At 61.8% G+C, this 55,586-nt stretch carries 56 protein-coding genes and 2 pseudogenes (1 of these 58 running past the window's edge); 13 read left to right on the forward strand and 45 right to left on the reverse strand.

From position 1 onward, the window contains the following. The 3 genes from AC4FS3_RS02975 to AC4FS3_RS02985 all read right to left on the reverse strand — a co-directional run. Positions 1 to 202, reverse strand: a 202-nt coding sequence (locus AC4FS3_RS02975) for a transposase (protein WP_491019309.1), incomplete at its 3' end; no start/stop codon positions are given. Next, on the reverse strand, positions 163 to 3,183 hold the full coding sequence (locus AC4FS3_RS02980; protein ID WP_491019310.1) for an NERD domain-containing protein: 3,021 nt from the start codon (positions 3,181 to 3,183) through the stop codon (positions 163 to 165). The genes AC4FS3_RS02975 and AC4FS3_RS02980, both read right to left, overlap by 40 nt. 195 nt (positions 3,184 to 3,378) lie before the next feature. Then, positions 3,379 to 4,278, reverse strand: a complete 900-nt coding sequence (locus AC4FS3_RS02985; RefSeq protein ID WP_491019311.1) for an AraC family transcriptional regulator — start codon at positions 4,276 to 4,278, stop codon at positions 3,379 to 3,381. Positions 4,279 to 4,454: 176 nt separating this feature from the next. Here AC4FS3_RS02985 and AC4FS3_RS02990 point away from each other — a divergent pair, with 176 nt between their 5' ends. From AC4FS3_RS02990 to AC4FS3_RS03000, 3 genes are all read left to right on the forward strand, one after another. Continuing rightward, positions 4,455 to 5,492, forward strand: a complete 1,038-nt coding sequence (locus tag AC4FS3_RS02990; protein ID WP_491019312.1) for an aldo/keto reductase — start codon at positions 4,455 to 4,457, stop codon at positions 5,490 to 5,492. Positions 5,493 to 5,608: 116 nt separating this feature from the next. Continuing rightward, positions 5,609 to 6,166: a DJ-1/PfpI family protein gene (locus AC4FS3_RS02995; RefSeq protein WP_491019313.1), complete on the forward strand. Its 558-nt coding sequence runs from the start codon at positions 5,609 to 5,611 to the stop codon at positions 6,164 to 6,166. Between the two features lie 25 nt (positions 6,167 to 6,191). Then, positions 6,192 to 6,554, forward strand: coding sequence for a ribbon-helix-helix domain-containing protein (locus AC4FS3_RS03000; RefSeq protein ID WP_491019314.1), 363 nt, complete (start codon positions 6,192 to 6,194; stop codon positions 6,552 to 6,554). A gap of 223 nt (positions 6,555 to 6,777) precedes the next feature. Here AC4FS3_RS03000 and AC4FS3_RS03005 read toward each other — a convergent pair whose 3' ends face one another. The 5 genes from AC4FS3_RS03005 to AC4FS3_RS03025 all read right to left on the reverse strand — a co-directional run bounded on the left by AC4FS3_RS03005 (position 6,778) and on the right by AC4FS3_RS03025 (position 10,560). Further along, the gene (locus AC4FS3_RS03005) at positions 6,778 to 7,323 is read right to left on the reverse strand and encodes a DUF924 family protein (RefSeq protein WP_491019531.1); all 546 of its coding nucleotides are present in this window, start codon (positions 7,321 to 7,323) and stop codon (positions 6,778 to 6,780) included. A gap of 2 nt (positions 7,324 to 7,325) precedes the next feature. Continuing rightward, positions 7,326 to 9,119 carry a monovalent cation:proton antiporter-2 (CPA2) family protein gene (locus tag AC4FS3_RS03010; protein WP_491019315.1) on the reverse strand — a complete coding sequence of 598 codons (1,794 nt, stop codon included), beginning with the start codon at positions 9,117 to 9,119 and terminating at the stop codon, positions 7,326 to 7,328. Between the two features lie 2 nt (positions 9,120 to 9,121). After that, positions 9,122 to 9,382 carry a hypothetical protein gene (locus AC4FS3_RS03015; protein WP_491019316.1) on the reverse strand — a complete coding sequence of 87 codons (261 nt, stop codon included), beginning with the start codon at positions 9,380 to 9,382 and terminating at the stop codon, positions 9,122 to 9,124. An 18-nt stretch (positions 9,383 to 9,400) separates the two neighbouring features. After that, entirely contained in the window at positions 9,401 to 9,724 is a 324-nt protein-coding gene (locus AC4FS3_RS03020; RefSeq protein ID WP_491019317.1) for a nuclear transport factor 2 family protein, read from the reverse strand. Between the two features lie 62 nt (positions 9,725 to 9,786). After that, positions 9,787 to 10,560, reverse strand: a complete 774-nt coding sequence (locus tag AC4FS3_RS03025; protein WP_491019318.1) for an SDR family oxidoreductase — start codon at positions 10,558 to 10,560, stop codon at positions 9,787 to 9,789. A 95-nt stretch (positions 10,561 to 10,655) separates the two neighbouring features. On the opposite strand from AC4FS3_RS03025, the gene AC4FS3_RS03030 reads away from it, so the two are divergent. Both AC4FS3_RS03030 and AC4FS3_RS03035 read left to right on the forward strand, forming a co-directional pair. Continuing rightward, the gene (locus AC4FS3_RS03030; protein WP_491019319.1) at positions 10,656 to 11,558 is read left to right on the forward strand and encodes a LysR family transcriptional regulator; all 903 of its coding nucleotides are present in this window, start codon (positions 10,656 to 10,658) and stop codon (positions 11,556 to 11,558) included. 111 nt (positions 11,559 to 11,669) lie between these two features. Further along, a pseudogene (locus AC4FS3_RS03035) lies at positions 11,670 to 12,602 on the forward strand (IS5 family transposase). 305 nt (positions 12,603 to 12,907) lie between these two features. On the opposite strand, the pseudogene AC4FS3_RS03040 reads toward AC4FS3_RS03035, so the two are convergent. The 7 genes and pseudogenes from AC4FS3_RS03040 to AC4FS3_RS03070 all read right to left on the reverse strand — a co-directional run bounded on the left by AC4FS3_RS03040 (position 12,908) and on the right by AC4FS3_RS03070 (position 21,366). Further along, positions 12,908 to 13,973, reverse strand: a pseudogene (locus tag AC4FS3_RS03040) (IS110 family RNA-guided transposase). 387 nt (positions 13,974 to 14,360) lie between these two features. Then, positions 14,361 to 14,657, reverse strand: a complete 297-nt coding sequence (locus tag AC4FS3_RS03045) for a hypothetical protein (RefSeq protein WP_491019320.1) — start codon at positions 14,655 to 14,657, stop codon at positions 14,361 to 14,363. 253 nt (positions 14,658 to 14,910) lie between these two features. Continuing rightward, positions 14,911 to 15,447, reverse strand: coding sequence for an invasion associated locus B family protein (locus AC4FS3_RS03050; RefSeq protein WP_491019321.1), 537 nt, complete (start codon positions 15,445 to 15,447; stop codon positions 14,911 to 14,913). A 40-nt stretch (positions 15,448 to 15,487) separates the two neighbouring features. Continuing rightward, positions 15,488 to 16,585 (reverse strand): glycosyltransferase, encoded by a 1,098-nt coding sequence (locus AC4FS3_RS03055; protein ID WP_491019322.1) that lies wholly within the window; start codon positions 16,583 to 16,585, stop codon positions 15,488 to 15,490. A gap of 74 nt (positions 16,586 to 16,659) precedes the next feature. Beyond that, a complete protein-coding gene (locus AC4FS3_RS03060) occupies positions 16,660 to 19,152 on the reverse strand; it encodes an autotransporter outer membrane beta-barrel domain-containing protein (RefSeq protein ID WP_491019323.1) in 2,493 nt (830 codons plus the stop codon). A 1,226-nt stretch (positions 19,153 to 20,378) separates the two neighbouring features. Further along, entirely contained in the window at positions 20,379 to 20,774 is a 396-nt protein-coding gene (locus tag AC4FS3_RS03065; RefSeq protein ID WP_233093119.1) for a helix-turn-helix domain-containing protein, read from the reverse strand. Further along, positions 20,755 to 21,366, reverse strand: a complete 612-nt coding sequence (locus tag AC4FS3_RS03070; protein WP_491019324.1) for a hypothetical protein — start codon at positions 21,364 to 21,366, stop codon at positions 20,755 to 20,757. The genes AC4FS3_RS03065 and AC4FS3_RS03070 overlap by 20 nt, the downstream gene beginning before the upstream one ends. 330 nt (positions 21,367 to 21,696) lie before the next feature. Between AC4FS3_RS03070 and AC4FS3_RS03075 the strand changes: the two genes are divergently transcribed. Then, on the forward strand, positions 21,697 to 22,257 hold the full coding sequence (locus tag AC4FS3_RS03075; RefSeq protein WP_491019325.1) for a recombinase family protein: 561 nt from the start codon (positions 21,697 to 21,699) through the stop codon (positions 22,255 to 22,257). Positions 22,258 to 22,432: 175 nt separating this feature from the next. Beyond that, positions 22,433 to 23,392 (forward strand): LysR family transcriptional regulator, encoded by a 960-nt coding sequence (locus AC4FS3_RS03080; protein ID WP_491019326.1) that lies wholly within the window; start codon positions 22,433 to 22,435, stop codon positions 23,390 to 23,392. Between the two features lie 10 nt (positions 23,393 to 23,402). Here AC4FS3_RS03080 and AC4FS3_RS03085 read toward each other — a convergent pair whose 3' ends face one another. From AC4FS3_RS03085 to trbB, 11 genes are read right to left on the reverse strand one after another with little or no spacing between them, the layout of a single operon-like run. Continuing rightward, a complete protein-coding gene (locus AC4FS3_RS03085; RefSeq protein ID WP_491019327.1) occupies positions 23,403 to 23,660 on the reverse strand; it encodes a DUF2274 domain-containing protein in 258 nt (85 codons plus the stop codon). Position 23,661: 1 nt separating this feature from the next. Beyond that, the gene (locus AC4FS3_RS03090; RefSeq protein WP_491019328.1) at positions 23,662 to 24,825 is read right to left on the reverse strand and encodes a TraB/TrbI/VirB10 family type IV secretion system protein; all 1,164 of its coding nucleotides are present in this window, start codon (positions 24,823 to 24,825) and stop codon (positions 23,662 to 23,664) included. Then, on the reverse strand, positions 24,822 to 25,826 hold the full coding sequence (gene trbG, locus AC4FS3_RS03095) for a P-type conjugative transfer protein TrbG (RefSeq protein ID WP_491019329.1): 1,005 nt from the start codon (positions 25,824 to 25,826) through the stop codon (positions 24,822 to 24,824). The genes AC4FS3_RS03090 and trbG overlap by 4 nt, the downstream gene beginning before the upstream one ends. Further along, positions 25,823 to 26,512, reverse strand: a complete 690-nt coding sequence (trbF, locus tag AC4FS3_RS03100; protein WP_491019330.1) for a conjugal transfer protein TrbF — start codon at positions 26,510 to 26,512, stop codon at positions 25,823 to 25,825. The genes trbG and trbF overlap by 4 nt, the downstream gene beginning before the upstream one ends. Positions 26,513 to 26,514: 2 nt before the next feature. Then, complete coding sequence (trbL, locus tag AC4FS3_RS03105; RefSeq protein WP_491019331.1) at positions 26,515 to 27,816, reverse strand: P-type conjugative transfer protein TrbL; 1,302 nt, start codon at positions 27,814 to 27,816, stop codon at positions 26,515 to 26,517. Between the two features lie 3 nt (positions 27,817 to 27,819). Continuing rightward, positions 27,820 to 28,107 (reverse strand): putative entry exclusion protein TrbK-alt, encoded by a 288-nt coding sequence (gene trbK-alt, locus AC4FS3_RS03110; protein WP_491019332.1) that lies wholly within the window; start codon positions 28,105 to 28,107, stop codon positions 27,820 to 27,822. Between the two features lie 17 nt (positions 28,108 to 28,124). Next, complete coding sequence (trbJ, locus tag AC4FS3_RS03115) at positions 28,125 to 28,901, reverse strand: P-type conjugative transfer protein TrbJ (protein WP_491019333.1); 777 nt, start codon at positions 28,899 to 28,901, stop codon at positions 28,125 to 28,127. Continuing rightward, positions 28,898 to 31,441, reverse strand: a complete 2,544-nt coding sequence (gene trbE, locus AC4FS3_RS03120) for a conjugal transfer protein TrbE (protein ID WP_491019334.1) — start codon at positions 31,439 to 31,441, stop codon at positions 28,898 to 28,900. The genes trbJ and trbE overlap by 4 nt, the downstream gene beginning before the upstream one ends. Positions 31,442 to 31,457: 16 nt before the next feature. After that, positions 31,458 to 31,739: a VirB3 family type IV secretion system protein gene (locus AC4FS3_RS03125; protein ID WP_491019335.1), complete on the reverse strand. Its 282-nt coding sequence runs from the start codon at positions 31,737 to 31,739 to the stop codon at positions 31,458 to 31,460. After that, complete coding sequence (locus AC4FS3_RS03130) at positions 31,739 to 32,071, reverse strand: TrbC/VirB2 family type IV secretion system protein (RefSeq protein ID WP_491019336.1); 333 nt, start codon at positions 32,069 to 32,071, stop codon at positions 31,739 to 31,741. The genes AC4FS3_RS03125 and AC4FS3_RS03130 overlap by 1 nt, the downstream gene beginning before the upstream one ends. Beyond that, entirely contained in the window at positions 32,068 to 33,021 is a 954-nt protein-coding gene (trbB, locus tag AC4FS3_RS03135) for a P-type conjugative transfer ATPase TrbB (RefSeq protein ID WP_491019337.1), read from the reverse strand. The genes AC4FS3_RS03130 and trbB overlap by 4 nt, the downstream gene beginning before the upstream one ends. Positions 33,022 to 33,340: 319 nt before the next feature. Here trbB and AC4FS3_RS03140 point away from each other — a divergent pair, with 319 nt between their 5' ends. After that, on the forward strand, positions 33,341 to 34,006 hold the full coding sequence (locus tag AC4FS3_RS03140) for a helix-turn-helix domain-containing protein (protein ID WP_491019338.1): 666 nt from the start codon (positions 33,341 to 33,343) through the stop codon (positions 34,004 to 34,006). Next, the gene (locus tag AC4FS3_RS03145; RefSeq protein WP_491019339.1) at positions 33,999 to 35,240 is read left to right on the forward strand and encodes a type II toxin-antitoxin system HipA family toxin; all 1,242 of its coding nucleotides are present in this window, start codon (positions 33,999 to 34,001) and stop codon (positions 35,238 to 35,240) included. Before AC4FS3_RS03140 ends, AC4FS3_RS03145 begins: the two co-directional genes overlap by 8 nt. 11 nt (positions 35,241 to 35,251) lie before the next feature. On the opposite strand, the gene AC4FS3_RS03150 is transcribed toward AC4FS3_RS03145, so the two are convergent. The 13 genes from AC4FS3_RS03150 to AC4FS3_RS03210 all read right to left on the reverse strand — a co-directional run bounded on the left by AC4FS3_RS03150 (position 35,252) and on the right by AC4FS3_RS03210 (position 46,318). Continuing rightward, a complete protein-coding gene (locus tag AC4FS3_RS03150) occupies positions 35,252 to 36,556 on the reverse strand; it encodes a type II toxin-antitoxin system HipA family toxin (RefSeq protein WP_491019340.1) in 1,305 nt (434 codons plus the stop codon). After that, positions 36,556 to 36,909: a helix-turn-helix domain-containing protein gene (locus AC4FS3_RS03155; protein ID WP_491019341.1), complete on the reverse strand. Its 354-nt coding sequence runs from the start codon at positions 36,907 to 36,909 to the stop codon at positions 36,556 to 36,558. Before AC4FS3_RS03155 ends, AC4FS3_RS03150 begins: the two co-directional genes overlap by 1 nt. A gap of 266 nt (positions 36,910 to 37,175) precedes the next feature. Continuing rightward, positions 37,176 to 37,640: a hypothetical protein gene (locus tag AC4FS3_RS03160; RefSeq protein ID WP_491019342.1), complete on the reverse strand. Its 465-nt coding sequence runs from the start codon at positions 37,638 to 37,640 to the stop codon at positions 37,176 to 37,178. 177 nt (positions 37,641 to 37,817) lie between these two features. Next, complete coding sequence (locus AC4FS3_RS03165; RefSeq protein ID WP_491019343.1) at positions 37,818 to 38,279, reverse strand: CopG family transcriptional regulator; 462 nt, start codon at positions 38,277 to 38,279, stop codon at positions 37,818 to 37,820. 2 nt (positions 38,280 to 38,281) lie between these two features. After that, positions 38,282 to 40,267 (reverse strand): conjugal transfer protein TraG, encoded by a 1,986-nt coding sequence (locus AC4FS3_RS03170; protein WP_491019344.1) that lies wholly within the window; start codon positions 40,265 to 40,267, stop codon positions 38,282 to 38,284. A 20-nt stretch (positions 40,268 to 40,287) separates the two neighbouring features. Further along, complete coding sequence (locus tag AC4FS3_RS03175; protein WP_491019345.1) at positions 40,288 to 42,027, reverse strand: relaxase/mobilization nuclease domain-containing protein; 1,740 nt, start codon at positions 42,025 to 42,027, stop codon at positions 40,288 to 40,290. Positions 42,028 to 42,270: 243 nt separating this feature from the next. Continuing rightward, positions 42,271 to 43,047 (reverse strand): lytic transglycosylase domain-containing protein, encoded by a 777-nt coding sequence (locus AC4FS3_RS03180; protein WP_491019346.1) that lies wholly within the window; start codon positions 43,045 to 43,047, stop codon positions 42,271 to 42,273. A 3-nt stretch (positions 43,048 to 43,050) separates the two neighbouring features. Then, positions 43,051 to 43,386 (reverse strand): DUF736 domain-containing protein, encoded by a 336-nt coding sequence (locus AC4FS3_RS03185; RefSeq protein WP_491019347.1) that lies wholly within the window; start codon positions 43,384 to 43,386, stop codon positions 43,051 to 43,053. A gap of 1 nt (position 43,387) precedes the next feature. After that, positions 43,388 to 43,966 carry a S26 family signal peptidase gene (locus AC4FS3_RS03190; RefSeq protein WP_491019348.1) on the reverse strand — a complete coding sequence of 193 codons (579 nt, stop codon included), beginning with the start codon at positions 43,964 to 43,966 and terminating at the stop codon, positions 43,388 to 43,390. After that, the gene (locus tag AC4FS3_RS03195) at positions 43,963 to 44,418 is read right to left on the reverse strand and encodes a DUF2840 domain-containing protein (RefSeq protein ID WP_491019349.1); all 456 of its coding nucleotides are present in this window, start codon (positions 44,416 to 44,418) and stop codon (positions 43,963 to 43,965) included. The genes AC4FS3_RS03190 and AC4FS3_RS03195 overlap by 4 nt, the downstream gene beginning before the upstream one ends. A gap of 50 nt (positions 44,419 to 44,468) precedes the next feature. Further along, entirely contained in the window at positions 44,469 to 45,575 is a 1,107-nt protein-coding gene (locus AC4FS3_RS03200) for a replication initiator protein A (protein ID WP_491019350.1), read from the reverse strand. Beyond that, a complete protein-coding gene (locus AC4FS3_RS03205; protein WP_491019351.1) occupies positions 45,572 to 45,865 on the reverse strand; it encodes a helix-turn-helix transcriptional regulator in 294 nt (97 codons plus the stop codon). The genes AC4FS3_RS03200 and AC4FS3_RS03205 overlap by 4 nt, the downstream gene beginning before the upstream one ends. Before the next feature lie 138 nt (positions 45,866 to 46,003). Beyond that, a complete protein-coding gene (locus AC4FS3_RS03210; protein ID WP_491019532.1) occupies positions 46,004 to 46,318 on the reverse strand; it encodes a DUF2285 domain-containing protein in 315 nt (104 codons plus the stop codon). 56 nt (positions 46,319 to 46,374) lie between these two features. On the opposite strand from AC4FS3_RS03210, the gene AC4FS3_RS03215 reads away from it, so the two are divergent. From AC4FS3_RS03215 to tnpC, 3 genes are all read left to right on the forward strand, one after another. After that, a complete protein-coding gene (locus tag AC4FS3_RS03215; protein ID WP_491019352.1) occupies positions 46,375 to 46,764 on the forward strand; it encodes a transposase in 390 nt (129 codons plus the stop codon). Continuing rightward, positions 46,761 to 47,114 carry an IS66 family insertion sequence element accessory protein TnpB gene (gene tnpB / locus AC4FS3_RS03220; RefSeq protein WP_491019353.1) on the forward strand — a complete coding sequence of 118 codons (354 nt, stop codon included), beginning with the start codon at positions 46,761 to 46,763 and terminating at the stop codon, positions 47,112 to 47,114. Before AC4FS3_RS03215 ends, tnpB begins: the two co-directional genes overlap by 4 nt. Before the next feature lie 68 nt (positions 47,115 to 47,182). After that, positions 47,183 to 48,721 (forward strand): IS66 family transposase, encoded by a 1,539-nt coding sequence (gene tnpC / locus AC4FS3_RS03225; RefSeq protein WP_491019354.1) that lies wholly within the window; start codon positions 47,183 to 47,185, stop codon positions 48,719 to 48,721. 144 nt (positions 48,722 to 48,865) lie between these two features. Here tnpC and AC4FS3_RS03230 read toward each other — a convergent pair whose 3' ends face one another. From AC4FS3_RS03230 to AC4FS3_RS03240, 3 genes are all read right to left on the reverse strand, one after another. Continuing rightward, positions 48,866 to 49,237, reverse strand: coding sequence for a transcriptional regulator domain-containing protein (locus AC4FS3_RS03230; protein WP_491019355.1), 372 nt, complete (start codon positions 49,235 to 49,237; stop codon positions 48,866 to 48,868). Positions 49,238 to 49,730: 493 nt separating this feature from the next. Continuing rightward, positions 49,731 to 49,979, reverse strand: coding sequence for a helix-turn-helix domain-containing protein (locus tag AC4FS3_RS03235; protein ID WP_491019356.1), 249 nt, complete (start codon positions 49,977 to 49,979; stop codon positions 49,731 to 49,733). Between the two features lie 188 nt (positions 49,980 to 50,167). Continuing rightward, positions 50,168 to 50,569, reverse strand: coding sequence for a single-stranded DNA-binding protein (locus AC4FS3_RS03240; protein WP_491019357.1), 402 nt, complete (start codon positions 50,567 to 50,569; stop codon positions 50,168 to 50,170). A gap of 797 nt (positions 50,570 to 51,366) precedes the next feature. Here AC4FS3_RS03240 and AC4FS3_RS03245 point away from each other — a divergent pair. After that, positions 51,367 to 51,843 (forward strand): SRPBCC domain-containing protein, encoded by a 477-nt coding sequence (locus tag AC4FS3_RS03245; RefSeq protein WP_491019358.1) that lies wholly within the window; start codon positions 51,367 to 51,369, stop codon positions 51,841 to 51,843. Positions 51,844 to 51,914: 71 nt separating this feature from the next. On the opposite strand, the gene AC4FS3_RS03250 is transcribed toward AC4FS3_RS03245, so the two are convergent. The 3 genes from AC4FS3_RS03250 to AC4FS3_RS03260 all read right to left on the reverse strand — a co-directional run. Continuing rightward, complete coding sequence (locus AC4FS3_RS03250; protein WP_491019533.1) at positions 51,915 to 52,850, reverse strand: DUF2493 domain-containing protein; 936 nt, start codon at positions 52,848 to 52,850, stop codon at positions 51,915 to 51,917. Between the two features lie 336 nt (positions 52,851 to 53,186). Then, a complete protein-coding gene (locus AC4FS3_RS03255; protein WP_491019359.1) occupies positions 53,187 to 54,230 on the reverse strand; it encodes a DUF7146 domain-containing protein in 1,044 nt (347 codons plus the stop codon). Then, on the reverse strand, positions 54,230 to 55,586 hold the 3' portion of the coding sequence (locus AC4FS3_RS03260; protein ID WP_491019360.1) for a strawberry notch-like NTP hydrolase domain-containing protein. Its footprint extends 2,966 nt past the window's final position; 1,357 of the gene's 4,323 nt are visible here — the last part of the coding sequence; the start codon falls outside the window, past its right edge; it ends in the stop codon at positions 54,230 to 54,232. Before AC4FS3_RS03260 ends, AC4FS3_RS03255 begins: the two co-directional genes overlap by 1 nt.

Consider the following 55,586-nt stretch of genomic DNA (forward strand, 5'->3'; position numbering starts at 1 on the left):
GGTTCTCCGCCTCAAGCTCCTTCAGCCGCTTGAGCTGATCGCGGTTCATACCGCCGTATTCCTTGCGCCATCGATAATAGGTCTGCACTGTCACTCCGATCTGTCGCACAGCATCAGAGACCGACTTGCCCTGGCCTTGCAGCACTTCAACTTGCCGCAGCTTCAGAACGATATCTTCGGGCTTCTCTCGCTTGCCAGCCATAATCTGGTCCTCCTGAAAACGGGATAAGCATATCCCTGTGGGTGGACCACTTCAGTGGGGGCATTCCAGTCAATCAGGTCAGGAATAGCGCTGGCTCTGCGTGTAATCCGTTCTACGGCCCTACGACGACGCTCTTTGGAAACACGATCCCGGCGGTCAATGAGAGATACATACTCTCCCTCCGCCACCGAGAACTTCTGATTCTGGATCGCAATTTGTTTGGTGTCACACTTAGGAACATCCAGCTGCCCTACGCGCCGCCCCTGAACACCGCCTTGGCGCACCTCAACGACATCGTCGTCCTCAAACTCAAGGGGCCGAGGGGTTTCATACTCATAGACAGCTGACTGACCCTCATCTGGGAAGCGCCTATCAAGACGAACCTGAAGCACTATGTCTTCTTCGATCTCCGCTGCACGCATCCACATACGTCTAACATCGAGCGGCCGCATGCTATCAGTAGCGATTAGATCTCCTTCTTCAAGTTCCGCTGTTACCTCAAATTCAGATACCTCTTCTTCGCCCTCCCAATCCGGTACTTCTTTCTGCGCTTCCTCCAAGGTCGCTGACTCAGGGTCAACATGGCTCTGTAGAAATCCGACAAGCGCAGCGACATCACCTCCGTGAATTCCTTGCTGAATCGAGACATTCATCGCCACGCTAGTGCCACGCCCCAGCTCCACCAAGGCCGCATCCCCAAGCTCAACCGGCTCAACGCTGCCATCCCTGATCCGCATCAGAAGGCGTTTGTTAAGGCCGGTAATCCAGAAAACTTCATGATTATCACTAGGGCGGTAGCGTTTGACCCAGAGTTTTCCGTCATCAGTCTCGAGAGATATTTCAGCGGGGACAGCACCAACTATTTGGAACGTCGGTGTTGGCTCCTTGCGTAGTTCGTAAAGGGTGTCGGCGATCGACTCGGCAATCGGGGCTAAGGTCTCGATAGGACGCCTTTCAATTTCACCTTTCGCTGTCGCAACTAGCTGCGACGAGCCAGTCGTGCCCAACATGTTCGCGAACGTCATAACAATCTTGCAAACCGCGAAACGGTCAATCTGTTGCGTTGTACAGCGTTCACGGTCTTCCGGCGCCCAAGCCGGACTACCCAACTTTCCGGGGCCGACCAAGGAAATGTCCAATGCGTCAATCAAGCAGACTTTATCATCGTAACCCACGATGACGTTCTTGGGGTGAAGGTCTCCATGCCCAAAACCGCGAGCATGAAGCGCGTCGACTGATGAGACCAAGTTTGCCAACATCGTAAGCAGAATTTCTTCGCTCGGAGCGACATACTCATCTAGAGGAGCACCATCCACCCATTCAGTGACGATGTACGGGCCTACTGGAGACAGCCCGCTTGCGACGACAGGTGCGACGCCAGCCAGCGGCATCGCTCTCAGTGCGACGGCCTCCTCGAGCATAGCAAGAAGCGCATGATCGCGACGGGCATCTCCACGGAGGAGACCATTCCAAACCTTGACGAGCGTTCGCCTCTGACCGGTGACGCTCTCGTACCTTGTAGTGTGCTGCCCGCTCGCCATTTTCCCAATTGGGGGGAACTGGACATAGGGAATTACGTCTGTTTGAAATTCATCGAGCCTCGACTGATCAATGTGTGGTCCGGATGGCGTCCTGAGTTCGCCCAGCGCCTCCGCCAATCTCCGACCATCCTCGAAGCGCTGGCCGGGGGGCGAGAGGGCTCTGTCAGTAACTTCTATCCAACCTGATGGCAGTGAATTGTTTTCACCCTCGAGTGCCGCAAGCTCACGCATCAGCAGACCGACGCTACGGACGTCACGCTCCTTCCCAGTGGCTACGGCACCGCCCCAATCTTGTTCCGGGTCCGAATAAGTGCCCAGCACGCCAAGATAGTCTGAAACGGATATATCGTCCGGGATCGTTGCCGAGAAGAACCCGGTCAACGCCATATTTGTTGGAGAACCGACCCAGACGGCGTCCCCGCCAATGTCCCGATGTGCAAGGCCGTGTGCATGTAACTCTGCGATCATCGAAGCCATCGTGTGTGCAATGTCCACGCGATGCTCGCAGGAGAGTTCAGACCCGTTGCGGGCCAAATAGCGCCTCAACGTTGTCCACCCAGTAGGAACAGAGAGAACCTGGTGATGCTCGGTCAGCACTTCGTCAGGTGCAGCACCGACTTGCTTCAATATTCCGCGTTCCGACATCCAACTCGCGCTATCCCCCAAGTAAGCGACGGCGCGCAATTCTCGATCAGCGATCAGTCTTCGCCCTCCCGGTTCGTTCAAGCCAACGGGTAACTTGTCAAACCGCCACAGCCTGAGAAGCCCTTTTACACGTTGCTCGCGTGCAAGCTGCACTCGATGTTCGCGCCAGATGTCATTACGATGAACGTAGAAATCTTCATCAGTTACCGCATAACCGTCCCATGTCATCGTTCGCGGCTGGAAATATGATCCGTTACCAAAGAGTTTTTCGAAGTCCTTGACCAGCATGTTTGGCTTGACCGATGACAATGTCACTTGCCCGAGGATCCTGTTCCGCTCCTTCTTGTTGCCGAGTAGCTTTGCTTCCTCTAAGGTGAGAACGTAGGGTTTCTCGCTGTCTGGCAGCATATCGCGAGTCGAAGTGCCCGTAAGGACGACACGAGAATCGACGTAGACTTTACTCATTGAAGGGATCTGGTTCTTCAGTATTCCCTTAATTTTCTTTGCCTTCTCATTTCCCAGAACGACAGGAGACCGTTCCCGCCGTCCTGAGTGAACCCAGAGGTCGCCTTTGGTCGTAATCGGACCATTCCAGTCTTTCAGCTCGAGCAAGACTACGCGATCATCCATGATCACGAGTAAGTCGATCTCAATCGGCGAACTGTTCTTGGGAAATGCATTAAGAGACGCATACACTAGCCAGTTAATGGGGAATTCCTTGGCAAGCGCGCCGACGCCTTTCACTTCTCGGTACTGAAGGCCAGCACTGCTTAAATATTTGACGCTGCAAGCCATATCCCCTCCGCAATCTGCTGCTGATCATCCCAAGCCTCTAGCAACTCCGACTGTGCTGCAACCCGTTCCTGCCCGTTCCTAGCCACCAAGCACCCGGTTCGCCGCGCGTTGCATGAGTGACCGCTTTCCCGGTGCTGCTGCATCTGCAATGCCGCGCTGCCGTCAGGCAGCTCCCCGCCCACTTGCGCACACGCCTCACACATCAACTCGCGGAATCAAGCTTCTACGGATCTCCTGTCCGTCCCGCCCCGGGGACGATCCAAACAGGCGGCGATACTCGCGACTGAATTGCGACGGGCTTTCGTAACCGATGGCATAGCCGATCCGCGCAACATCAGCGCTGTCGGCGAGCAGCAGGCGACGCGCCTCCTGAAGGCGTAACTGCTTTTGGTATTGCACTGGCGTCATCGCCGTCACGGCCTTGAAGTGGCGGTGGAATGTGGCGGGGCTCATCCCCGCGACATCGGCCAGTTGCCGCACGTTCAACTGATCCGAAAAGCCCTCGCGGATGCAGGTGATGGCCCGACCGATCCGCGCCATATGGCTACCTGCGAGTCCGATCTGGCGCAGCACCGGCCCCATCGGCCCGTTCAACAAGAGCCAGGTGATCTCACGCCGGATCATCGGTGCAAGGACTTCAATGTCACGCGGCCGGGCGCAGAGGGTCAGCAGACGGCAGAGCGGATCGACAAGCTCTGGCCCGAGGGCATGAACCGCCAGCGCTGCCCCGGCGGGCGCCTCTTCCGTTCCCACCAGCTCCAGCAGCAGGTCAGAGATCGTTGCGGGATCCAGCGCGAGACTGAAGGCCAGATAGGGGCGTTCCAACGTCGCTCGGGTGATCTCGGCGCGGATCGGCACTTCCATCGACGCGATCAGGCATTTGCCCTCATCATAGCGATAGGCGCGATCGCCGAGCATGCTGGTCTTGGCACCCTGCACGACAACACAAAGCGAGGGGCGGTAAACGGCATGGATCGGGCCGGTCGGTTCCGTGACTGAAGTCAACAATAGCCCATCGATCGGGGTTTCCCGGCCATGCGCCCGCCATTGGCGATCAATCAGGTCCTTGAGCGGAGAGAGGGTATTGGCTTGCATAGGCTGCAATCTAATCGCCGATGTTGCAGGCCGCACCCCGAATTCCGCGCGAATGAGAGGATCGTGCAAGGATATGCGAGGATCCGCGTCGCCGGTCCGGATGGGACAGCGCTATCTTCACGGTGAGCAGGCGGCTTTGCCCCCGGACCTGCCCTACATCGCGAAAGGAACTGCCCATGCGGTATCGCACTCTCGGCCCGAGCGGCCTTCTGGTCTCGGAACTCTGCCTTGGTACCATGACCTTCGGCGGATCGGATGGCATGTGGGGCCAGATCGGCCAGTTGCAGCAGGAGGAGGCCGACACGCTGGTCAAGGCCGCCTTTGACGCCGGTATCAACTTCATCGACACCGCCAATGTCTATGCGGGTGGCGAGAGCGAGCGGATCCTCGGTCAGGCGATCCGCAATCTTGGCATCCCGCGCGACGATGTGGTGATCGCAACCAAGGTATTGGGACCGATGGGCGAAGGCCCGAACGCCCGCGGCGCCTCTCGCGCGCATATCATGGCGCAGGCCAGGGCCAGCCTGTCGCGCTTGCAGATGGACCATATTGACCTCTACCAGATCCACGGCTTCGACCCGGTGACGCCGATTGCAGAGACGCTGGAGGCACTCGATACGCTCGTCCGGCAAGGCCATGTGCGCTACATCGGGCTGTCGAACTGGGCGGCCTGGCAGATCGTCAGGGCGATCGGCATCACTGAGGCGCGCAAGCTGGCGCCGATCCTGTCCTTGCAGGCCTATTACACGCTGGTGGGCCGCGATCTGGAACGCGAGATCGTTCCGATGCTGCGCTCCGAGGGCCTTGGCCTGATGGTCTGGAGCCCGCTGGCCGGGGGCTTTCTGTCGGGCAAATACAGCGGCGGAACGACCGCCAATGACGGCCGGAGAGCGAGCTTCAACTTCCCACCCGTGGATCTGGCGCGCGGCGATGCCGCCATCGAGGTGATGCGCGATATCGCCTCGGCCAAGGACTGCACGGTGGCGCAAGTGGCCCTCGCCTGGCTGCTGCACCAGCCGGTTGTGACCAGCGTGATTGTCGGGGCCAAGCGGATCGAACAGTTGCAGGACAATATCCGCTCGACCGAGGTGGTGCTGACCGCCGAGGATCTGGCCGCGCTCGACAGCGTAACAAAACTGCCGCCCGAGTATCCGGGCTGGATGCTGGAGCGCCAATCGCAATACCGGGCCCCCTTCGCCCCGCAAAAAGGCTGATACCCGCGCCGCGCCCCGCCGCATTTGTGGCGGGGCGGCTGTAGTATTCCGTTAACACCCGTGCTGTCGCCCCCTGCCCTATCCTTTCTGCACCGCGAGCCAAGGGAGGATGCGAGATGGCGAAGATCCTGATGATCACCGGCGATTTCACCGAAGACTATGAAACTATGGTCCCGTTCCAGACGCTGCTGGCCTGCGGCCACAGCGTCGATGCCGTCTGTCCCGGCAAGAAGGCGGGCGATACGGTCAAGACCGCAATCCATGATTTCGAGGGCGACCAGACCTATTCCGAAAAGCCGGGCCATAATTTCGCGCTGAACGCCGATTTCGACGCGGTGGATGCCGCCAGTTATGATGCGCTGGTGGTGCCCGGTGGCCGGGCACCGGAATATCTGCGGCTGAACCCCGAGGTGCTGACCAGGGTCCGCCACTTCTTCGACGCCGGAAAGCCCGTCGCGGCAATCTGCCATGGCGCGCAGCTGCTGGCCGCCGCCGGGGTTCTCAAGGGCCGCACCTGCTCGGCCTATCCGGCCTGCGCCTATGAGGTCACCGCCTCGGGTGGCACCTTCGCCGATATTGCGGTGACAGAAGCCGTGACCGATGGCAATCTGGTGACAGCGCCGGCCTGGCCCGCGCATCCCGCCTGGCTGAAGCAGTTCATGGCGATCCTCTGACATCAACGGGAAGGGAGGCCCTGCGATGTGCGAACTCTTCATCAAGGCCGATGCCGAACAATGGCAAAGCCGTACACATTCGCTCCGCATCGATGGGGTCGCCACCTCGATCCGGATCGAGAACCATTTCTGGGACACCCTGACCGAGATCGGCGCGCGCGACGGGATGACCGTCGCGCAGCTGATCACGCGGCTCTGGCACGAGGCAATGGATGCCGATCACGATCTTGGCAATTTCACCTCGTTCCTGCGGGTCTGCTGCAACCGATACCATGCCCTGATCGCAACAGGCGATATCTCGGCCAACCTCTCGGTCCCGATAGCTAATCATCCGGCGCGCGAGATCCTGGCCCGCGAAACCGCTCGCCGGAACCTGCGGGTGAACTAAGGGCGCGCTTGCTGCGACAGCACCATGCGTCAATACGACGGCAGACCGGAGGCGAGTACACCAATAGTCAGTCGCCCGGCGAGCACTGGCGACCCGTGCTTGCGGCCATTCGCTGTCGGCTGGTCTGGACCGACATATGTCGAAACAGACTTAAGAAATCGACATGTCCCAGGAATATGTCGACAGCGCAGACACTTGCTGCGAAGCGGGAGGCCACGAAGGCTCACCCTCGAAAGCCTCCATTCCTCAGAAAACGAGCCTCCTCGGCTGTGGTGTCGCGGCCGAGGATCGGATTGCGGTGCGGGAAACGGCCAAAGCGACGGATGATGCTGCGATGACCTTCGGCATGGCTCAGCCAGGGCTGGCCGAGGCGGCGGTTCAGCGCGACCGCAAGGTCCTGATCTTCAAGCGCCTCTGAATGCGAGAACGGCAAAGCGAGAAACAGCCGCAGGCCAGGGTCGAGTTCCGCCATATACCCGCGTGCTTCGGCCTGACGTGCGACGGCGCGGGCTTTGGGATCGGTCGCGTACATCCGCGCCGTACCGCGAAAGGCATTGCGAGGGAACTGATCCAGCAGGATCACCAGCGCCAGCGCGCCTTCAGGCGTTTCAATCCAGTCGTCACAGGCCCCTGCGGCGGCCTGTTCATGCAGATCGAGATAGTGCTCGCGGAAGGCGTGATCAAATGCGGGGCGATGGGCGAACCACTCGCCCCGCTCACCCGCACGCGCCCACCAGGCAACCACTCCGGTGGCAGGCGAGAGGTTCATGCTCAATGCCCACTCCCGTGACCACCACCGGCCTGCTGCGCATTGCCATGGATCAGGGCCTTGCTCTCGGCCATGCCACCGGCCTGCTCCAGCGCCATGCGCTCGGCATCCTGGGCACGGACGGTGGCAACGATCTCATCCACCACCTCGGGCGGCTCGCCCAGCCGGACCAGCGCCTCACGCCCCATGACCATTGCAGATTCATAAGTTTCGCGGATCTGGAAGGCCGCCCCATGATGCAGCAGTTCCAGCGCATGCTGGCGGGACAGGGAGCGTGACAGCACCGGCACCAGCGGGAATTCGTGGCGCGCCAGCTCGACCGTGCGGGAGATCGCATCACGGTCTGAGGCCGCGACCAGGATCAGGCTGGCATTCTGCGCCCCCGCCGCATGCAGGATATCAAGGCGCGACCCGTCACCGTAAAAGACCTTGAAGCCGAATTCGGCGGCGGTGCGGATTGCCTCGGGGTCGGTGTCGATGATCGAGACCGAATGGCCACGCGCCAGCAGCGGCTGGCTGACGATCTGGCCAAAGCGGCCAAAGCCGATCAGCAACACCCGCCCGGACAGGTCTTCCGCCGCTTCGACCCCATCCATGGATGCAACCGCTTTTGGCGCAAGCCGCCCGTGCAGGATGATCATCAAGGGCGTCAGCACCATCGAGATGATGATGATCGCGGTCAGATTGGCATTCCATTCCGGCGTCAGGATGCCGAATTGCGTGGCTGCCGCATAAAGCACGAAGGCAAATTCACCACCCTGCGCCATCAGGACCATGCGCTCGATGGCCTCGGATTTTGGTGCTTTGGTCAGACGGGCGACGCCGTAGATCACCAGCATCTTCAGGGCCATGAAGGCCGGGACCGAGATCGCGATGATGGTCCAGTTGGCCGCGATGATATCCAGATCCAGCGCCATGCCGACGCCGAGGAAAAAGAGGCCCAGCAAGAGGCCGCGGAAGGGTTCGACATCGGCCTCCAGCTGGTGACGGAAGCTTGATTCCGACAACAGCACCCCGGCCATGAAGGCCCCCATCGCCATCGAAAGCCCGCCCGCATTCATCAGAACCGCAGCACCCAGTACCACCAGAAGCGCCGCGGCTGTCATCACCTCACGCGCGCCAAAGCGCGCCAGAAGGCGGAACATCGGATCCAGCAGCCAGCGCCCCGCCACGACCAGCACCGCAATGGCGCCAAGCCCGATGGCCACCGATTGCAGCCGGTCGGCCAGGGTGGCCTCGGCGCCGCCTGGCGCAAGGAAGGCCACGATGGCCAGAAGCGGCACAATGGCCAGATCCTCGAACAAAAGGATCGCGATCATGCGCCGGCCTTTGGGCTGGGCCATCTCGCCGCGCTCTTGCAGCATCTGCATCACGATGGCGGTTGATGTCAGCACAAAGCCGGTGCCGGCGACGAAACTGGCGGCAACCGGATAGCCAAGCGCGATGCCGATCCAGATCAGCGCAAAGATGGCAAGACAGACCTGCAAGGCACCAAGGCCGAAGATCTCGCCGCGCATCGACCACAGCCGCGAGGGCTGCATCTCCAGCCCGATGATGAACAGGAACAGCACCACCCCCAGCTCGGCCACATGGATGATGGATGTGGCATCCTGGAAGAAGCCAAAGCCATAGGGTCCAATGACCAGACCCGCCGCCAGATAGCCCAGCACCGAGCCAAGCCCGATCCTGCGAAAGACCGGAACCGCGACAACCGCCGCTGCCAGCAGGACAACGACGGGCACGAGGTCAACCCCGTGATGCGCGGCCTCGGCCGCAGTGGAAACCGGATCGGCCATGATTATCCTCTCATCTGCCAGGCAATGAAAAATGCGGCACCCGAAGGGATGGTGAAGACAAGCGCCAGGATCGGCAGTTCCTGCAGGACGCTATAGCCTGCCTTCGTGACGCCGACCCACATATTGACCAGCGCCACCCCGGCCCAGACCGGCACGAACCAGCGGGCCGCCAGAGCGACCCCGGCCGCATCATGCCCCCAAAGCCGCCCGAACAGCGCAAAAACCGCCAGCAGCAAAAACCCCGCAAAAATCACCGTTGCCATATGCATCTGCGCACCCCCTTAACCCGTGATCCGCATCTCGCGGATCAGACCATCTGCCAGTGTGAAGCCGAAGCTGCTTTCGCCGGTGAAGACGCTGCTTGCCCAATGCCCCACCAGCGTGACCCTGCCGCCCGTCGCCGAGAGGCCGCGAACGGTAAGGACACCCTTCGCGCCGATCAGTTCCCGGTCGCTCCAGCCTTTGATGGCGGCGTGCCCGGAAAAGACGCGCCCCCAGTCATCCACCAGCGCATCAGGGGCAAAGCAGGCCAGAAAAACGGGGGTATCGCCCGCATTCACGGCAGCGACAAAGCGATCAAGCGGCGGGGGGAAGGTCGAGGTCATGGCAGCTGCCCTTTTGACATGAAAGTGGCCCGGCCCCTGGGGAAGGCCGGGCCGGTCGGCGGTTACTTGGTGGTGTAGCCGCCGTTCACGAGGATCGTCTGCCCGGTCATCCACCAGCCTTCGGTCACAAGGAAGCGGATCCAGGGCGCGATATCCCCGATATCGGTGAGGCCGGTTTTCGAGAAAGCCGAAAGGGCCGCTGCCGAATTGTGATAGGCCTGCGCCTCGGGCGCCTCCTGCCCGTAGAAAAAGGGCGTATCCATCGGACCGGGGCCGATGGCGGTCACCGAAATCCCTCGCTCCCCCAGTTCCTTAGAGGCGGCCCGGGTGAAATGCTCGACCGGCGCCTTGGTGCCCGCATAGCTGGCATAGAAGGGCGTATAGGCGCCCAGGAGCGACGTCACGAGGGTGCAGATCGCCCCGTTATCATTCACGGCCTTGCCCGCCTCTTTCAGGAAGAAGAAGGCCGCTTTGGCGTTCACCGCGCTCATCTCGTCATATTCGGCTTCCGAGATCTCGGCGATCGGCTTTTTCAGCACTTTGCCCACGGTGTTGATCGCAATATCGGGGCGCCCGACGGCAGCAACAGCCTCGGCAAAGAGCCGCTCCACCGCGCCCGCTGTGGTCAGATCGGCCTGGATCGCAACGGCCTCGCTGCCTGCGGCCCGGACGGCGGCCAGGGTTGCCTCGGCATCACCCGCGCTTGCCGCACTGTTGTAATGGATCACGATGGCCTTTGCGCCCAGGGATGCAAAGTCCCGCGCGAGCAGCCCGCCAAGATTCTTGGCCCCGCCTGCGATCAGGATGGTCTTCCCGGCAATGGTTCTACTGGTCATATCAACGGCTCCTCTTTGACAGGGCATTGATATGTGTTCAGATCGGATCGAATAAATCCTTCCATTCTGACCTCACCTGTCGCACAGAACGAACAATGGATCAGATCACGCTTTATCGCATCTTCACCCGTGTCGTTGAGGCGCGCAGTTTCACGCGTGCGGCCGATACGCTGCAGATGCCGCGTTCCAGCGTATCGACTGCAATCGCCGATATCGAGACACGGCTGGGCGTGCGGCTTCTGAACCGCACCACACGCGTGGTCGCGCCCACCGATGAGGGCGAAGAATTCTACGAGCGCTGTCTTTCCTGGCTGGCCGAGGGCGAGGAGATGGAGGCGATGTTCCGCAGCGCCAGCCACAGGGTCGAAGGCCGTATCCGGGTCGATCTGCCGGGGCGGATCGGCCGTCTGATCGTGGCACCAGCCCTGCCAGACTTCCTGACGCTCTGGCCTGCGATCCGGGTGGAACTGGGGATGACCGATCGCGCAGTCGATCTGCTGGGTGAAAGGGTGGACCTTGCCCTGCGGATCGGGCCGCTGGCCGATTCCGGCCTGAAGGCGCGGCGAATTGGCGAGATCGCACAGATCAATGTGGCAAGCCCCGCCTATCTGGCCCGGCATGGCACGCCCCTCACCCCGACGGATTTGTCGAAACACCTGCAGATCGCCTATGCCTCGCCCTCGACCGGGCGTGTTGCGGACTGGGAATGGCAGGAAGGCGGGCGGCTGCGCAGCGCTCCCGTCCCCTGGCGGGTCAGTGCTAACAGTGCCGAGGGCTATATCGCCTGCGCGCTGGCAGGTATGGGGCTGATCCAGATCCCGGCCTATGATGTGGCGGATCATCTGGCGCACGGCGAACTGGTCGGGGTCATGCCGGATTACCAGCCGGCTCCGATGCCCATGAACCTGCTGTTTCCCGGTGCCCCCCGCATGCAGCGCCGCCTGACAGCCTTCGCGGACTGGATGGAGGCTCTGCTGAAAATACGTATCTGTCGCTGATCCACGGTCTCAGGGGCTCCTCCGCAGCGGACCCCAGCCGTCCGAATGGCGTTGTTGCACTTATCGGAGAGGTGGATTCACGTCGTGAATCCTGCTTGTTAGGTTCGGGCTATGCCGAAGCCCTCTTCTCCCCGCTACCGCACAACGAACTGGCCTGACGACAATGCCGCCCTGCGCCGCCGCGGCTCGCTCTCGATCTGGTTCGATCCGGCGATGGTCTGGAAAGCTGTGAAGACTGGCAAGCGCGGTCACCCTGAGACCTTCTCAAAGGGCGCGATCCCGACCTGCCTCACGCTGAAGGTGTTGTTCGGCCTGCCGCTGCGGCAAACGGTGGGGCTGATCGCCAGCGTGATCGAGATGGCGGGATTGGACTGGCCTGTTCCGGACTATTCCACGCTCTGCCGACGCCAGGTATGGATTGCAGTGCAGATCCCTTACCGCCGCCCGGACGGTCCCGTGACCCTGTGGGTCGACAGCACCGGCATCAAGTTCCGCGGCGATGGCGACTGGCAGGCGCGCAAACATGGCGCATCGCGCCGCAGGCAGTGGCGCAAGGTCCATATTGGCATGGATGCACAGACCGGCGATGTCCGGGCCGTCGAATTTACGTCCAGTCGGCAAGGCGACAGCCCGATGCTGCCAGCCCTGAAGGCACAGCTCCCCTAGGATGAAGAGATCGGCTCGGTCACGGCCGACGGCGCCTATGACACCAGACGATGCCATGGCGCGATCGTCGAACGGGGAGCCGAAGCGCGCATCCCTATCCGCCGCAACGGCCGCGCCTGGAAAGAGGATTGCCCGGCTGCCCGCGTCCGCAACGACATCCTGCACGAAACACGACGCCTCGGACGAGCCAACTGGAAGCGATCGGTCGGCTACCATGTCCGAAGTCGGGTCGAGGCGCGGATGAACTGCCTCAAGGCCTTTGGCGAGCGCATTGCCTCACGCGACCCTGATCGGCAGACCGCAGAAATCCAGATCCGCATTGCCATCATTAACAAGTATAACGCTCTCGGCACCGCCGAGATCACTGCCGCGGGCTGAACGTCACGCGGGAAAGGGGCAGATCCCCTTCCAGCCGAATAGCGCAACATGTGTAACCGCCCCTTGCGCAAGAGGGATCTTCAGAGCTTCTTTTGGCGCGTCATCGGGTGCTGACATGTGTTCGGCCTTTTTGCAGCCATCTTCATGCTGCGGGCCCGTATGGTGTTCGAGGGTCGGGTCCAGATCAAAGCCGCGTGCTCGAAGGCACTCGGTTGCGCCCTGGTTCTCCCGATCCCGTCTCACGACGATTGCGCCAAACTGCTCCTTGCCCTCCTTCGCTCCAACGTCCTCGCGACCTTGACGGCTTACGCCGCTGCGGCCGGAGACTTGCAGACGCCCCCGCGGGCCATCAGAGCCCAGATCGAAGCCACGAACGCCACTGGTTCAAGAGAGCGGCTGAGGCCGCGCCATTTTGTTTGCCAGCGCGACCCGCACCAGCATTGGCGGCTTGCGCGTCAGCATGCCGCCGAGCCATGTGCCCGGTTGCGCCGCCGCATGGAAGTGCCGTTTGACGATGACGCCGTTGGCGCCAATGATCAGCAGGCGCCGCAGGGATCGCTCCCCCATTTTAGTCGTAGTCCCGAGCCGCTGCTTTCCGCCGGTCGAATGCTGCCGTGGCACGAGGCCGAGCCAGGCGGCAAAGTCACGCGCCTTGCGGAATATCGTAGGCGGTGGCGCCAGCGCCGCGATGGCTGTGGCAATCAGCGGCCCAATCCCGGGCACCGTCATCAGTCGGCAGGCCACCGCATCCTCTTTGGCTCGGCGCTCGATCTCGGCGTTGAGTTTGCCGATCTCGTCCTCGAGATGCGAAAGGGTTGCGACCAGCACCGTCAAAGTGGCAACGGCCTCAGCGGGCAGGCCATTGTCCGGATCTTCCACGATAGCGATCAGCCGAGCAGCGTTGGCCGCACCCTGCGGCACGATCAGACCAAACTCGGTGAGATGGCCGCGCAGGCTGTTGATCGCCTGAGTGCGCTGACGGATCAGAAGTTCCCGGATGCGGAAGACCATTGCCGCACCCTAGGTATCTTCGCTCTTCACCGGCACGAAGCGCATCGTCGGGCGCTGCGCCGCTTCGCAGATCGCTTCGGCATCGGCCGCATCGTTCTTTTGGCGCTTGACGAAGGGCTTCACGTAGGCGGGCGGGATCAACCGCACCTCGTGCCCAAGCTTGCCAAGCTCGCGGCCCCAGAAATGGGCCCCTCCGCAGGCTTCCATGGCGACAATGCAAGGCGGCAACTGGCTGAAGAACGACAGGACCTGGTCTCGCCTCAGCTTCTTGCGAAAAAGCACCCGGCCCGAGACATCAGCCCCGTGAGCCTGAAACACATTCTTCGCCAGATCGAGCCCGACAGTGGTAATCTCCGACATGACCGCTCTCCTAGGTGGATCCTCGCAGACCCACCTTGGCACACTGATGCCGTCGGGGGTCGGTCACATCAGCAACGCCCATTGCCAAGAGAGCATGTTTTTCGGGGAACGCAACCGTAGCGGGCGGCACCCGTCGAGCCGGGGGCCACTCTAGTCTTGTGCCGGCTGCACCGGCCCATGACCCACGCAGCTGGGCCGGCGTCTCGGCCCACTCGGGTAACGATCCTTGCCGCAAAGCCTGGCCTTCGGGCGAGCCGAACGCCAGGAGTCCCGAAAACTGCAGTGCCGGGGGATCGACCGGGCGGAGGCCCGGCCTCCGGCGCGGAATGTGGATGGGCTTATTCCAGTTGACATAAGGGCCTGCCGCAAACTGCGCAGTTCAGAATGTCATCCCATCAGTGTGCCAGCAGGTGAGACGGTAACGATGGCGGTATCGTCGATATAGCGGAAGCTGAAACGCCGATGTGGAAACGGCGCCATGCCGCCAAGGCGCTCGGTTCTGACTGATACGTCGAGCGCCAGGCATGCGGATATGATGGCCTCCTCGAGCTGCGCATCGTCACCGAGGAGTCGAACCGTCGCTTTTCTGATCCCGCGAAGGTTCGCCGCAATGAACGCGGTTTCAACATCGCTCAGCAGGTGCCTGTCGGTGCAATGTTCTTCGGGCATGATCGTCAGAGACATTCTATGTGTTCAAAGGGCAAGGACAGGCTTGGGATATGCTCCCTGCCCATGCTGGCCGCGCGTTTCAGTAGTACAGAGACGCGAAGAGTCCCAGACTTCCCGCGCCACCCCGCCCGATCAGGGGCGTGCCGCCATTGTGCGGCCATTTTACTGGGCAAGAGGGGCTACACCTCTGTCGGTGGCGTCGGAACGAGCTCGCCTGTCGTAGAGCGGCCAATCGTCGTCATTCAGCCTCACATCTTGCTGGCCGCGTTCAATTCACGGTCTTTCCGGCCTCCATGGCCGCCAGTGCAGCAGTCAGACCATCGGGCGATACTTCCAGCGCGACGGGACGCTGTGCGCCGTCGAAAAAGGTCAGGGTCGCGGCTTCGGTTGCGGATTTCAGCGTTGCGACAAAGGCATCGTCGGGTGCCGCTTCCGCCGCGCACAGGTGGCCACAGGCGGTGAATATCGCTGTAAGGGCAGCTCCATCTGGGGCCTCGATTCTGACATTGCCTGGTAGCCAGACGCCGGTCGGCAGCTGAACAACCAGTTTCATCGACTGATCCTCAGCAACGCGCCCCATTGCGACCTGTGCGATTGGATTTCCGCCCGGTGTCAGACTGAGGGTTTGGGCAACCTCGCAGATCGGGCGAGCACTTTCGGCGGCAACGGTGGCGCAGCGCAGGGTCCACGCGCGGTATGTCGCGGTCGTCATTTCCGGTGCCCCCGGAGCGGCATCCTGTGCCTGCGCGGCAAACGGCAGGCAGACAATCGCCATGGCAAATACGGCTTTGATCGGCGAGATCATGATGGTCCTTTCCGGCCCGGTATTAGGGGCCATTTCAGTGTTAGCGCGGCGCTGTTCCGTCCGGGGACAGTCCAAGCAGCGCGTAGAGGTGATCGGGTGCCCTGGCGGTCCGCATCTGCCGCAGGGCATTGGCTCCCTCGTCGAGCCGCCCGAGATCTTTCAGGCAGAGCAGCAACTCGAAGGTCAGCCAGTAGCGGTAGACATCGCGCCAGACGAAGAGTCGGCCTGCATCGGGCATCGGGCATCGGCGGCCTTCGCTGGCATAGACAAGGCCGAGGTGCGGACGTCCACGCATCCGCTCCATCCTGGCAGCCTGATACAGGCATTCCGCCCGGTCAGGGCAGGTCTCGTGACCAGAGAGGAAGGCAAGCAGCGCCCCGTCCTGATCGCCGGTCTTGGTCAGTTCGATCCCCAGCCCGAGCCAGGACAGACAGACCTCATCCTTCCACCCGCCAAGCGCGATACGTTTACGATACCACGGGATCGCCTCCTGCGGTGCATGGGCATCACGCCAGGAATTGGCACAGTAGAACGTATAGCGCGGCAGCAGATCCTGATCCTCAGCGGGCAGCGTCTCGACGGCCTGAACCAGCGCGCGGGCATCACGGAAATAGGTGGACGGATCGCGTGAACGCGCACCGGCACTCTGGTTGATCAGCGCATAATCGCCGTCGACATGGCGCACGCGCTCTTCGCCCCGGCCCTGGAAGTAAAGCCCCTCATGCACCACACCGCGCCACCGGAAGCTGCCATCGTTGCGGACAATCAGCTTCGACGGATAGAGGGTGCTACCGCGCCGGGTGTTGAGCATCATCGCATCGGCATCGACAGGAAGTGTCGGCAAACGCCCTTCAAAGCGGCTGTCGGCATCGAAGAACAAAACGTAGTCGGAAAGGCCCTGCGCATCTGCCAGCGCATATTGCCGGTTGGCGCCAAAGCTCTCCCATGGTCGGTGGATCAAGCGACCCGGGATCCCCGCACGGGCAAAGAAATCCGTAATCAGGGCCGGCGTATTGTCACGAGAACCGGTGTCGTGAATGACCCAGGTCGCGAGATCGATATGCGCAAGCAGGTTTTCGAGCGTCTCGAGGATCACCTCCGCTTCGTCGCGCACGATCATGTTCAGGCAGAGTTTCACGCCCGGGGTCTCCGACAAGGTATTGCAGCAGAAGCGGCGGCGCAATATCCCGCCGCCGCATGTCGGCTCTGGCTTCAGAACTTGTAATTGAAGCCGAAGCTGGCCCCGACACTGTCATCGCCGCCGGAGGCGCCGGTGTAGTCGAGCTGAAGGTTCAGACGCGAGGTCTCGGACCATCGGTGCTCGTAGCCCACGCCGACACGCAGGGCATCCTCGCCACCGTAAGACGCCTTGTAGCTGTCGAGCGTCAGATCGGGACGTTCGATCTCATGCAGCCAGTCCAGTTGAACGAAGCCGATGGAGCGTTCGTTGTTCTGGTCAGGCAGCCCCTCCAGCGAGGCACGGATACCAAGCCGCGAGGTCAGGCTGTTGCCATCAAGGCTGACCCTGGTGCCGGTGTCATCGACAAAGCTGCCGCCGTCGACATCGGCCCAGATCAGCTGTGCCTGCGGTTCCAGCCAGACGCGGGAGCGGTCCGAGCGCCAGACATCGAAGGCATAACCCGCCTCGAGCGAGACCGTGGTCGTGTCGATGTCATAGCTCTGGGTCGCAAAGCCGAAGCTGCTGACCTCAGCATCATAGCGACCAAGCATAAGCCAGCTGTCGACATACCAGCCCTGACGTTCGAAGCTGTCTTGCACCCAGGTGCCATAGAGACCGAGCGCATAGCCCTCGACCTCGCCGCTGGAGGCGTAGCCCGTCACGTTCGAGACGGTATCGCTGTCCTGCTTACCGTAGCCCGCCATGATACCGACGACCATCTCGTCCCTGCCGTCTGTGCTCCAACGGGCCAGATCCGCACCGAAGTGCAGGGTAAGACGGTCGTAGTCGGTCTCGAGCTGACCCCTTTCGCCGGTGGTCGAACCATGGATGCCGCCGAAGCGCAGCCAGAGGGTCTGATCCGTGTCGAGACTGCGGATGGCGCCCTGGCGGTCACGCCAGCCATGGTCGAACATCGTCGCCGCACCGAGAGCGTTTGCCGCATAGGAGCCAACCTCGGGACGGATCACCGAACCGCCGGCAGGGCCGGTCGCGCCAGTATCACCCGTTGCTCCGGTATCGCCCGTCGCACCAGTGTCGCCGGTTGCGCCGGTGTCACCCGTTGCACCAGTTTCGCCGGTCGCCCCGGTTTCGCCCGTGGCCCCTGTTGCGCCGGTGGCACCGGTTTCGCCTGTGGCCCCGGTCGCGCCGGTCGCCCCAGTTTCGCCTGTGGCCCCGGTTGCGCCGGTCGCCCCGGTTTCGCCTGTGGCCCCGGTTTCGCCTGTGGCCCCGGTTGCGCCGGTCGCCCCGGTTTCGCCCGTGGCCCCGGTCGCGCCGGTCGCCCCAGTTTCGCCTGTGGCCCCGGTTGCGCCGGTCGCCCCGGTTTCGCCTGTGGCCCCGGTTGCGCCGGTCGCCCCGGTTTCGCCCGTGGCCCCGGTCGCGCCGGTGGCACCAGTTTCGCCCGTGGCCCCGGTCGCGCCGGTCGCCCCGGTTTCGCCTGTGGCCCCGGTTGCGCCGGTCGCCCCGGTTTCGCCCGTGGCCCCGGTGGCGCCGGTGGCACCAGTTTCGCCCGTGGCCCCTGTTGCGCCGGTGGCACCGGTTTCGCCTGTGGCCCCGGTTGCGCCGGTCGGCCCGGTTTCACCGGTCAGACTGACGCTTTCCAGATACCATGATCCGTCGGCATGTTTGTTCAGCAGATACTCGTAACCGCCTTTGACAACTCGGCGCTGAAGCAGGAACTCGCCAGCAGAATCTCCGCCAACCCCGATGAGCAGATAGGACTCCTCACCTGTCGGGTTTGCTACCGCCAGATTGTTCACCCAGACCCAGTCCACACCCCGATCTATGGTGCTGCCGGTGATGTTCGCCGTATCCGACACCGTGCTACCGCCATCAGCGACAAGCCCAGTCCCGGTCAGTTCCGCATCAAAGAGCCAGAGGCCATCTCCTGTCGTGTAATCGCCGTCAATTGTCAGAACATCGCCGGCCAGATCGTTGGAAAGATCGATCTCCGAGCGGGTGTTGATCACATCGCCCTGAAGAACGTAATTCGCCAGCGTTCCGTCGTTGTTATGCCCGATCAGGTGTGAAGCGGTCAGGTTCAGCGTCGTGAAGGTCGAAGTCAGCCCCGAACCGGCTGCCGCCAGTTGCCAATAGGCACCGTCATTCACGCTCAGGGCCAGGGTTGAACTCGCCGTTTTGCGGGTCAGACCCTGCATATAGCCTTCAGAAAAGTCCATCGTGACATGGCTGGCGTTGCTCGCGCCGCCGGCAATATCGATGATGTAGGCAGAGGATGTCGCGGTAAGATTGCTGCCCGCACCCCGAACAAGAAGCTGATAGTCATTCTGGCCGGTGCTGACCTCGATAAGATCCGCAGTGGTCGACGTCGTGGTTGCCACAAGATCGTTGAACGAAGTTACGGTCTGGGCCGTTGCCTGGTCCGCGTTGCCACTGACAGAAATTGCGGCACCCCGGGATCGGATATCAGTGCTGGATGTATCGGCGTTGGCGTCCAGTAGAGCACCCTGCCAGATAATGTCTATCGCGCCATCCTGCAGGTTGCTGCCTGTCGTGTCCAGAACCATGCGTCCGCTAGAATACAGCTGGCCAACACCCGTTCCAACTGCTGCAGTTTTCCCAAGGCGTATAGCATTCGCGCGGGAAAACGAGTTACCAGAAATGGTGATTTCACTGTCGTTGATGTGGACTTGAGAATCACCTCCAGAAACATATATCCCGATCAGGTCATTGGATCCATTAGTTGTTTCTAGATCAATGACAAGACGATCTTTAACCTCAACGTATCCAGAGGCCCCATCGCCCGAATTATTCCAGGCTCCTTGGATAACCCGCACCCCTGAAACCAAAAGGTTAAATGTCCCTCGGGATGTCATATCGATATTAAGGTTGTCAAATATTGCGCGCGAATAATACCCATTGGTAGTCGCGGTTTCTCCGGCATTGTTCGACGATCCTGCCAGGACACCATAGCTCTCGAACGAGCTGAGAGAGAAGCTGGACTGTATATCGTGCATCGTAACATTCAAAGTGCCAAACTCTGCCAGAGAGTTCCCGGATGCATCGACTCCGGATCTCATGTTGGTTCCAGAGTTTATGATCGTCAGGTCAATCGTATGGTCAGATGCATCCAAATGTCCCAACGAGGTTGGGGACCCCGACGTAACAAGTGCGCCAAGGAACCAGTTTTTGCCTGTGGTGTCGAGTGTGGTCGATAAATCATTCAGAACCGCAACTGTCCTGTTGCGCACAAAAATCGCGCGGTCAGCGCCGCCCGTTGCGGCTCCTACAATCGGCGCGATAGTGCTGATTTCACAATTTGCCGAGTTCGTGACCCCGCCGTATGCAGCGGTGCCAACAGAGTACCCTCCAGTACTGGCTGCAAGGCACTCCGCAGCAATTGCGCTGGTGCCTGATAGGAAAGTCGCGACACTTCCCAGTGTCGCAGCGACAGCAACACCCGCAACGAAGGGCGCAATGCTCGCCACTCGGCCTTTCCATTTCACCAGTCGGCCGCCCCGCACCATCCGGTGATATGATTTATCTTGTGTTGAGTTTGACATCTTTCCTACCGTATTCCGCCCATCCAGGACGATATTTGACAATTCGACGACACGCTGAGCGCCGTCACTCTTGTCGACTATGGTCACCGCCATAATTTTCCTCCTTTAGGCCTTCAGCACTTGCGAAATATCGCCGGATTCGCCAAAGGCCGGTTTCAAACCGGGCCTACGCCCAATGCTCTCCGCTAACGATGATGCTCGACCGAAGTGTGAACATCCCCCGTGACACCTCAGCCTGCCCCTCTATTTGCAAGCCCCTGAAACAAATCAATCAAAGCGCGAACCGTCCTCTTCGGATCCGCCTCTATTGAATCAGCTATTATCTGCATGTGAATCTGCTTTGACTCAGCCAATGCCGCCTCAAATGTCCCACCAATAATCTCCGATGGGTGTGCATTCAGGACATCAGCGACCAACAACATCCGAGATACAGACAGTCGATTTGCAGCGGTTTCATATTTCTGAAACTGCTGCATTGTGACGCCAATTGCTTCTGCAACCTGCCTCTGACTCAAGCCGCGAGATCTTCGAATAGTTCTCAAATTTCGACCAACGGCCAGATCAATTTCACGAAGATATGGCTTCATTTCAACACCAGGTGTCATATCATATAAAACCGGACCCATTACGGAAATCCGGCTCAGCTTCGCCAGCACATTCAATAATGTTAAGAGCGGCCATCTTGATCGCGGCACCGCTATCCGGCACATACGAAATCAGACCAGAACTCGCCATGTCAGAAAGCGAAGTAATAACGTCAGATGGAAAACCAACCACGATAACTACGGTTAGATGCTCGTGATTACCTACAAGATGCCGTACGAAGTCTGATACGAGGCCCACATCGGAGGTCACAGCATCCACAACCACCAAATCGATAGCATCGGCAACCTCGTCCATCTGAAAATCATCAAGCCAATCAGACGCGACTGGAAAATGGTAGCAACTCATTGCGGACAGCCCGACGTCCTGCAAATGCCTCTGGAAACTCAAAACGCGCTCGACATCAGCCCCCACAACCAATGAAACTCCACGATCCGAAGGGTGAGCAGACATCATCCGTTCCGCATCAGCAAAGAGACGGTCCTCCAGTTGCGGCGTCAATTTGCAGATATCTGGGTGGGCGGATATTTCGGCTATCTCACTGCGCACAATCCAAGCGCGACGAAAACCGAGCATCAACAGAGTGACAACGCCCACGCTGATATAGAGAGCCACTGCAGAGGTCCAAATGGCCCCACTACTCACCGCAAATGCGGCGACCACGAAGGCTATGGCAGTAGAAATCAAAACGGCACCCACCCCATCTGCGGGCGAGCCGTCACCTGCAGAAAGGGCTCCTTTTGCTACCGAACATTTGATGGCCGGTGATCTCTCGTCAAAGCCAACGAAACATGGGGGAGATGATGCGTGATGTGCAGCGCCACAGCTGTGGCGAAAAAGGAGCCCTTTAGGTCAAGGCGGCGTTCTATGGAGTACAATGGCGCAAGGCACTTCCAAGTCTTCGCCGCAACCCTAAGGTGTGGCGCGCACTGAACGGAAAGAACTATGAAAATCGGATACGTAAGGGTTTCGACGGAAGAGCAGCGGATGGATCTTCAGAAGCTCGCGCTCAAGCGCGCGGGCTGCTCCAAGATCTTCTGTGACCACGGGGTATCGGGGAAAACGCTAAGCCGTCCGGGCCTATCCAGTGCCTTGAAGTGCCTCAGCCCCGGCGACACTCTGGTCGTATGGCGGCTCGACCGTCTCGGACGTTCGCTAATAGGTCTCGTCCAACTTATTGATTCTTTGGGAAAAAGAGACGTTGAATTTTCGTCACTTACTGAGTCGATAGACACTTCCAGTTCTGGCGGAAGACTTGTGTTTCATATGATGGCAGCACTTTCGGAGTTCGAGCGAACCCTGATCAGCGAGCGCACGCGAGCAGGCATGGAAGCTGCCAAAGCCAACGGTCAACGGCTAGGTCGACCACCGGCACTCTCCAAATCCGAAATTGAAACCGCTCGCAGGGCCGTCCTCAACGACGGCGAGGATCTCGCAAAGGTTGCGCTCCGCTACAACGTCACCGTCCGGACGCTTAGGCAGTCTATACGCCGAGGCGCGGCGTGAAAGTGGAGATGGCCCGCCTTCGTTGGCCAGGGTGAGGCTGGGCACATCCACGGTTGACCGGAAATGTGGCCCAGATTCGCACGTTCACGATTGCCATGGTCATCTTTCCGTTACACTCTACCATTGGCTTTGATGAGACAGCACCGCGCAGCGCAGAGTTGCAGGAGTGCATTTTATGTTAAAGCGAGAATACCCACCGACCTCGGCCAAAATCGTTCCGCAAGGCACGGAACTCGATCTGAAGTCGATTCAGTGTTTTCTGGTTACCGCAGGACATAGTAGTTTTGCCGCAGCAGCTCGCCACATGGGGGAAACCCCGTCAGCCATCAGCAGACGAATCCGGCGGCTTGAGGATAGTATAGGTGTTTCCCTTTTTGAGCGTCACTCCGGCGGGGTGCACCTGACGCCCGCGGGGGAGCGACTCAATCTAAGCGCAGCCCAAGGCATCAGATCCCTTGACATAGGAATCAGAACAGCAATTCAGGAGGGCAGAGGTGAACATGGAGGGCTGTCAGTTGGCACATTGACCACCCTCGCTGGCGGTATTCTTCGAAACATCATAGATTCATTCAAGCAAAGGCATCCGCGGCTTTCTCTTCGGATTCAAAGTGGAAGCCGCGAAACACAGATCGAGGCGTTGCGTAATAATGCAGTCGATATCCTGTTTCTACCCGGCCAAGATATTGGAGAAGATTTTGACTCGCAGCTGGTGGGTCACGAGCGCATCCATGTCGCACTTTCCCAAAATAGTCCGCTGTCGGAGAAGTCGGAACTTAGCTGGCCAGCGATCCATGGCGAGACCTTCCTTCTGCCCCGTAGCGGGGCTGGTCCGGAAGTGTATGGCTATATCATGAGACGAGGCTCTGATTTCTCCACACGCCCAAAGGTGGTCTTTCAGGACCTCCCACTGGATGACGTCATGCATCTTGTAGCGATGAACGAGGGAATTTCGATCGTCACTGAGGGGTGGACCCACGTGCGTGCGCAGAATCTCGCATTCCGACCATTGAATCTGCCCTCGGAAGTCCTTCCTCTCTTTGCCGTGTGGTCACCGAGGCGCGACAACCCCGCTCTCCGCAGGTTTATCGGCAACTTGCGAACATTTGTCAGGTCAAATTCCAAATCGACCACATGAAGGCAGAAAATTACCCACCGGGCTTCCGGCCGCCATGACCCTGCGAATCCCGCAGAATCTTTCGCGCCTTTGCAAATCCTCGATCCGTTGCAATAAAACGTTCAAGCATCGGAACGACAAGTCTTGCTGGGTCGGAAATCACTTGTCCTGTCTCTCGGGACAGGGCAGCCGCATAGGCCGTCAGATCACGATGCAATTGTGCCGTGATTTCCACCGTGACCTTCAACGGCTTGTCCTCAAGAATGGCACCGAGCCTCAGCTTTGTCATATCAGCCTCCATAGGCTTCAAGCACTAAATCCCGTGTAACCATGACCCGCACCGGGAACCCTGGCCGGATCGTCAGCGTGGGCTCGACCTGCAGCTGCCGCTCGACGATCCTCTGGCCGACCTGGTTAATTGTATCCTGCGCTCCGTCACGAAGCGCGCGGGCGAGCAGGTCTTCCTCATCGGCCGCGAGTTCCGCCCCGACGGCCAGGAGGGTAGCCAAGCCGGCCGCTTTCATCACCTGACCCCAGTGATAATCGACACCATCCTCAAGACCTGCGTACCCCGCAGCGTCTGCACCGGATAGCCGCTCCAGAACAATAGAGCGGCCATTGGGGAAGATCATCCTGGTCCAGACAAGGAGCACGCGCCGCTGCCCGAACTCGATCCGATCATCATATTCACCGATCATCCGTGCGCCTTGCGGGATCAGCAGCAGAGCCCCTGTCGGACTGTCGTAGACGTTCTGGGTCACCTGGGCGGTGATCTGCCCCGGCAAGTCAGAGCGAATGCCGGTAATCAACGCTGCTGGTATGACCGAGCCAGCCTGAAGCAGATAGGGTGAGGCCGGGGCAGTGATCCGATCAGGCGCGACCGTCATCCGATCCGGCCCGGCATTCAGAAAAGCCTGCCTCGGATTTTCCGGTCCCGCGCCCCCTGCCCCGTCAACCGGACCTGGCATAGCTCCGGGCGCAAAGCTGATTGCTGATCCGCCAGAACCAGGACGCGTCTGGAAGAAGATCTGACTGGTGCGGGCCGCCTCCAATTCGGCAAGCCGACGCATCTCCTCAGGGTCAGGCGTCACGGTCATCGGCACCGGCGCAACTGGAACAGTCCTGCCCTCTTGCTGTGCCCGCAGGATCGGACCACCAAGATCGCCCGGCAATGGCGGGCCAAGGAGTGGCACATCACCATAGCTGCCAGGGAGACCCTGAAGACCTTCTGCCGTCGTGCGACCATCAGTCGAGACCAGTTCCTCCCCTGCGCCACCTTTCTCCCGACCTTGCAGCGCATAGATAAGCGCGCCACCGATCCCGACGCACGCGATCATGCCAAGGGTCATCAGGGCCTTGCGCGATATCCGGGTGACACGCGGCGCCTCTGCGCGCAGTCGCATGGCAGAAGGAGCTGCAACCGGACCAGAGTCTTGTTGCTCGTCAGCGCTCATGTCGGGCTCTCCCCTGTGGTCCCCGCCACAGCCTCCCGCAGCCCCTCGGTCCGAAGGATCCGGACGGTCTGCTGGCGTTCACCACTTCCCAGCCGGAGTTCTGCAGCACCGAACAGCCGATCAACGATCAGGACATTGCGATGGACACGGCTGTTGACGATCTCGGGCTCGCCTTCGGCGTTCAGCACGAAGAGAGGCGGCATCTCGCCCTGGATGATCCCGCGCGGGAAGACGACATAGACCCGGCGGCCATCGTCAAAGACCGAGACCGGACGCCAAGGCGGGGTGTCTCCTTGAAGACTATAGCGATAATTGCGTGCCGTCTCGGCCGGGATCATCGGCGCAGCGGGAGCAGTCACACGGCTGCCGGGCGGCGGAGCGGGATAGGACCAGGCAATGGCCGGCATCCAGGTCGTCTCGCTGGCACGCAACTCGATGAGATAGGTCCGCCGATCCGTAGTGATGACCAGGTTGGTGGTGATGTCCGGGCGCGTGGGTTTCACCAGCACATTGATACGCCGGGTTGGACCCACGCCACTCTCGGTGTCGCCAATGACCCAACGTGCCGTGTCGCCGGCAGCGATGGGCCCCGCGCCGGTAAGGCTCTCCCCGGGCTCCAGCGCAATCGTGGTGATCTGGCCGGGGGCGGCATAGACTTGATAGAGAGCCCCCTCGGACCAGGGGTAAAACTGGATCGCGTTGAAATATCCCTCACGGCGTGGCTCGACCCGGGCCGCTACATTGGCGTTGGTCACCCTGCCCTCGGCGGTTCCCGAGGCGACCCCGCCCCGGCTCGGGGTCCAGCCCGGCGGTACATGCAACGGCCGCGGAGCAGACTCGCCGGTGGCGACCCGTACCACCGGCAAAGGCGGAACAGCGTCGTCATAGGTGATCTCGGGGATGTCGTTGCGGGCACAGGCTGTGAGCAGGAATGCCGGAAGGAGAAGGGCACCGCCCCGATGGCGCTGCCCCATAACGCGCGGAAAAAGACGAAGGGTCATTGGCTCATCTCCCGCGACCAGTTTATGGAATTGATGTAAATGCCAAGGGGGTTGAGCCGCAGCCGCTCTGCATCCCTCGGCTGCTGGACGGCAATGCCAAGGATGGCGGTCCAACGCTCGGACCTTGCCAGATGCCCTCCTTCATAGTGGCGCTCGGTCCAGGCGATGCGGAAGCTGTCGGGCGAGGCGCGGATTACAGAGGAGACCTCGATCGAGATCTGCTGCTGGCCGACCCTGGTGAACGGATCATTGTCACGCGCATAATCGTTCAGGGAAATCGCACCGCGATCAGTCGTGAAGTCATAGGCCCTGAGCCAGTTCTGGCGCAGGATGATCGGATCACTCGGCAAACCGCGCACCTGCTCGACAAAGCGCGCGAGATGGAAAGCGATCTGCGGATCCGTCGGCTGGTAGCCTGCAATCGCAGACTCAACCGCACGCGCCTCGCCATGCCTGTCGATTTCCACGACCCATGGCGTGATCGTACCACGCGCCGATTGCCAGACCAGGGCGGCAGCAAATCCCGCAGAAAGAAAGAGACCACCAAAGGCCATGTAGCGCCAGTTCCGTGCCTGGAGCCGGGCGGAGCCGATACGCTCATCCCAGACTTGCGCCGCCCTCTGATAGGGGGTCTCCGGCTGCGGGGTCTTGCCGTAATGCGGTGCTGGCCGCCTGAATAGGTTCATGTCTATCTGTCCTCCAGTTTGACGGAAGCGCCACCACCATGGTTGTCACCCGCGCGCAGCGCTTGAGCTGCGATCTGCGTTCCCCGGCCCAGTGACTGGCTACGACGTATGCCTTGCGCCCAGGCCGGGGCCGCGTCAGATGCGCCGCCGCCGGGGCCGGCCCCGAGGCTGCCCTGGGTTGTCGTGCCTCCGGTTCCGGTGAATGCCGCCTTGACGCCTGCGGAGTGGCTTTGCGCAACGCTCGCACCAGCACGGCGCAGCGGCGATACCAGTGCCTGCCCTGTGGCCTTGCCGATCCCGGCTGCACCTGAAGCGACGGCCGACATGCCCGATTGTCCTGCTGAGTTAAGGGCGTAGGCCCCTGACGCAGCACCTGTTGCTGAAGTAGCTCCGCGTGCGGCTGCACCGGCACCGCGTGATGCCATCATCGCGCCACCGCCCGTAGCCAGTGCGGCACCACCAACCGCCAAACCTGTACCAACGGCAGCGCCCGCACCAAGTTGCGGCCCGCCGGAAACGAGACCCGAGGCGATGCCGGGGCCGAAGATGCCGAGACCGAGGAGCGACAGTGCCGCGAGCACGATCGCCATGGCATCATCAATGGTCGGCGTTGCGCCTCCAAAACCCGCGGTGAACTGGCCGAAGAGCGACGACCCAATGCCGATGATCACGGCCAGAACCAGCACCTTGATGCCGGAGGAGATGACATTGCCGAGCACCCGCTCAGCCATGAAGGCAGTCTTGCCGAATAATCCGAAGGGGATCAGCACGAAACCCGCCAGCGTGGTGAGCTTGAACTCAATCAGGGTGACAAAGAGCTGCACCGCAAGGATGAAGAAGGCCAGAAGGACCAATACCCAGGCAAACATCAGGCAGGCGATCTGAATGAAGTTCTCGAAGAAAGCGACAAAGCCCATCAGGTCGGAGATCGCCTCGAGGAGTGGGCGGCCGGCATCAAGGCCCGTCTGCGCAACACGCCCGGGCCGCAGAAGGTCGGCGGGCGAAAAACTCGTGCCGGAGGCCATCAGCCCGAGACCGGCGAAACTGTCGAAGACGATCTGCGCCAGATTGTTCCAGTTCGAGATCAGATAAGCAAAGACACCGACGAAGAGCGTCTTCTTCACCAGACGCGCGAGGACATCATCATCGGCGCCCCACGCCCAGAACAGAGCTGCCAGGGTGACATCGATGACGATCAGCGTGGTCGCGATGAAGGCGACTTCGCCACCGAGCAGTCCGAAGCCGGAGTCGATATAGGAGGTGAAGATGCCAAGGAAGTTGTCGATAACGCCGGTGCCGCCCATGGCTCATTGCCCTTCAAGACTGGCCGGGTTCGCCGATGCGCTGCCGCGCCCGAGAAAACGATCACGCGTCTCAGCCCAGACAGCGAGACAGCCGGGATCGGTGGCAGCTACATCACCAAGCCGCTGGCAGCGCCTTTGTTCTTCACGCAGCGGATCCGCGAGGGATTGCCGGGATGGGGAGAGAGATGCCGGCGCAGACTCGTCATCGCGCAACATCCCCACCACCGTGGCGGTGATTGCCAATCCGACGAATATGATGGCTGCGATCCGTGCGAGCAGCTTTTCTTCCATCCCGGTGCTCCGCTGGCTCAGTTGAACATGCGGGCGGTGCCGGGCTGATAGCCCGCGCCGGGGGCCAGAAAGCGTTCCCGCTGGATCCGCCCCTGTTCAGCGGCCGTTGCGCGCTCGGCCTCACCGAGCATCTCTGCGCGCCCGTTGGCCGAGACGACCGCAATCAGATCGGAAAGTTGCTGTGACTGGAGAGCGAGAAGCTGGTTCCCGGCCTGGGTCGCCTGCAGCGCCCCCGTTGCGCCCTGGCTCTCGCCGACCAGCGCCGACATTTCGGCACGGTTGCTGTCGATATTGCCGACGACACCTGCTTGCACCCGCATGGCATCTTGCAGACCGCCGACGGTATTCTCCCAGCGGCTGCGGGCATCGGCAATCAGGGCGGCATCGGGTGCCGTCGCCTGCAAGGCGCCATAGTCTTGCTGGAACATGGCATCGATCTGCTGGACATCGAAGGCGATGCTCTGGGCCTGCCCCAGCAGAGCCTGGGTCCGTTGCACATTGGCCTGCAATTGCTGGAGCGAGGAATAAGGCAGGCTTGCAAGATTGCGTGCCTGATTGATCAACATCTGAGCCTCGTTCTGAAGCTGGGTGATCTGGTTGTTGATCTGCTCCAGCGTACGGGCCGCCGTCAGCAGGTTTTCGGCATGGTTGGTCGGATCGTAGACGATCCTGCCAAGTCCCCCCAAGAAGGCATGGGCCGGAGACACAACCGGCGGCGCGACGGTCAGAGGGACCGCCACAGCGAGTGCGAGACTGCTGGCCACAAGATATCGGGGCATTGCAAAGGGTTTCATGGGATCATCTCCTCTTGGCTGGTCAGGTTTTCCGGGCGAACGTCGTCTGCGAACCTCGTGTCGAAAGTCTTGGGCTCAACGGCAGCACCCTGCCCCTCCCCCTCAGCCTCGGGCACAAGGTTGGTCAGGTTCGGGATCAGATCAGCGGCCCATTCGACGCCACGTGCCCGCAGCCATGCCGCAAGAAAGCCGTCACGTCCGTGCTCCGCGAGGATCTCGGCGATCAGGCTCTGATCGGATTTGGAAGACGCGGCGCAGAGCGCGAGGCCAACCTCGCTGAGACCGAGCTCGAACAGGCGGTTGCCACGCCGGGACTGGCAGTAGTAGTCGCGCTTCGGTGTGGCGCGGGCGAGGATCTCGATCTGCCGGTCGTTAAGCCCGAAGCGATGATAGATCGCGGTGATCTGAGGCTCGATGGCCCGCTCATTGGGCAGAAGGAGCCGTGTCGGACAGGATTCGATAATCGCCGGGGCGATGGCGGAATTGTCGATATCCGAGAGCGATTGCGTGGCGAAGATGACCGAGGCGTTCTTCTTCCGCAGCGTCTTCAGCCATTCGCGCAACTGGCCCGCAAAGCCCTCGTCGTCCAACGCCAGCCAGCCCTCGTCGATGATCAGCAGCGTCGGGCGTCCATCGAGCCGGTCGCCTATGCGGTGGAAGAGGTAGGACAGCACGGCAGGTGCCGCGCCGGTGCCGACCAGCCCCTCGATCTCGAAGGCCTGCACCGAGGCGCTGCCCAGGTGCTCGGCCTCGGCGTCCAGAAGCCGGCCGTAAGCTCCGCCTATGCAATAAGGCCGCAGCGCCTGCTTCAGATCGTTGGATTGCAGCAGCACCGAGAGACCGGTGATGGTGCGCTCGCCCACCGGTGCCGAGGCCAGCGAGGTCAGCGCCGTCCAGAGATATTCCCGGACCTCGGGGGTGATCGCGATACTCTCGCGGGCGAGGATCGCCGCAATCCAGTCGGCAGCCCAGGCCCGCTCGGCGATTTCGTGGATCCGTGCCAGCGGTTGCAGTGCGACCGTGGTCTCGTCCCCGTCGGTCAGCCCGCCACCGAGGTCATGCCAGTCGCCGCCCATCGCAAGCGCCGAGGCCCGGATCGAACCTCCGAAATCGAAGGCGAAGATCTGCGACCGTGCATAGCGCCGGAACTGCAGCGCCATCAGCGCGAGAAGCACGGATTTGCCCGCGCCCGTCGGGCCGACCACCAGCGTATGACCAACATCGCCGACATGAAGAGAGAAGCGGAACGGGGTGGAACCTTCCGTGCGGCCATAAAGAAGCGGAGGCCCTTTGAAGTGTTCGTCCCGTTCCGCACCCGCCCATACGGCACTGGAGGGAACCATATGGGCGAGGTTGAGCGTCGAGACCGGCGGCTGGCGGACATTGGCGTAAGCATGTCCGGGCAAAGAGCCGAGCCAGGCATCCACGGCGTTGACGGTCTCGATCATCGCGGTGAAGTCGCGGCCCTGGATCACCTTCTCGATCAGACGCAGCTTCTCGTCGGCGAGACGCGGGTCATGGTCCCATACGGTGATCGTCGCGGTGACCCAGGCCATGCCCGCAACGTCGGCCCCGAGTTCTTGCAGCGCCATATCGGCGTCCAGCGCCTTGTTGGCGGCATCGGTGTCGACCAGGGCGGATTGCTCATTGGTCATCACCTCCTTCAGGATGGCGGCGATGGACTTCCGCTTGGCGAACCACTGGCGGCGGATCTTCGTGACCATCTTTGTCGCATCGACCTTGTCCATCAGGATCGCGCGGGTCGACCAACGATAGGGAAAGGCGAGACGGTTCAGATCGTCGAGGATCCCAGGTGTGGTGGCGGTCGGGAAACCGGTCACCGTCAGCACCCGCAGATGGGCGGGGCCAAGGCGCGGCTCCAGCCCGCCTGCCAGCGGCTGATCCGCCAGCAGCGCGTCGAGATACATCGGCACTTCCGGCACACGCACCCGATGCCGGTTGGTCGAGATGGTGGAATGCAGGTAGGTGAGCGTCCCTGCATCGTCGAGCCAGCGGCATTCGGGCATGAAGCCATCCATCAGCGCCAGCACCCGGTCGGTGCGATCGATGAAGCCGCGCAGTATCTCATGCGGGTTCACGCCCGAGGTCTCGCGGCCCTCATAGAGCCAGCTCTCGGCGCGCGCGGCCTCCTCGTCCGGGGGCAGCCAGAGAAAGGTCAGGAAATATCCCGATACGAAATGGCTCCCCTCTTCCTCGAAGTCTGCCCGCCGCTCGGCCTCGACCAGCGCGGAGGCCGGATCGGGGAAGCTGCTCGCCGGATAGGTGGAGGCCTCGGACCGTTGCGCCTCGACGAATATGGCCCAGCCGGAGCCGAGGCGGCGGAAGGCGTTGTTCAGCCGCCCGGCCACGGCGACCAGTTCTGCGGCAACGGCGGAGTCCAAATCCGGTCCCCGGAACGTCGCCGTACGCTGAAAACTGCCATCCTTGTTCAGCACCACACCAGGCGCGGTCAGCGCCGCCCAAGGTAGATAATCGGCAAGATGCGCGGCATGGCGGCGATACTCGGCGAGGTTCATCATCGGGGAAAGCCTCCGGTCAGACCATGAGATGTCCGGGCAGGCGCAGATGCCTGCGCCCGACCTCGGCAAAGAGCGGATCGCGCTTTGCGGCCCATACCGCGGCCATATGGCCGACGGCCCAGATCAGCAGGCCGCCGAGCCAGAGCTGCAGACCGAGGCCGACGGCCCCGGCCAGCGTGCCGTTCAGGATGGCGATGGAGCGCGGTGCGCCGCCGAGCAGGATCTGCTCGGTCAGCGCCCGGTGGACCGGAACGGAATAGCCAGGCACGACGTCATGTTGCTCCAACTGACCCGTCATCAGATCAGCGCCCCGCCACCGAAGCTGAAGAAGCTCAGGAAGAAGCTCGATGCCGCGAAGGCGATGGAGATACCGAAGACGATCTGGATCAGCCGCCGGAAGCCGCCGCCGGTATCGCCGAAGGCCAGCGTCAACCCGGTGACGATGATGATGATCACCGCGACGATCTTGGCGACCGGGCCTTCGACCGATTGCAGGATCGACTGCAGCGGCGCTTCCCAGGGCATGGAGGAGCCGGCCGCATGGGCGGCGGGGGCCAGCAGGAGGCTGACATAGCCGAAGGCCACAGCACTGGCGATGTGGCGGCGGATGGTGAAGGCATGACGGATCATGCGGGATCTCCCTGTTCTGAACTGGAGGTTTCGGGTGGAAAGTCGGTGCTGATGACCCGGTAGTCGCCGTCCGGACCCAGGCCCTCGACCCGGGCAAGCTCGACAAGGCGGCGGTTGCTGCCACGCCCGGCGAGGACGGCGACCAGATCGATGGTCTCGGCGATCAGGGCGCGCGGCAGGGTGACCACCGCTTCCTGGATCAGTTGTTCGAGGCGGCGCAGCGCCCCGATGCCTGATCCGGCATGGATGGTGCCGATACCGCCGGGATGGCCAGTGCCCCAGGCTTTGAGCAGGTCCAGCGCTTCAGCGCCGCGCACCTCGCCGACCGGGATACGGTCGGGGCGCAGGCGCAGCGACGAGCGCACCAGGTCGGAGAGCGTGGCGACGCCGTCTTTGGTCCGCATGGCGACGAGGTTCGGGGCCGCGCATTGCAGCTCGCGGGTGTCTTCGATGATGATGACCCGGTCCGAGGTCTTCGCGACCTCGGCCAGCAGCGCATTGGTCAGGGTGGTCTTGCCGGTTGAGGTACCGCCTGCGACGAGGATATTGGCGTGGGTGGCGACGCCCAACCGCAGCGCCTCGGCCTGCACCCGGGTCATGATCCCGGCAGTGACGTAGTCGTCGAGCGTGAAGACCGCGACGGCAGGCTTGCGGATCGCGAATGAGGCGGCGGTCACCACCGGCGGCAGCAGGCCCTCGAACCGCTCTCCGCTCTCGGGCAGTTCTGCCGAGACGCGTGGGTTCCTGGCGTGGACCTCGGCACCGACATGATGCGCGACCAGCCGCACGATACGCTCGCCATCCTCGGGCGAGAGGCGCTCACCGGTATCAGCAAGACCCTCCGAGAGCCGGTCCACCCAGATCCGCCCGTCCGGGTTCAGCATCACCTCGATGACGCCCGGATCCTGCAGATACGCGGAAATGGCAGGCCCGATCGCGCTCCGGAGCATCCGCGCGCCCCGCTGCCTGCTTGCCTCAATGCTGCCTGAGCCTGCCATCTCGTCCCCGTTCAACCGGGCAACTCGTGACAACACACCCCGGATGGGGATGACTAAGAGAAGGGCAGAAGGTGGCTGCGCAACAGCATTCAAGACGTAGTAGGGTGCTGGCGTAGAAAGACAGGCTGTAGCGTAAGGGACGCTGAAGCACAGACAGTCGCTGAGGAGGTGTCAGCCCTGTCTTTACGGACTGCGCTTGATCAACCACCCCTAGCTTGATACCCAATAAAATATCAATTCATCAAAGTGATACCAATTTAAATATCATCACTTGCGGATCTTCGTCAAAATTGATACCATTAAAGATATCTTTTCTAGGTATAGATGTCTAAATGAGCATCAAATGGACTACGCAGTCGAACAAATCGCCCGCCAGATCCAGGCCGCCCGGCAGGGTAAAGGCCTCAGCCAAAGGGAGCTGAGTGCCCTTTCGGGGATTTCCCAAGGGCGGATTTCGCGTATCGAAGCTGGTGACCTGGACCTGCGCCTGTCCAGCCTGACAGCTCTGGCCTCTGCTCTCGATCTTGAGCTGGTATTGGCGCAGCGCAAAGCCATGCCTGCCATCCGCTCTCTGAGCGCCTCAGCCTTGCGGCAGGGCGGCGGCGATCTTGTGGAGATCCGGCGCGCATTCGAGCAGCTTTCAGAGACCCTGCGTGGATTGCAAATCCGGGAACCCGAATTGATCGGGCTGGACGAGTTGCGCCGCGGACTGAGTGACCTGCAACGGCTCCCTGACAGTTCGATGGAAGTCTCGGAGCTGCGCAAATTGCGCGCGCTGATCGAGCAGATCGGTGATCCGGCCCGTGCGAGACGCGCCCTCCCCCACAGCCTGGATCTGATGCGCGAGATCAGAAACCGCGAAACCCATGGACAACCGGGCGATAACGCATCCCCGGAACCCCGGCCGGCCTGGTCACTGGACGAGACAGATGACTGATCTGTCCATACTTGACGTTCGCCTCCACGGACGCAGCATCGGCACGATGACCTATATCGGTGGCGAGCGCTCCCTGTTCGCCTTTTCCGACGCCTATATCGCGGATCCGGCACGCCCCACTCTCGGGCTGCGCTTCAAGGACAGGTTTGGGGATCTGATCACCGAGTTTCGTCCCTACAAGATGAAACTCATGCCCTTCTTTTCCAACCTGCTGCCGGAGGGGCATCTGCGGCACTATCTGGCGGACAAGGCCCACATTCACAGCGATCGCGAGTTCCTGCTTCTGCAGGCCCTCGGCAAGGATCTCCCCGGGGCGCTGACAGTTGAGGCCATGGATGGCGCGCTCTGGCCGCCGCAATATGACCCGGACAGTATCGAGGACGGTCGAGCCGCCCGCGATGCAGCACAGAATGCGCTGCGCTTTTCTCTGGCGGGCGTCCAGTTGAAATTCTCGGCTGTGGCAGATGGCACGGGCCGCCTGACGGTGCCTGCCCGTGGCGTCGGCGGTGACTGGATCGTCAAACTGCCATCTCGTGAATTCGCCGGGGTACCGGAGAACGAGTTCTCGATGATGACGCTCGCAAGGATGGTCGGCATAGATACCCCGGCCATCGATCTTGTCGACGTCGGAGCGATCTCGAACCTCCCCCGAGGCATGGAAAATATTGGCCCGAAAGCCTTCATCATCGAGCGCTTTGACCGCAGGCGCGACGGGTCTTCCGTGCAGATCGAGGACTTCGCCCAGGTTTTCGACGTCTATCCCGACGACAAGTACAGGACCGCCAGCTATCGCAACATCGCGACCGTTCTCGCAGCTGAGGCAGGCCTGGCCGACTCTATGGAGTTCATTCGGCGCCTGACCTTCAACACGCTGATCGGCAACGGTGACATGCACCTGAAGAACTGGTCGCTGATCTACCCCGATGACCGCAATGCGCGGCTCTCACCTGCCTATGATCTGGTCTCGACCATCCCTTACATCCCCGGCGATCAGGCCGCACTGAACTTCAGCCGCAGCAAGGACTTTACCGCGTTCACGGCCGACGAGCTTGAGCATCTGTCGGCAAAAGCCGCATTACCATACAGATCCGTCCTCAACACGGCTCGGGAAACGGTCGCCCTGTTCATGGAACGCTGGTCCGCCGAGAAGCCTCATCTGCCGATGGGATCGGAGGTCCGCAGGAGCATTGACGAGCACCTTCGAGGGCTGCCCATCATTAACCTGATGAGTTGAACCCAGCCACACTATATCAGGCTGAGCCTGAACGCCCCGCGGATCTTCCTTGCCTGCAGCACATCTACCCCGGCTTTTTCAGCATGCTGACCCCAGTCGAGGACTGCACTACGGACCTCAGCGTGGATTTCTCGCGCGCGGGCTGGCTTGATATCAGCGTACTCAGCGAAGCTCAGCAGATCCGCCATGCCAAACCCATCCGTTTTGCCGTTCAGGCTCATCTGGTGCTGACTGGTCCACTCACCAGTCGGATTATACGCGTAGCAGACATCGAAGGCGGGCGAGAGCCGCCAACGGCCGCGCTTGTCCATGAGGAATGCGATATTCTTCACATGATCATCCTGATTTCGCAAAACGATATTGAGGAAGGCACGCCGAACCTGTTGCTCGATGTCTTCGCGCGGCGCACCGATGCGCCGCAAGGTCTGGATGGCCTGCTCATAGGAGTAGGCTCGCGGCAGATTGAAATCGTAGTGACACATCCCCCCAAGCGAGAGCATGTGCAACTTCTCTCCGCCTGGCTTGCGATCAAAACGCTCTGTCATAAAGTGCGCCCGGCCGCCCTCCTCATGCAGGCGACAGCGCATCATGTTCACACCGGCAGCGGTGGCAACGAGATAGCACGCATATTCAATACGCCCGAACCCCTGCGGATCCGCGAGCTCCTTGTCGCCATTCCCGGACACGCCATCGAATTTCATCAGCCAGTAGGTATAGGCCGGATCGGCAGCAAGCTGCCCCGATCTGAACTCGCCGGTAGCCTCGTTCCAGGCGAGAACAGCCTTTGCCCGGGCACCGCCTGCGGACGTACCGATCCTGAGGATCTCCGAAAGGTCTTCCTCATCATTCCGGCCGCCCAGTTGCCCCTGCAATGCCCCCCTGTTGCGCAATACAAGATTGGCAAGCTCTACCATGCCCTCAATATCGACGGCGCGCGTTCTGGTGCGGCGCGGCAGGGTCGACGGCTGGAACTCCAGCGCACCCATACCGCGTGTACCGGTATAGCAAAGCCGCTCCACCGGATTCATTGAATCCGGCAGGCGTCCCTCTCGCGCCAGCCACGCATTGATCAGAAGGTTTCCGAACTTGTCAGGCAGGCTGTCCGACAGCAAACCCGGCAGCCCCTTGAACGTCTCGCGCGCCAGGGCCGGAAAATCGTAAGGGCCGGTTCTGAGCGGCATTGTCACTGGGCAAATCTGGATAGCTGACCCCACGAAGGCAGGCGTGTACTCGAAAATGCCGAGCTTGCGCTCCGCATTCCAGACGACTGCTCCGATCTCCCGCTCCCAGAGCCGGACTGTAGCCCGCACGACCATTACGGCTCCTCCCCCCAAGCCCAGGGTTCATCATCTCCCTCTTCCCGGGGGCGCGCACGACGCCTGCCCTGCGGATTCGCCGACTTCGGATCAAGGGGGTTGAGCTTCGCATCAGGCACAAGCATCTCCAGACGTTCCGCACACCCGAGCGCTTTCAGAACACGGATGAGAGTATCCACCGTGGCGGCCTGGCCTCGCTCCAGTCGTGACAGGCTGGTAACGTGAATTCCCGCCTCGGCAGCAACATCGGCCTGCCGCAGATTGCGCGACAACCGGTATGCCTCAAGTCGCCCCCCCAACTCACGCCGCAGGATCGGCACAGGGAGCAAAGACGCTTCTTCATAGTCAATCATATCTGCTAACCTGACGAGAGAAACTCCGACAACATAGCAGATATGCTTCACTAATGCAACGCCAAGGAAAGAACAATAACAAAGCATATACGCTATCTTAAGTGGATATTTTTCGTATTAAGATGCTTATACGCATAGTTAATAATTATAGTCAGAAAATCCAAACCAGCATTCCAACCGCTTCCGTCACAGATGGCCAGACCCCCCTCAGGCAACACGGCTGATCTGCCCCTCCTGTATGCATTGTAAGTGCTTGGGGCACCCTGCTACCTGTCAGCCCCTGCCTCGATCCTCTGGAACGTATGTACCTCGAACGCCTTGAGGGAATTCGAGAACTCCTGAAACCGGTCGAACACACCCCAGGAAACCAGTGCAATCGGCAGCATGAACGCAATCGCGGTCACCGTCTTGCCAGTTTGCCAGCCGATCGATTGCCAGCGCCCCTCGCTGTGTTTCGCAGCATCATCGACCATTTCCTTGATCCAGAACATGAACCAGCCGATGGAAATCCCGAGAAACACAAACATGCCCATGATGAAGATACTCAACTGCAGCCGCTGAAGTTCCGGCTGAGCCTGGCTGTCAGCCAGAAGCTTCAGCAGTATAGCGGCGGCAGAGGCAAACAGGATGACAACCCCGCTAAGCCCCTTGAGCATCTTCCCCAAGGCCTGAAGAGCACGTTCATTGGCCTCAGCGCGGCGCTGCGCGAACCTCTGATCACCATCAATCATTTCAATCCTCCGAGTTCATACATGAACGGATCGGGGTATTCAGACCTTATGCCGAGATAAAGCCGAAACCTGCCCGGCAGCTGTTCCATAGGGGCAAAGGGTAGTGCTCCCTGCGCAAAGCACCGATAATCGAGGCGCCATAGCGGAACAAAGTCCGGCCTCTGTCCCTCCACTGCTTCATGGCTCAGGGGCAGCCTGGCATGTATCTCCAGCCCCATCCGCGGCGGCGATATCTTCTGCGATCTCCTGGCGCAGCAAGGGTCCTCGTGCCAACCGCCGCCCAAGTGCCGAAACGAAGGTATCATAGCGCTCCCCGGCTTTTGCGCGCGCCGCAGCGGCATCCGGCTCAGGCAAGGCGGGCGTCGCGCCCAGCCAGAAACGGATGAAGATCGCAAGGGATTCCACCGAGATACCGAGGTCGCGCTCAAGCCGGCCGAGCCGGCGGTCCAGCTGATCAAGGCGCTTGGCGGTAGCCGCCTCACGCCTGTCAGCCGCATCCGGTGACAGGAACGATGCAACCGCAGCTTCGGTGATCATGGACTGCGACAAGCCGCGTCGGGCGGCATAGTCTGACAACATCGCCATCACATCGGGCGCGAGATAGACGGAAATCTGCGTCTTCTTTGTGCGAAGGGCCATGGTCAAAGATCCATGTTGTCATTGGGATCCATGGCGACCTGACGGGCAACCCCACGCATCACCCTGACCAGGCGGCGGTTCTGCGCGGCTTCGTCATCGGTCTCATCCGCCAGTTCAGGTTCGAATTCGTTGATCGCGGGCTTGGGCTTCCGGTCAGGTTTCGCCCGGTTCAGTTCCGGCTGATAGCGGCGCTCAGAGTCGGTGGGGTCTTCCCTGTCAGATCTGTCCTGCGTCCGACCGACGTCGATCACAGGCCGCGCAGGCAGTGGCAAGGCCGTCCAGTCATCAGGTCGCGCAGCATCTGGTGGCTTCGGTGCAGGGGCCGGGAGCAAGCGTTCGGTCAGCCTGGGGTCTTCATAGTAGCGGGCCTTCTTTGCCCGAATGGGCGGAATACCGGCGACCATGACAATTTCCTCCGAGGGCGGAAGCTGCATGATCTCACCCGGGGTCAGGAGCTGACGTGCGGTTTCCGACCTCGAAACCATCAGATGCCCGAGCCAGGGCGACAGCCGGTGACCGGCATAGTTCTTCATCGCCTTCATCTCGGTCGCGGTCCCAAGGGCATCGGAGACCCGTTTGGCTGTGCGCTCGTCATTCGTGGCGAAGCTCACCCGAACATGACAATTGTCGAGGATCGAGTTGTTCGGCCCATAGGCCTTTTCGATCTGGTTGAGAGACTGGGCGATCAGGAAGCTCTTCATCCCGTAGCCAGCCATGAAGGCAAGCGCAGACTCGAAGAAATCCAGCCGCCCAAGGGCCGGAAACTCATCGAGCATCAGCAGGAGCCTGTGCCGCGCCCCCTTCTCCGTAAGATCCTCGGTCAGCCTTCGGCCGATCTGGTTAAGGAGCAGGCGGATCAGCGGCTTGGTGCGGTTGATGTCAGAAGGCGGCACGACCAGATAGAGCGTCACCGGATCGCGCCCACCAACCAGATCTGCAATGCGCCAGTCGCAGCGGCGGGTCACCTCGGCCACGACAGGATCCCGGTAGAGCCCCAGGAACGACATCGCCGTCGATAAAACCCCGGAACGCTCGTTGTCGGATTTGTTGAAGAGCTCGCGCGCGGCGCTGGCGATCACGGGATGCGGCCCAGCCTCGCCCAGATGACTGGTCGCCATCATGGCCGCAAGTGTGGCCTCGATCGGTCGCGCGGGATCGGACAGGAACGCCGCAACGCCGGCCAGCGTCTTTTCCTTTTCGGCGTAAAGGACATGCAGGATCGCTCCCACCAGCAGCGCGTGGCTTGTCTTTTCCCAATGGTTACGCTTCTCGAGGCTGCCTTCGGGATCAACGAGGATATCGGCGATGTTCTGCACATCGCGAACCTCCCACTCTCCCCGACGCACTTCCAGAAGCGGATTGTAGGCAGATGATGCTGCATTGGTCGGATCGAAGATCAGCACGCGGCCATGCTTTTGCCGAAAGCCTGCAGTCAGCCCCCAGTTCTCGCCCTTGATGTCATGGACGATGGCAGAGCCAGGCCAGGTCAGCAGCGTTGGCACGACCAGCCCCACCCCCTTGCCAGAGCGGGTCGGGGCAAAGCACAGTACATGCTCGGGCCCATCGTGGCGCAGATAGTCACGGTCGTATTTTCCGAGCACCACACCGTCGGGCTCTAAAAGTCCGGCGCCGCGCACTTCTGCGGTCTCTGCCCAACGGGCAGAGCCATAGGTCGCGACATTCTTCGCCTCCCGGGCCCGCCAGACGGACATACCAATGGCGACGATGATCGCCATGAACCCGCCAGAAACCGAGATGATCCCGCCTTGCATGAAGATCGCTGGCGCATAGGCATCGTAAAAATACCACCACCAGAAAAGCGCCGGAGGATAGTAGATCGGCCACCCCAAGAGCGTGAACCAGGGCGGGCCAAGCTGGGGCTGGAAGCCGAGTTTCCAGGCGACATATTGCGTCCCCGCCCATGTGGTGACGAGGACGATCAGAAACACGGTGATGATCTGCCCCCAAAGGATCCTGGTCGCGGACATGGCTGCTCCTTTCAGGTGGATCAGAGACCGAGGCCGCGTTTGCGACCAAAACTCCAGTCGACGCTGCCATCAGAGCGCGCGAGCCCCGAGACGTGGCGGCCGAGCTGGCTCTCGAGCGAAGGGGACCAGGGCACGAGCTGGAATCCGAGACCATTGTCGATCATGGCGTAACGGCCCGAGGCGAGTGCGAAACGCTGGCGATAGCTGCCGGCGACATAGTCGCCGCCGGTCACGCCACCAAAGCTCTTGCCGGTCTCCCCAATGATCTTGTCGGCCAGCCCATCCAGTTCGCGCCGGCGCAGGGTCGCGATCAATCGCCGGGCAAAGATCACCTGGCCACCTCGCCGCTCTGCAAGCCCTTCACTGACCAGATGCTCAGCGCGCTGTTCAAGCGCTTCGCGGACCTCTGCACCGAACCCCGTATCGGCCAGCGCGCCTGGCTCCCGAGCGATGGCCTGCCGGTCGAGCCAGGTTGCGCCATCGGCAGAGACCTGGCGCGCGAGATCAAAGTCGGACCGGACCGCAAGCGCCAGACGTGGCTGTCCGCGCGCATCTTCGAAGCGGCGAAGTTCAACGATGGATCCGGGCGCGCTGTCACCGGAAGCCGCGAGATCAGGCAAGCGAATATGATGGCTGCGGCCATCGGTGCCATCGATCACGGCATAGGCGGATCCCTTCAGCTCGTCGTCGAGCCCCCGGGCGACCAGCCGCCCGACCACTGCAGTCTCCAGTTGCTCGGCAGCCAGGACGTAGCTGCCGGCGGCGCGCTCGATGCCAAGTCCGGTCAGCGCGCGATGCATCCGCTTGATGATGTCGCCCCGCTCGCCGAGATCACGCATCACGGTCTCGGCACGATCGACAATCATCCATTGGCCGGGACCAACCTGCTCGGCTAGGCCCAGGGTCTCCAGCTTGCGCAACCGGCCCAGCTTCTGCAATGCGAAGGCATCGGGCTGTTGCCCAGGCACCGGCGCAGTGTCGATGACGCCGGCAACCCCGGCATCGCGGACCAGTTGACGGTCCAGCTGTGTCCAGCGTTCTGCCGAGACCTGTCGGTCGAGAGAGGCCCTGATGTCGTGGTCGGTCCGCGGACCGAGTTCCTGCGTGATCAGATCCCGTATCCGATCCCGCATCCCCTCCTTGATATAGTCGCGCGAGATGACAAGGTTCTCGCCATCATCACGGACACCGCGCACCAGGAGATGGACATGCGGATGCTCGGTATTCCAGTGATCAGCGGCAACCCAGTCAAGGCGCGTGCCGAGGTCCTTCTCCATCTGCCCGACCAGTTCTTCGGTGAACCCCTTCAGGTCAGACATCTCCACTGCATCATCGGGTGAGATGATGAAGCGGAAATGATGCCGATCCCCTTCACAGCGATCCGCAAAGGAGTCGATGTCCTGCCCTTCGACTTCGGCACCGAAAAGCTGACCCTTCTCCCCGTCTCGGGTGACACCATCACGCGACAGATAGTCGAGATGGGCCGAGAGCGGTGCGCCACGGCCGCTCTGCCGGACGACCCTTGCCTTGACGACAGCCCCGCGAGATCTGGAGGTGATCAGCCGATTGGCCTGAATGCTGGCACGCTGGCCGCGCCCGAAGGTCGAGCGACTGCCCGGCACGATCCGACCGGATCTCGATACGCCTCCCCCGGCCTTCTGCGCTGCCGCCAGCGCCTGTGCGATGAATGGCCGCGCACTTTGCGCCCTCGTGGAGCGAATACGCCCAGGCCGGACACGGAATTCACGGTCATCGGCCATCACAATGCTCCGTAAGGTGCGTTTTGACGTTATATTTCAGTGCAATGCCGTTAATCCGCACATTGCGGATCGGCAAAGCAATGTGCGGGAAGCACCAGATTTCCCCGCAAAAACAACCGACCGACCGCAGCACAATGTGCGCCCCTTTATCCTGCCCTCTTACGGTCGAGCGGCTGGCCACAGCCCGCGAGACCGCCCTTCCTTGCCGGGAGCACGCAAGGCTACGCCTGAATGCGATCCGGCTCATGGCGCGGGCTCCATGAGATCGCCCCCGACGAAAAGCCCGCGCGCAGCTGTTTGCGCTTGTGGAAAGAGGATCATTTCCGCAGCGGCTGATGATGCGGTCGAAGAGCTTTCGGTCGGCGCAATTTCCGCCTCTGGCTTTGCGTCGAAGGAGGCGATAAAGAGCGATGCTTCGCGCCAGTCACGCGGTCGGGAGGCAGTACCAGTCAAGCCGTCGAGCAGGGTTTGATCGGCCAGAACCGGGGCCAGCACAGCGACATAGGCGCGGGTCTCAGCAGGCAGATCGCTGCCAGCAAGATGCTCCTCATAGCGCCCTGGCCCGGCGTTATAAGCTGCAAGCATCGCGCCGGAATTTCCGAAACGGTCGAGCATCTCGCGCAGATAGGCGGTGCCTGCGAGTATGTTATCGCGCGGCGCCAATGGGTCTTCGCCAAGGCCGTGACGGATGCGAAGCTCTGCCCAAGTGCCGGGCATGACCTGCATCAGCCCCATCGCACCGGCCTGCGAGATGGCATCTGCTCGGCCGCCACTTTCGACCCGTATGACAGCACGGATCCAGTGTTCCGGAATGCCGAAACGCTGCGCGGCGATGCTGATATGCTCCGCGTATGGATCGCGCGTCATGACCTCGGCAGACGGCGCTTCCTCTGCACCAACCGGAAGCGCCAGTGGCAAAGCACAGAACAGGCCGGAAAGAGAGAGAAGCGCGAGACGCCGGGCAGCACTCTGCCGCCCGACTGCCCGTCTTCCGCCAAAATTTGCGCGGAAAATCGTCATGGCTCAGTCTTTCCCATCGCGACGCAAAGGCCGGTTCCATGTCAGAATCCAGCCGTCGCCTGCGTCATCCTCACGGAAGAGATTGGCGCGGATGGGCTGCGCGAACGACGGATCGTCGATCTGCATCGAGAGATACTCGCCCGCCTTTTCGCCGGTCCGTTGCCAGGCCGCGCCCACCTCCGGTCCCTCCACATCATCAAGATGGATGCGGTAATCCGGCGCGTTTTCTGAATCGCCATTCCCGACCGGGACCAGCAGCAGTTCCGCATCAAGCGCGAGCGTGCGAACACGTCCGGCATAGCCGTCTGTCGTCTTGGTGAAGTGTCCGATTTGCGCCATGTCATCTCTCCTGTTCTGGCGTGGGTGGTGGAAGTTCAGGCGCGACAATCTCCGGGTCGCTTGCATCCACGGCGCGCGACCATGTCCAGATCGGGCGCAATCGACCGAGCACCGCCCGCGTCGGCGTAACACCAAAGTACCGACCGTCGAGGCTGTTGCGGACGTCGCTGTTCATCAGAAATATCTCGCCCTGTCGCAGCAGGCGGCATCCCTGCCAGACCGGCATCGGACGCCCCAGATTGTCGGTTTCCATGGCGTAGCCGAGCACCTGACCATCGACACGGAGCGCGCTGCCAAGGCGGCAGACACGCTGCCCCGGAACTGCCGCCACCCGCTTCAGAAGCGGCACATCGGGGCCGAGATAGCCGCGCTCCAGGATAAGCCCGGCGTGTCGCTCGGGGGCCGCAACCGCGACAAGATCACCATGTTCCAGAGCGTCGAAAGGCTGCAGCACGTAGAGGCCGAGCGGCAGGCTCGCTGTCGCGTTCCAGATCAGCCACGGTGTCACCGGACTGAGAGACACAAAGCCGGTGCCAAACACAGCGAGCGCCATCAGGATGAAGAGCGAACGGCGTCTCATTGCAGGATCCTGCGGCGGCGGATCCAGGCCAGATGCTGCGCTCGTGTGTAGTCAAGTGGCGGGTCGGCGATGCAGAGGCGGTTATGGATATGCCGCCAGTGATCCGGGCAGACTTCAGCGGGCTCAATGCCGATACGTTCAACGGCATCGATCGCGCGCAACACCCGCTCGACCTTCAGCCAGCCGTTCTGACGCAGCAGGATCTCCGCTCCGGGCCGCACGAACGGCACACTCTGGCAGGTCTGGCCGGATGCGACAGCGCGCAGGATATCAATGCTGGAGACCACAGTGCCAAAGTCACCTGCGGCCCAGCGAATGAAGGCAAAGATCGCGCCCGGTGCGAAGCCGACGATGCTGCGTTGTTGATCGAGACGCTGCTCATGGCCCTTGTTTCCGAACCGGATCCAGCGCTCAACCTTGCCCTGTTCCCATAGCAAATCGACCAGTGTCATGCCGTCATTCGCCGCAACTGACGCTGGGCCAGACGAAGAGCGATCCATATTCATGGCGGGCTCTCCCCGAGAGATTTCGGGGGCGGCTTTTGCGCCTCAACACCTGCGGCCGTCCTGCTGACGGGCAGGTTTTCCACAGCGGCGCTGCCCTCTTCAAAAGTTAGAGTCTTGTTAGACTCTAAGTTAGCAGCCGGATTCCCGCTTTCCGGCCAGAGGCTTAGCTGGGAGTTTTGCGTGTGATCTCCCGATACCCCTGCGTGTAATCTCCCGATACGCGTTGCGTGTGATCTCCCGTGTCCATGCACAGGTCGGTCCGCCCGATCTGTGGACAAATCCTGCACGACAATCCGCAGCAGTTCGCGGCGCCCGATCCGCTCGAGCGCCAGCCGATAGCCCGGGATCGGCTGGCGCAGCACGATACGCCGGATCTGCAGCGCAAAGTCGGAGACCCGCGCCATACTGCCTGATTTTTCGTGAAGATGGGGGAGGTCGAAGATCCAGCCATGGGCCTGACGACCAGCATGTTTGCGCGCGACACGGTAGAGCCAGCGCTCGATCCCGCCTGTCAGACGGAAATATGCCGGATCGATCCCAAGCACGAGCGACTGGTCGATGACGCCGCGATAGAACCAGTCCGGCAAAACCAGTTCCATCCCTGCGCTGCGGCCATCACGCAGGGTGAGATCTTCCCATTCATTGATCCAGGAGAACTGGTGCCGTCGCCACTGTTCGCCCTGCCGGATCGTGGTCCGCACAGCCGTGGACTGCAGCCTGGTCAATGCACCACGAAGCAGGCGGTAGTCACTCGCGCCGGTCTCGCGCCCGGTGGCGGTCAAGAGCTGGTAGGGCGTGAAGCGCAGGAAGCGCGAGGTTGCCAGTCCGGCATCAATTGCATCGACGATCTGGCTGGCGGCCCAGATCAGGACGTCGGCATCCCAGATCGTTGCCATTCCATGTTCCGGCACCGCGTGCACCTCGACGCGGACATTGCCCGATGCATAACGGATCGGCGCGACGCGCCGGGTCTTCGCCAGAGAAAAGAAGGGGCGCTCCATCAGGTCGCGCTGATCGCGGGGCCGGATATCGCTGCCGGTGACGACAAAGGGCGTGAGATGTTGACGCTCGCCCGGATCTGCCCTGAGAACATGGCGCGTCATGCGCGACGTCCGTCCTGCAGGTCAGGTGCCGACACCCTGTTCAACTGCGGATGGCGCTTCGCAGGCAGAACCCGGCCGCGCGGGTCTGAGGTCGAGGTGACATTCCCCCCCTGCGCCCAGGCCTGCAGATCATCGAAGGCGTAGACGACCCGCCCGCCGAGCTTGCAATAGGCCGGTCCAGTGCCGAAGCACCGATGCTTTTCCAGCGTTCTGCCGGAAAGCCCCAGAAAACGCGCAGCCTCGGGTGTGCGCAGAAAGCGCGGCGGCAGGTCGGAAAGGTCAGGCTTCATCAGCGTATCTCCGTGCAGTGCCTCAGGCGGTTGGCAGCCATGGGCGATCACGGAGGACCATGTCGAAGATCGGCGAAGAGGAGGGAGTGCGAAGCCTCACGGCGTGAATTCGCACTCCCCAGGACGCCACAATTGCCGCTAGCGTTCGGGAAACCTTTGCAGAAGGTCACGATAGCCGCCATTGACCAGCTTCATGCCGTCGCGCACGAGAGCGAGGGTCGCGTCGCGCAGTGCCGAACTCTTCCAGGGATCGCTGGCGACCCGTCCCTTGCCAAAAATGCTTTCAGCAATCTGACGGTAACTCGCACCCGCTTGCCGGGCATCAACGGCCTGCAACATGTGCCGGTAACGACGGCTTTGTTGCCGCGTTGGCTGACGCATAACCGGGCGGCGGCAGTTGAAGGTCGCTTCGAGAAGGTTTCTGGTAAGCGCTGTCCCAACCCCACCTTCCAGCGCGCTTCCTTATGGGCTCACTGGCATCCATTGTTGTTTGATGATGGAGCTTCTCCATGGAGACTACATTGGAGGTTCTCACGGTTGGTGGGTCTGGTCGCCAGAACCGGAGTTGGCCTGACGAGGTGAAGGCGCGGATTGTGGCGGAAACGCTGGTTCCGGGTGCAACGGTCAATGATGTTGCCCGGCGGCATGGCCTTCCGGCAAATCGCATCTCGTCGTGGCGGACGCTGGCGCGCAAGGGGCGGCTGGTTTTGCCAGCCCCGGAGGATCCGATCGAATTCGCGGCTCTGATGCTCGGGCCTGCAGATGATGTTCCGCGTTCTGTCGACCCTGCTGTGACCGGCCCGGAGATCGCGTTCGGGGCCGTTGTGATCCGTCTGGAAGTCGGTGCTTCGGCGGATCGGATTGCGTCCGTGGCGCATGCCTTGGCGGCAGGCGCGTGATCTTCCCGTCGAACCGCGTGCGGATCATGGTGGCGACCAAGGTCATCGACTTCCGCAAAGGCCATGACAGCCTGGCGGCAATGGTCAAAAACGAGCTGCGCAAGGATCCGTTCACCGGCACCGTCTTTGTCTTCCGCGCCAAGAAATCCGATCGGCTGAAGCTGCTCTACTGGGACGGCACGGGCCTGGTGATGGCCTACAAACGGCTGGAAGAGCACAGCTTCACCTGGCCTGCGGTGAGGGACGGGCTGCTGGTGATGAACCACGCGCAGTTCGAAGCCCTGTTCTCCGGGCTGGACTGGCGACGGGTTCGAGCCATCGGTGCAAAGGCACCGGAGGCGGTGGAATAGTCCTGTTTTTGTTGGGCCCTGCAGCGTTTTTTGCGGGTATTGGCCGTGGCGGGTGATAAGCTGCGGCCATGCCGGAGACCGCTGATCTGCTTGAGGAAATTGCCACCCTGAAGGCGATGCTGATCGCCTCGGAGGCGCATAACCTGCGTAAGGACGAGCGTATCGAACGGCTGGAGAAGCTGGTCGCGGCCTTCAGGCACGCAGCCTTCGGACGCAGGTCGGAGAAGAGCGATCCGGACCAGTTCGAGCTGGCGCTGGAAGATCTGGAGACGGCCATCGCCGCAATCCATGCCGAAGAGGATGCCGAGGACCGCGCGGCCAAACGCCCCGCCAAGCTGCGTGCCGTCAATCGCGGATCGCTGCCCAAACATCTTCCGCGCATCGAAGAGGTGATCGAGCCCGAGAGCCTGACCTGCGCCTGTGGCGGCTGTCTGCACCGCATCGGGGAAGATGTGTCGGAACGGCTGGACATCGTGCCCGCCCAGTTCCGCGTCATCGTCATCCGTCGCCCCAAATATGCCTGCCGATCCTGCACCGACGGCGTGACGCAGGCATCGGCCCCGGCGCGGCTGATCCCAGGCGGCATGCCGACCGAAGCCACGGTCGCGCATGTGCTGGTCAGCAAGTATGCCGACCATCTTCCGCTATACCGTCAGGCCCAGATCTACAGCCGGCAGGGCGTCGATCTCGACCGCTCCACCCTTGCCGATTGGGTCGGCCGAGCCGCCTTCGAACTCCGACCCGTCCACGATGCGCTGCTTGCCGACCTGAAGCAGTCCACCAAGCTGTTCATGGACGAGACGCGCGCCCCGGTCCTCGATCCGGGGGCCAGGAAGACCAAGACCGGATACCTCTGGGCGCTGGCCCGCGATGACCGACCGTGGGGCGGCACGGCGCCACCGGGCGTGGCCTTCACCTATGCGCCGGGTCGGGGCGGGCAACATGCCGAACGGATATTGCAGGGCTTCGGCGGCATCCTTCAGGTCGATGGCTATGCGGGATACAACCGGCTGATCGCGCCGGACCGCATCGGTCCGGACATTCAGCTGGCATATTGCTGGGCCCACGCCCGCCGAAAGCTGATCGAGATCACCCGCACCGGTTCCGCGCCGATTGCCGAGGAAGGTGTGACCCTCATCCGCGCACTCTATGCCATCGAGACCGACATCCGAGGCAGCGAACCCGCCGCGCGCCTTGCCGCGCGGCAAGAACGCTCTGCCCCGATCCTGGCCCGCATCGACGCCTGGCTGAGCCACCACCGCGCCCGCACATCCGCCAAATCACCCTTGGGCGAGGCGCAGGCCTACATCGCCAAATACCGCGACGGTCTCGGCCGCTTCCTGGCCGATGGTCGCGTCGAGCTGGACAGTAACACCGTCGAACGCACGATCCGCCCCATCGCCCTCAACCGCAAAAATGCCCTCTTCGCCGGCCATGACGCTGGTGCCGAAAACTGGGCCGTCATCGCCTCGCTGATCGAGACCTGCAAAGTGAACGGCGTCGATCCCCACGCGTGGCTGACAACCACGCTCACCGCCATCGTCAAAGGCCACAAACAGAGCAACATCCAAGACCTGCTCCCGTGGAACTACGCCTCCACCGTGTGATCGGAACACCGCTTACGGTTTCTGGCTGCACGCAGACGCTGGATTCCATGTCGTGCATAGGGCGTCACTATGACCAGAGGCTGGTCAGGAGATGCCCCCTCAAGCACGAGAGTGTCGACCCATGTGCTACGCCCTTCGACGATCCTATGCCGGCGGTACTCCCCTGCCCGCCCACGTCGGCGGGTTCGGGGCGGCCCGAGCCGACGTAGCGCGCCGGCCTCGGCTGAGAGAACACGCGGAGCCGGGGCCAGAACCACGGTGCCTGCATCGTCCGCAGGCCGCCAGAACAGTGTGGCCTGCTGTGGGGATGAGGCGGGATCGACCAGGAAAGGACAACCTCCAGCGTTCGGCAACCTCGTCGGCATCATCGGGATTTCCCGAAGCCATGGCCTCGCTATAGTCGCGGCGATAATCTGCGTTCCGGCGCAGAAACTCCCAACAGAATTCCGGGATCGTCAGAACATCAAGATAAGCATAGGGTCCTGCCGCCGGTGCAGCATTTTGATGCGATTCCATACCTTCCTCCTCTCATCATTGCGGCAGTTCATTGCCGCAATGATGAATCTTTCAGGCAAGAATCGTTGCCGGAAGTCGGCTCGAAGGCACAGGGTTATTCCCTGTGCGCACAACAATCATGACTGTACCAATGGTGTTTCGCACAACAACAGGCGGTAGCCTGTTGTACTCATCCAATGGGCCCTGGAGAGATGTGTATCGTGCATTACACGTGCCCGGTCCGGCTCGATATCTGCCTCGACGTGCAGAAGCTGCCTTGCTGCGTCCTGCCACGATAGTCCCGACTCTTCAGAGTCGAGCAGGCGAAGATAAAGCTGCAGATTCTGCCGATCATACTCGGTCAGGCAGTCCTCAAGTGGTGCCGCGTCCCTTATAACAGATCCCTTCACGCCCGCACTCCGAAACGCAGAAATTTGAATCACGATGGTAGATTCAAAGAGAATTACAATCGGACCCACCGACCCGAAAAAAGTTTGGCGTGACCGCTATGCAGTCAGTTTTGTTTGCCAGATCCCGAAATCCGTCCGGCATCAATCATGACACCAACATGGCCCGAACTGATAAAGATGATTCCAGCCTCCTCGAGCGCCCGGCGCACCTGGTCTGCGGTGCTGTCGTAAACACGCAGGCCTTGCTCAAGGCGCTTCAGCGCGGTGAGAGAAACCATGGCCTTGTCTGCGAGCGCCTCCTGTGTCCAGGTGAGCATTGCGCGGGCGGCCCTTATCTGTTGGGATGTGATCATGCTTGATCACATCCCATTGGCGTCGAGCCGCACGCCAGAACTACGGCTATAATAGCCGCACTTCTCTATAAAATCCAACTATTATCGTTCGGTGCGGTTCCGCGGCGCAAATTTGCGGCGCTTCGATTCGTTTCTGTCCGAATGGAAAGAACCCGGCGGCCTGCGCCGCCGGGCTCCGGGCTTCCCGCTCAGAACGGGATGTCATCTTCGTCGATGAACTTGCCGTCGTCGGTCTCGGTCTGTTTCGCCCGGCTCAGGAAATCGACCGTCTCGGCAATGATCTCGCAGCCGTAGCGGTCAACGCCAGCCGCATCGGTCCATTTCGTGTAGTGGATGCGGCCGCGCACCAGAAGCTTCATGCCCTTTTCGCAATGCTCCTGGACCGTCTTGCCGAGGCCGTTAAAGCAGGTGATGCGGTGCCATTCGGTTTCCTGCACCCGGTAGCCGTTCTCGTCGCGGACCACACGGCCTTCCGCATAGCGGGGGCGCGAGGTGGCCAGGGTGAAGCGGGTGATGCCGGTGCCGCCCTGGGTGGTGATGGTTTCGGGGGCTTGGCCGATGTTGCCGGCGAGGATGACGATGTTCTGCATTGTAAGTCTCCGTTGCTTCTCGGAGGGACCATCCCTCCGACGAGACCCGGCCAAGGCCGTCGGGAGAGACCCGCAACTGCCGCCCTCGCGGCAGCTTGCCCTCAAGGCCCGGAGTGGTGCGGGCAGGCGCGCCTCGCGCGCCAACACGGTCCGGAGCCGCGGGGGTTGTTGGTGGAAACCGAACGGACTTAGGGGATCAGTCAGGCGGAGGGATTGGTGCGTTCGAGTGCTTGTTGGAGACGCAGAGCAGAACTGGCATCCCATGCGGGTATCAGCATCGCCCCAAGAAGCTGGCACCCGAGAGGACAGGTCAATCAACCCGCTTCCCGGCCACCCCCGCCCTTCCTGCTGGAAGGTCTTGTGGTTCGGGACGAGGACACAAAGGCTATCGGATGCGGGTACGGACCCGCCCAGCTATACCTGCGCAGGCCGCTGCGCGGGCCAACAGCATTGCAGAAAGGTGCCATGAAGATGGCGCGGCCTGCCTGACGAAACAGCATGGACCGATTGGCCGATATCGACCGCGGGCTGAACGGGATCATGCCGACGACGAATTCCATGACGGGCGACGACTGCCGGGAACGGAAAACGACAGCCCCACGATGACCATCCTGTCCCGTTCCTTTGAAAAGCCCTGAGTCTTGCGGCGCAGGCCGGCGGGTTCTCCTGAGAGCGCCTCCCCCAGCCAAAGCCTCAGCGCGAGAATAGCCGCCACCGTCGGGGTGCGCCGTCAGGATCGATACTCCGAGCCCATGTTTACATCTTCCGGGGCGCAGATGTAATTGATATATATAGCTATGAAATCTGAACGTATCGACCGCGCAGAGCGGACAGTAGCAGCGTCGGCAGACAAGCTCTATCGGGCGTTTCTGGAGCCCGAACTGCTTGAAGAGTGGCTCCCGCCGGAAGGGATGGCTGGCAAGGTTCATGAGATCAATGCCTTCGAAGGCGGCGGCTATGTCATGAGCCTCTATTACGGAGAGGCCCTGCCTGACGTTGTAGGAAAGACTACCGAGCGTGAGGACAGATTTCGCGTTATCTTCGATGAACTTAAGCCCGGGATGCGGGTCGTGCAGCGAGTGGTATTCGATGCTTCTGATCCAAGCTTCACCGGAGCAATGAAGCAAACGTGGACGCTTTCTACGTCTGGTAGCTCGACAAGAGTTTCTGTCGCCTGCGAAAATGTTCCCCCCGGCGTTCGGCCGGAGGATCATGCTGTTGGGCTGAGATCATCGTTAGAGAAACTCGCCTTGGTGTTTGAGATCGTTAAATAAAGCATAAACACTAGGGATTTCGAGCGTCTGCTTTGTCCCGCATAGCGATTATGGCAAGAAAGGGCGGCGCTTCACGCGCCGCCCTCGAACTTCATGACCGGAATGCCGAGCTTGCGCGCCTTGTCCCCGAGGTTCTCCTGGATCCCGGTTCCTGGGAAGACCATGACACCGACCGGCAGCACGTCCAGCATCTGATCGTTGCGCTTGAACGGTGCGGCTTTGCCGTGCTTCGTCCAGTCGGGCCGGAAAGCGACCTGGGCCACCTTGCGGTGATCTGCCCAGCGGGAGGCGATCAGTTCCGCGCCTTTCGGGGAGCCACCGTGCAGGAGCACCATATCCGAGTGCTTGGCATGAACCTGATCGAGTTTTGCCCAGATCAGGCGATGGTCATTGAAGTCGGCACCTCCGGTCAGCGCCACCTTCGGACCGGCTGGCAGCATCACCTCGGTCTCGGCCCGCCGTTTCGCGGCCAGGAAGTCGCGGCTGTCGATCATCGCGGCGGTCAGATTGCGATGGTTGACCATCGAGCCGGACCGCGGCCGCCAGGCGCTGCCGGTGTGGTGTTCGAACGCCTCAGCGGCGAGATCTCGGAAGAGTTCCATGCCGGAGCGCCGTTCAATCAGGGTCTGTCCCTCTGCTGTCAGGCGCTCGAGTTCGACGCTCTTGACCTCGCTGCCATCCTGTTCCCGCTGGAGGCGGCGCTGCGCCTGCTCGTTGTCATCGAGATTGCGCTCCACCCGGGTATTGGCGCGGTGGAAGAGATTGACGGCCCCCCAGAGCAGTTCTTCGAGATCGGGTTCGAGCCGGGTGTCGCTGAGCGTCGCCACCAGGGCGTCGAAGATGTCGGTGACGGCGGCGGCAACGGTATTGCCCTCGGGCAGCGGCCTTGGATCGGGCTCATCCTGGCAGGGGCGCCAGCCGTAGAGCTGGAGTTCGGTGAGGGCGTGATCGGTTTGCGAGGAGGTGTGGATCGGCTCGTCGCCTGCGGTGTTGGTTGCCTTCATCATCGGGAGCGTCCTTCGTCTGGAGACCGCGCCCATCGCGGCCTTCGCAGGCGTCGAAGCGCACGGGCGGGACGGGTTGGCAGCCGTCGCCCGCTCCGCGAGGGCCTTGATGGCAAAGGCCGACTATTTTGTCTTTCGCGATGCAAAGGCGGGGCTCGCCCCCGCCGGCGGAAAATAGTCGGCCGCCGCCATTGCCTGCCCGGCCCCGCTTGTGCGCCGATCGCCCTCTCAAGAAGGCCGTGGGTGCGGGGCTCTCCGACGCAGGATGCAGCTGCCGATGGCGCACGCGGGCAACCGGCAGGCGACAGAGCCGCACCGCGCCTCCAGGATCGTGCCCCCTCACCCCACGACGAAACGGTTCAGATCATCGGGATGAAGCTGGTCTTTCAGGGCCGCCCGAAGAGCATCAATGCCGTGCAGCCGCAGATCATCGTTGAAGTCACCCTCGAGTGGCGTGAGCGAGACAACCTCGATCCCGTGATCAACTGCTCTGGCGACCAGATTATCTCTTGCACCATCCCCGGCCGGGTCGCGATCCCGGATGACATAGAGCCGACGCAGTGCAGGCGGGAACAGGATGGCCGAGAGGTGAGCGGCCGAGAGCGCCGCCAGCATCGGCATGCGGGGCAGAACCTGGCGGGGCGACAACACGGTCTCGATCCCCTCGCCGGCGGCGAGCACCTCAGCGGCAGTGCCGAAGCGGACGCCGTGGCCGAGAAGGTCCCCCATCGCCCGCCTCGGGGTTTCGACAGACGCCTTGCCCGACCCGTCCGGTGCGAGCCAGGTGCGATGCGCGCCGGTCTGGAGGCCGGTGAGATCGGTGACGGCGGCGATCAGCGCCGGCCTGATCTCGGTGGGCGAATGCTCATCAGGTCTATAGTAGCACCGGGGATGGTAGCGCAGCGCGGCGGTCCCCGCGAGTGAGGTGATCCCCCGTCCGCGCAGGTAGTTCACCGCAAGGGTGCCGGGGATCGGCTCGGCCATAGCGAAGAGACGGCGCGACGCTTCAGGCGAACCGGGCGCGCTGCCGGATGTGCTGCCGGTCGGCGCTCTGGTCTTTTCCGGCTGGAGATGCGGGAGAGCTAGGAAACGGCGCGCTTCCTCGGCCACGTCCTTGAAGTCGACAAGGCCGAGCGCCTCGCGGATAACGTCGAGCAGATCGCCATGGGATCCGTCCGCCATATCGGTCCATTTCCCAGCCGCCCCCTTGCCGGTTTCCGGGCCGGTGAGGCGAACAAACATCGAGCGTCCCGGCGTATTGTGAACGTCACCGACCAGCCAGTATCGTCCGGCCCGGTGACCAGACGACAGGTAATGGCGGCAGACCGCCTCGGCCTCACGGCCAAGGCGGATCGCCAGGTCAGAGGCATCATGACGTGCCATTAGACCGGGTCCCTCTCACCGATGCGTCCAACCGGGAAGCGGTCAAGCAATTTGCCGGTGATCTCCGGTCCCGTCGCATCGACCGGCAGGAAGAAGCGCAGTTTCCACGAGATGATCTCGCTGAAGAGTCCATAGGCCCGCAGCCGGTCACGCATCGCGTCAGTAAAGCCGGTCAGTTCGATCCGGTTGGCGCCCATGACCCGGACACGGCGCAGTTGCAGCCCCTCGGCAAGATCAAGGATCGTGCGACCTTCGATCAGCGCGGCGTAGGCGGCATCCGGTGTCAGGCTGCTGGTGACGCCACTGGTCGAAGCATTGGCAGCCCATGCCGGCGATACCCGACGACCGATGATGCGTTCGCCCTCGTCGGTCTGGAGGCGATAGACGCGAGAGGATTCCTGCGGCAGACGCTTCCAGATCGGCAGAAGCAACCCCGTCACCATATGCAGGATGCTGTCGGTGAACTCCGGCACCTCGGCCAGTTCCGCCTTCCAGGCTGCGCTGAAGGCGGCACTGTCGGCCTCGATCCAATGGGTCTCGCCCATCGCCCGCACCGGAATGCTCATCGCCTCCATGGGCCGGATCAGCCGCACGCGCCGTTCGATCTCGCCATCATCGAGCATGACGCTGGTGGTCGGGATCTGCACAGCGGCACGACCGGATCGCTCGTTGATGAGCAATCTTGCACGGGGATCATCCAGTTCCGCCAGGGCCGCATCGAGCGGGACCGGCTGATTGCGTTTGCGCTCGGTGAGCGTCAGCAGCCGGGTTTCTGCCCCGGTGCCCGGATGGGTGTGGATCACCTGCCGGTCCGTGACGATGAAGCTTTCCGCCTTCAGCGTTTCCAGCCCCATGTCATAGGTGCCGGATGCAATGGCCCCGTCGATCCGCGCCTGCAGAAGCTGCTCGAAGGCCGAGAACAGGATGCCCTGCAACTCGATGGTCAGCGCCAGCAGGCGGTTGAGGAAGGTGGTGATCGGCGGCAATTCGTCCTTCACACCGTTGCTGTCCATCAGCTTCAGGCCGGTGGCCGATTCAAACCGTTCGAGCGAGCATCCCTCGACCTTGCCGCGCACGATCAGCAGATAGAGCTGGCGCAGCGCGTCGCGGGCATAGGCTGATTCGAGGTTGTCCTCGGGACGGAACAACCCCTGCCCGCCGGTCTGACGCTGGCCGCGTGTGATCGCGCCCAGCGTGTCGAGGCGGCGGGCGATGGTCGAGAGGAAGCGTTTCTCGGCTTTGACATCCGTGGCGATGGGCCGGAAGAGCGGCGGCTGCGCCTGATTGGTCCGGTTGGTGCGCCCAAGCCCCTGAATGGCGGCATCGGCCTTCCAGCCCGGTTCCAGCAGATAATGC

This window comes from Pseudogemmobacter sp. TB195 (assembly GCF_058313095.1).

Excerpts from the sequence above, each read along its gene's own strand:
- trbE (WP_491019334.1), bottom strand. The coding sequence starts at position 31,441 with ATGATGAACCTCGCCGAGTATCGCCGCCATGCCGCGCATCTTGCCGAT.
- AC4FS3_RS03180 (WP_491019346.1), bottom strand. The coding sequence starts at position 43,047 with ATGACGATTTTCCGCGCAAATTTTGGCGGAAGACGGGCAGTCGGGCGG.
- AC4FS3_RS03065 (WP_233093119.1), bottom strand. The coding sequence starts at position 20,774 with ATGGGTCCGGTTTTATATGATATGACACCTGGTGTTGAAATGAAGCCA.
- AC4FS3_RS03245 (WP_491019358.1), top strand. The coding sequence starts at position 51,367 with ATGAAATCTGAACGTATCGACCGCGCAGAGCGGACAGTAGCAGCGTCG.
- AC4FS3_RS03085 (WP_491019327.1), bottom strand. The coding sequence starts at position 23,660 with ATGACAAAGCTGAGGCTCGGTGCCATTCTTGAGGACAAGCCGTTGAAG.
- AC4FS3_RS02995 (WP_491019313.1), top strand. The coding sequence starts at position 5,609 with ATGGCGAAGATCCTGATGATCACCGGCGATTTCACCGAAGACTATGAA.
- AC4FS3_RS03080 (WP_491019326.1), top strand. The coding sequence starts at position 22,433 with ATGTTAAAGCGAGAATACCCACCGACCTCGGCCAAAATCGTTCCGCAA.
- trbL (WP_491019331.1), bottom strand. The coding sequence starts at position 27,816 with ATGGGCGGCACCGGCGTTATCGACAACTTCCTTGGCATCTTCACCTCC.
- AC4FS3_RS03150 (WP_491019340.1), bottom strand. The coding sequence starts at position 36,556 with ATGGTCGTGCGGGCTACAGTCCGGCTCTGGGAGCGGGAGATCGGAGCA.
- trbK-alt (WP_491019332.1), bottom strand. The coding sequence starts at position 28,107 with ATGGAAGAAAAGCTGCTCGCACGGATCGCAGCCATCATATTCGTCGGA.
- AC4FS3_RS03205 (WP_491019351.1), bottom strand. The coding sequence starts at position 45,865 with ATGAAGCCTGACCTTTCCGACCTGCCGCCGCGCTTTCTGCGCACACCC.
- AC4FS3_RS03030 (WP_491019319.1), top strand. The coding sequence starts at position 10,656 with ATGGATCAGATCACGCTTTATCGCATCTTCACCCGTGTCGTTGAGGCG.
- AC4FS3_RS03155 (WP_491019341.1), bottom strand. The coding sequence starts at position 36,909 with ATGATTGACTATGAAGAAGCGTCTTTGCTCCCTGTGCCGATCCTGCGG.
- AC4FS3_RS03190 (WP_491019348.1), bottom strand. The coding sequence starts at position 43,966 with ATGAGACGCCGTTCGCTCTTCATCCTGATGGCGCTCGCTGTGTTTGGC.
- AC4FS3_RS03170 (WP_491019344.1), bottom strand. The coding sequence starts at position 40,267 with ATGTCCGCGACCAGGATCCTTTGGGGGCAGATCATCACCGTGTTTCTG.
- AC4FS3_RS03215 (WP_491019352.1), top strand. The coding sequence starts at position 46,375 with ATGGAGACTACATTGGAGGTTCTCACGGTTGGTGGGTCTGGTCGCCAG.
- AC4FS3_RS03195 (WP_491019349.1), bottom strand. The coding sequence starts at position 44,418 with ATGACACTGGTCGATTTGCTATGGGAACAGGGCAAGGTTGAGCGCTGG.
- AC4FS3_RS03250 (WP_491019533.1), bottom strand. The coding sequence starts at position 52,850 with ATGATGAAGGCAACCAACACCGCAGGCGACGAGCCGATCCACACCTCC.
- AC4FS3_RS03090 (WP_491019328.1), bottom strand. The coding sequence starts at position 24,825 with ATGAGCGCTGACGAGCAACAAGACTCTGGTCCGGTTGCAGCTCCTTCT.
- AC4FS3_RS03075 (WP_491019325.1), top strand. The coding sequence starts at position 21,697 with ATGAAAATCGGATACGTAAGGGTTTCGACGGAAGAGCAGCGGATGGAT.
- AC4FS3_RS03200 (WP_491019350.1), bottom strand. The coding sequence starts at position 45,575 with ATGACGCGCCATGTTCTCAGGGCAGATCCGGGCGAGCGTCAACATCTC.
- AC4FS3_RS03020 (WP_491019317.1), bottom strand. The coding sequence starts at position 9,724 with ATGACCTCGACCTTCCCCCCGCCGCTTGATCGCTTTGTCGCTGCCGTG.
- trbG (WP_491019329.1), bottom strand. The coding sequence starts at position 25,826 with ATGACCCTTCGTCTTTTTCCGCGCGTTATGGGGCAGCGCCATCGGGGC.
- AC4FS3_RS03050 (WP_491019321.1), bottom strand. The coding sequence starts at position 15,447 with ATGATCTCGCCGATCAAAGCCGTATTTGCCATGGCGATTGTCTGCCTG.
- AC4FS3_RS03255 (WP_491019359.1), bottom strand. The coding sequence starts at position 54,230 with ATGGCACGTCATGATGCCTCTGACCTGGCGATCCGCCTTGGCCGTGAG.
- AC4FS3_RS03240 (WP_491019357.1), bottom strand. The coding sequence starts at position 50,569 with ATGCAGAACATCGTCATCCTCGCCGGCAACATCGGCCAAGCCCCCGAA.
- AC4FS3_RS03015 (WP_491019316.1), bottom strand. The coding sequence starts at position 9,382 with ATGGCAACGGTGATTTTTGCGGGGTTTTTGCTGCTGGCGGTTTTTGCG.
- AC4FS3_RS03000 (WP_491019314.1), top strand. The coding sequence starts at position 6,192 with ATGTGCGAACTCTTCATCAAGGCCGATGCCGAACAATGGCAAAGCCGT.
- AC4FS3_RS03045 (WP_491019320.1), bottom strand. The coding sequence starts at position 14,657 with ATGTCTCTGACGATCATGCCCGAAGAACATTGCACCGACAGGCACCTG.
- AC4FS3_RS03175 (WP_491019345.1), bottom strand. The coding sequence starts at position 42,027 with ATGGCCGATGACCGTGAATTCCGTGTCCGGCCTGGGCGTATTCGCTCC.
- AC4FS3_RS02980 (WP_491019310.1), bottom strand. The coding sequence starts at position 3,183 with ATGGCTTGCAGCGTCAAATATTTAAGCAGTGCTGGCCTTCAGTACCGA.
- AC4FS3_RS03160 (WP_491019342.1), bottom strand. The coding sequence starts at position 37,640 with ATGATTGATGGTGATCAGAGGTTCGCGCAGCGCCGCGCTGAGGCCAAT.
- AC4FS3_RS03145 (WP_491019339.1), top strand. The coding sequence starts at position 33,999 with ATGACTGATCTGTCCATACTTGACGTTCGCCTCCACGGACGCAGCATC.
- AC4FS3_RS03235 (WP_491019356.1), bottom strand. The coding sequence starts at position 49,979 with ATGATCACATCCCAACAGATAAGGGCCGCCCGCGCAATGCTCACCTGG.
- tnpC (WP_491019354.1), top strand. The coding sequence starts at position 47,183 with ATGCCGGAGACCGCTGATCTGCTTGAGGAAATTGCCACCCTGAAGGCG.
- AC4FS3_RS03025 (WP_491019318.1), bottom strand. The coding sequence starts at position 10,560 with ATGACCAGTAGAACCATTGCCGGGAAGACCATCCTGATCGCAGGCGGG.
- AC4FS3_RS03060 (WP_491019323.1), bottom strand. The coding sequence starts at position 19,152 with ATGGTTCTGGACACGACAGGCAGCAACCTGCAGGATGGCGCGATAGAC.
- AC4FS3_RS02985 (WP_491019311.1), bottom strand. The coding sequence starts at position 4,278 with ATGCAAGCCAATACCCTCTCTCCGCTCAAGGACCTGATTGATCGCCAA.
- AC4FS3_RS03230 (WP_491019355.1), bottom strand. The coding sequence starts at position 49,237 with ATGGAATCGCATCAAAATGCTGCACCGGCGGCAGGACCCTATGCTTAT.
- AC4FS3_RS03125 (WP_491019335.1), bottom strand. The coding sequence starts at position 31,739 with ATGACGGGTCAGTTGGAGCAACATGACGTCGTGCCTGGCTATTCCGTT.
- AC4FS3_RS03185 (WP_491019347.1), bottom strand. The coding sequence starts at position 43,386 with ATGGCGCAAATCGGACACTTCACCAAGACGACAGACGGCTATGCCGGA.
- AC4FS3_RS03165 (WP_491019343.1), bottom strand. The coding sequence starts at position 38,279 with ATGGCCCTTCGCACAAAGAAGACGCAGATTTCCGTCTATCTCGCGCCC.
- AC4FS3_RS03005 (WP_491019531.1), bottom strand. The coding sequence starts at position 7,323 with ATGAACCTCTCGCCTGCCACCGGAGTGGTTGCCTGGTGGGCGCGTGCG.
- AC4FS3_RS03130 (WP_491019336.1), bottom strand. The coding sequence starts at position 32,071 with ATGATCCGTCATGCCTTCACCATCCGCCGCCACATCGCCAGTGCTGTG.
- trbF (WP_491019330.1), bottom strand. The coding sequence starts at position 26,512 with ATGAACCTATTCAGGCGGCCAGCACCGCATTACGGCAAGACCCCGCAG.
- trbJ (WP_491019333.1), bottom strand. The coding sequence starts at position 28,901 with ATGAAACCCTTTGCAATGCCCCGATATCTTGTGGCCAGCAGTCTCGCA.
- trbB (WP_491019337.1), bottom strand. The coding sequence starts at position 33,021 with ATGCTCCGGAGCGCGATCGGGCCTGCCATTTCCGCGTATCTGCAGGAT.
- AC4FS3_RS02990 (WP_491019312.1), top strand. The coding sequence starts at position 4,455 with ATGCGGTATCGCACTCTCGGCCCGAGCGGCCTTCTGGTCTCGGAACTC.
- AC4FS3_RS03010 (WP_491019315.1), bottom strand. The coding sequence starts at position 9,119 with ATGGCCGATCCGGTTTCCACTGCGGCCGAGGCCGCGCATCACGGGGTT.